Source organism: Tianweitania aestuarii (genome assembly GCF_018457165.1).
GTDB lineage: Bacteria > Pseudomonadota > Alphaproteobacteria > Rhizobiales > Rhizobiaceae > Tianweitania > Tianweitania aestuarii.
On record NZ_JAFMNX010000001.1, the window covers coordinates 1,463,421 to 1,519,690 of the forward strand.

The 56,270-nt window shown below is 61.4% G+C and carries 56 protein-coding genes and 1 tRNA gene (2 of these 57 cut by a window edge); 19 read left to right on the forward strand and 38 right to left on the reverse strand.

Translation table 11 applies throughout. The annotated features are described in order from the left end of the window. Positions 1–472: the final stretch of a serine hydrolase gene (locus tag JYU29_RS07230; protein WP_347879861.1), read on the forward strand. 929 nt of this gene lie to the left of the window's left edge; only the last 472 of its 1,401 coding nucleotides appear in the window; its start codon lies off the left edge, out of view; its stop codon occupies positions 470–472. 59 nt (positions 473–531) lie between these two features. On the opposite strand, the gene JYU29_RS07235 is transcribed toward JYU29_RS07230, so the two are convergent. The 3 genes from JYU29_RS07235 to JYU29_RS07245 all read right to left on the reverse strand — a co-directional run bounded on the left by JYU29_RS07235 (position 532) and on the right by JYU29_RS07245 (position 3,363). Further along, the gene (locus JYU29_RS07235) at positions 532–1,227 is read right to left on the reverse strand and encodes a DnaJ domain-containing protein (protein ID WP_213983999.1); all 696 of its coding nucleotides are present in this window, start codon (positions 1,225–1,227) and stop codon (positions 532–534) included. A 227-nt stretch (positions 1,228–1,454) separates the two neighbouring features. Next, positions 1,455–1,886 carry a DUF1489 family protein gene (locus tag JYU29_RS07240; RefSeq protein WP_213984000.1) on the reverse strand — a complete coding sequence of 144 codons (432 nt, stop codon included), beginning with the start codon at positions 1,884–1,886 and terminating at the stop codon, positions 1,455–1,457. Positions 1,887–1,959: 73 nt separating this feature from the next. Continuing rightward, a complete protein-coding gene (locus tag JYU29_RS07245) occupies positions 1,960–3,363 on the reverse strand; it encodes an L-serine ammonia-lyase (RefSeq protein WP_213984001.1) in 1,404 nt (467 codons plus the stop codon). 559 nt (positions 3,364–3,922) lie between these two features. On the opposite strand from JYU29_RS07245, the gene JYU29_RS07250 reads away from it, so the two are divergent. Continuing rightward, on the forward strand, positions 3,923–4,624 hold the full coding sequence (locus tag JYU29_RS07250) for a DUF599 domain-containing protein (RefSeq protein WP_213984002.1): 702 nt from the start codon (positions 3,923–3,925) through the stop codon (positions 4,622–4,624). On the opposite strand, the gene JYU29_RS07255 is transcribed toward JYU29_RS07250, so the two are convergent. The 5 genes from JYU29_RS07255 to JYU29_RS07275 all read right to left on the reverse strand — a co-directional run bounded on the left by JYU29_RS07255 (position 4,611) and on the right by JYU29_RS07275 (position 8,467). Further along, positions 4,611–5,414 carry a YdcF family protein gene (locus JYU29_RS07255; RefSeq protein ID WP_213984003.1) on the reverse strand — a complete coding sequence of 268 codons (804 nt, stop codon included), beginning with the start codon at positions 5,412–5,414 and terminating at the stop codon, positions 4,611–4,613. The two genes, JYU29_RS07250 and JYU29_RS07255, sit on opposite strands and share 14 nt — an antisense overlap. A 29-nt stretch (positions 5,415–5,443) precedes the next feature. After that, complete coding sequence (gatA, locus tag JYU29_RS07260) at positions 5,444–6,925, reverse strand: Asp-tRNA(Asn)/Glu-tRNA(Gln) amidotransferase subunit GatA (protein ID WP_213984004.1); 1,482 nt, start codon at positions 6,923–6,925, stop codon at positions 5,444–5,446. Then, a complete protein-coding gene (locus JYU29_RS07265) occupies positions 6,922–7,392 on the reverse strand; it encodes a GNAT family N-acetyltransferase (RefSeq protein ID WP_213984005.1) in 471 nt (156 codons plus the stop codon). Before JYU29_RS07265 ends, gatA begins: the two co-directional genes overlap by 4 nt. A 4-nt stretch (positions 7,393–7,396) precedes the next feature. Further along, complete coding sequence (gene gatC / locus JYU29_RS07270; protein ID WP_213984006.1) at positions 7,397–7,684, reverse strand: Asp-tRNA(Asn)/Glu-tRNA(Gln) amidotransferase subunit GatC; 288 nt, start codon at positions 7,682–7,684, stop codon at positions 7,397–7,399. A gap of 81 nt (positions 7,685–7,765) precedes the next feature. Continuing rightward, complete coding sequence (locus JYU29_RS07275; protein ID WP_213984007.1) at positions 7,766–8,467, reverse strand: metal-dependent hydrolase; 702 nt, start codon at positions 8,465–8,467, stop codon at positions 7,766–7,768. A gap of 92 nt (positions 8,468–8,559) precedes the next feature. On the opposite strand from JYU29_RS07275, the gene ruvX reads away from it, so the two are divergent. Next, entirely contained in the window at positions 8,560–9,024 is a 465-nt protein-coding gene (ruvX, locus tag JYU29_RS07280) for a Holliday junction resolvase RuvX (protein ID WP_213984008.1), read from the forward strand. Here ruvX and JYU29_RS07285 read toward each other — a convergent pair whose 3' ends face one another. Beyond that, positions 9,025–10,638: an acyl-CoA dehydrogenase family protein gene (locus JYU29_RS07285; RefSeq protein WP_250157298.1), complete on the reverse strand. Its 1,614-nt coding sequence runs from the start codon at positions 10,636–10,638 to the stop codon at positions 9,025–9,027. It lies immediately after the preceding gene. 154 nt (positions 10,639–10,792) lie between these two features. On the opposite strand from JYU29_RS07285, the gene JYU29_RS07290 reads away from it, so the two are divergent. The 4 genes from JYU29_RS07290 to dprA are packed head-to-tail and all read left to right on the forward strand — an operon-like array spanning position 10,793 to position 14,833. Further along, entirely contained in the window at positions 10,793–11,752 is a 960-nt protein-coding gene (locus JYU29_RS07290; protein WP_213984010.1) for an aspartate carbamoyltransferase catalytic subunit, read from the forward strand. After that, positions 11,749–13,032 carry a dihydroorotase gene (locus JYU29_RS07295; protein WP_213984011.1) on the forward strand — a complete coding sequence of 428 codons (1,284 nt, stop codon included), beginning with the start codon at positions 11,749–11,751 and terminating at the stop codon, positions 13,030–13,032. The genes JYU29_RS07290 and JYU29_RS07295 overlap by 4 nt, the downstream gene beginning before the upstream one ends. 17 nt (positions 13,033–13,049) lie before the next feature. Beyond that, positions 13,050–13,664 (forward strand): glycerol-3-phosphate 1-O-acyltransferase PlsY, encoded by a 615-nt coding sequence (gene plsY / locus JYU29_RS07300; protein ID WP_213984312.1) that lies wholly within the window; start codon positions 13,050–13,052, stop codon positions 13,662–13,664. Beyond that, positions 13,661–14,833, forward strand: coding sequence for a DNA-processing protein DprA (gene dprA, locus JYU29_RS07305; RefSeq protein ID WP_213984012.1), 1,173 nt, complete (start codon positions 13,661–13,663; stop codon positions 14,831–14,833). The genes plsY and dprA overlap by 4 nt, the downstream gene beginning before the upstream one ends. Here dprA and JYU29_RS07310 read toward each other — a convergent pair. Further along, complete coding sequence (locus JYU29_RS07310) at positions 14,795–15,019, reverse strand: hypothetical protein (RefSeq protein WP_213984333.1); 225 nt, start codon at positions 15,017–15,019, stop codon at positions 14,795–14,797. The genes dprA and JYU29_RS07310 overlap by 39 nt on opposite strands. Before the next feature lie 279 nt (positions 15,020–15,298). Between JYU29_RS07310 and topA the strand changes: the two genes are divergently transcribed. From topA to rpmG, 5 genes are all read left to right on the forward strand, one after another. Continuing rightward, on the forward strand, positions 15,299–17,935 hold the full coding sequence (topA, locus tag JYU29_RS07315; RefSeq protein WP_213984013.1) for a type I DNA topoisomerase: 2,637 nt from the start codon (positions 15,299–15,301) through the stop codon (positions 17,933–17,935). Positions 17,936–17,940: 5 nt separating this feature from the next. Then, positions 17,941–20,244, forward strand: a complete 2,304-nt coding sequence (rnr, locus tag JYU29_RS07320; RefSeq protein ID WP_213984014.1) for a ribonuclease R — start codon at positions 17,941–17,943, stop codon at positions 20,242–20,244. Continuing rightward, a complete protein-coding gene (locus tag JYU29_RS07325) occupies positions 20,244–20,702 on the forward strand; it encodes a DUF983 domain-containing protein (RefSeq protein WP_213984015.1) in 459 nt (152 codons plus the stop codon). The genes rnr and JYU29_RS07325 overlap by 1 nt, the downstream gene beginning before the upstream one ends. Continuing rightward, positions 20,699–21,442 (forward strand): NUDIX hydrolase, encoded by a 744-nt coding sequence (locus tag JYU29_RS07330; protein ID WP_213984016.1) that lies wholly within the window; start codon positions 20,699–20,701, stop codon positions 21,440–21,442. Before JYU29_RS07325 ends, JYU29_RS07330 begins: the two co-directional genes overlap by 4 nt. A gap of 129 nt (positions 21,443–21,571) precedes the next feature. After that, positions 21,572–21,739, forward strand: coding sequence for a 50S ribosomal protein L33 (rpmG, locus tag JYU29_RS07335; RefSeq protein WP_006201775.1), 168 nt, complete (start codon positions 21,572–21,574; stop codon positions 21,737–21,739). Between the two features lie 166 nt (positions 21,740–21,905). Here the strand turns inward: rpmG and JYU29_RS07340 are convergent, their stop codons facing one another. Both JYU29_RS07340 and JYU29_RS07345 read right to left on the reverse strand, forming a co-directional pair. Further along, positions 21,906–23,276 carry a PleD family two-component system response regulator gene (locus JYU29_RS07340; protein ID WP_213984017.1) on the reverse strand — a complete coding sequence of 457 codons (1,371 nt, stop codon included), beginning with the start codon at positions 23,274–23,276 and terminating at the stop codon, positions 21,906–21,908. 21 nt (positions 23,277–23,297) lie between these two features. Then, positions 23,298–23,654, reverse strand: coding sequence for a response regulator (locus JYU29_RS07345; RefSeq protein ID WP_280514864.1), 357 nt, complete (start codon positions 23,652–23,654; stop codon positions 23,298–23,300). Positions 23,655–23,866: 212 nt separating this feature from the next. Here JYU29_RS07345 and JYU29_RS07350 point away from each other — a divergent pair, with 212 nt between their 5' ends. Beyond that, positions 23,867–24,157, forward strand: a complete 291-nt coding sequence (locus tag JYU29_RS07350; protein ID WP_213984018.1) for a DUF3572 domain-containing protein — start codon at positions 23,867–23,869, stop codon at positions 24,155–24,157. Continuing rightward, entirely contained in the window at positions 24,154–24,819 is a 666-nt protein-coding gene (locus JYU29_RS07355; RefSeq protein ID WP_213984019.1) for a hypothetical protein, read from the forward strand. The genes JYU29_RS07350 and JYU29_RS07355 overlap by 4 nt, the downstream gene beginning before the upstream one ends. On the opposite strand, the gene lpxB is transcribed toward JYU29_RS07355, so the two are convergent. The 23 genes from lpxB to pcsA all read right to left on the reverse strand — a co-directional run bounded on the left by lpxB (position 24,820) and on the right by pcsA (position 48,099). Then, complete coding sequence (gene lpxB / locus JYU29_RS07360) at positions 24,820–25,986, reverse strand: lipid-A-disaccharide synthase (RefSeq protein WP_431192829.1); 1,167 nt, start codon at positions 25,984–25,986, stop codon at positions 24,820–24,822. Next, complete coding sequence (locus tag JYU29_RS07365; RefSeq protein ID WP_250157203.1) at positions 25,983–26,861, reverse strand: LpxI family protein; 879 nt, start codon at positions 26,859–26,861, stop codon at positions 25,983–25,985. Before JYU29_RS07365 ends, lpxB begins: the two co-directional genes overlap by 4 nt. Then, a complete protein-coding gene (lpxA, locus tag JYU29_RS07370; RefSeq protein WP_250157301.1) occupies positions 26,854–27,660 on the reverse strand; it encodes an acyl-ACP--UDP-N-acetylglucosamine O-acyltransferase in 807 nt (268 codons plus the stop codon). Before lpxA ends, JYU29_RS07365 begins: the two co-directional genes overlap by 8 nt. Positions 27,661–27,694: 34 nt before the next feature. Continuing rightward, positions 27,695–28,168, reverse strand: coding sequence for a 3-hydroxyacyl-ACP dehydratase FabZ (gene fabZ, locus JYU29_RS07375; RefSeq protein WP_213984021.1), 474 nt, complete (start codon positions 28,166–28,168; stop codon positions 27,695–27,697). Further along, positions 28,161–29,216 carry a UDP-3-O-(3-hydroxymyristoyl)glucosamine N-acyltransferase gene (gene lpxD, locus JYU29_RS07380; protein WP_213984022.1) on the reverse strand — a complete coding sequence of 352 codons (1,056 nt, stop codon included), beginning with the start codon at positions 29,214–29,216 and terminating at the stop codon, positions 28,161–28,163. Before lpxD ends, fabZ begins: the two co-directional genes overlap by 8 nt. 52 nt (positions 29,217–29,268) lie before the next feature. Next, positions 29,269–31,632, reverse strand: coding sequence for an outer membrane protein assembly factor BamA (gene bamA, locus JYU29_RS07385; RefSeq protein ID WP_213984023.1), 2,364 nt, complete (start codon positions 31,630–31,632; stop codon positions 29,269–29,271). Positions 31,633–31,846: 214 nt separating this feature from the next. Then, positions 31,847–32,986 carry an RIP metalloprotease RseP gene (gene rseP / locus JYU29_RS07390; RefSeq protein WP_213984024.1) on the reverse strand — a complete coding sequence of 380 codons (1,140 nt, stop codon included), beginning with the start codon at positions 32,984–32,986 and terminating at the stop codon, positions 31,847–31,849. Between the two features lie 85 nt (positions 32,987–33,071). Then, entirely contained in the window at positions 33,072–33,947 is an 876-nt protein-coding gene (locus tag JYU29_RS07395) for a phosphatidate cytidylyltransferase (RefSeq protein WP_213984025.1), read from the reverse strand. Beyond that, entirely contained in the window at positions 33,944–34,636 is a 693-nt protein-coding gene (locus JYU29_RS07400; RefSeq protein WP_250157304.1) for an isoprenyl transferase, read from the reverse strand. Before JYU29_RS07400 ends, JYU29_RS07395 begins: the two co-directional genes overlap by 4 nt. A 68-nt stretch (positions 34,637–34,704) precedes the next feature. Further along, the gene (gene frr, locus JYU29_RS07405; protein ID WP_213984027.1) at positions 34,705–35,265 is read right to left on the reverse strand and encodes a ribosome recycling factor; all 561 of its coding nucleotides are present in this window, start codon (positions 35,263–35,265) and stop codon (positions 34,705–34,707) included. A gap of 44 nt (positions 35,266–35,309) precedes the next feature. Continuing rightward, the gene (gene pyrH / locus JYU29_RS07410) at positions 35,310–36,032 is read right to left on the reverse strand and encodes a UMP kinase (RefSeq protein ID WP_213984028.1); all 723 of its coding nucleotides are present in this window, start codon (positions 36,030–36,032) and stop codon (positions 35,310–35,312) included. A gap of 154 nt (positions 36,033–36,186) precedes the next feature. Beyond that, positions 36,187–37,110, reverse strand: coding sequence for a translation elongation factor Ts (gene tsf, locus JYU29_RS07415; protein WP_213984029.1), 924 nt, complete (start codon positions 37,108–37,110; stop codon positions 36,187–36,189). A 119-nt stretch (positions 37,111–37,229) separates the two neighbouring features. Continuing rightward, positions 37,230–38,024 carry a 30S ribosomal protein S2 gene (gene rpsB / locus JYU29_RS07420; protein ID WP_213984030.1) on the reverse strand — a complete coding sequence of 265 codons (795 nt, stop codon included), beginning with the start codon at positions 38,022–38,024 and terminating at the stop codon, positions 37,230–37,232. A 211-nt stretch (positions 38,025–38,235) separates the two neighbouring features. Beyond that, positions 38,236–38,323: transfer RNA gene (locus JYU29_RS07425), tRNA-Ser, on the reverse strand. 97 nt (positions 38,324–38,420) lie between these two features. Beyond that, positions 38,421–39,440, reverse strand: coding sequence for an AI-2E family transporter (locus JYU29_RS07430; RefSeq protein WP_213984031.1), 1,020 nt, complete (start codon positions 39,438–39,440; stop codon positions 38,421–38,423). 84 nt (positions 39,441–39,524) lie between these two features. After that, positions 39,525–40,571 (reverse strand): HWE histidine kinase domain-containing protein, encoded by a 1,047-nt coding sequence (locus JYU29_RS07435; protein ID WP_213984032.1) that lies wholly within the window; start codon positions 40,569–40,571, stop codon positions 39,525–39,527. A 101-nt stretch (positions 40,572–40,672) separates the two neighbouring features. After that, positions 40,673–41,323, reverse strand: coding sequence for a YrbL family protein (locus JYU29_RS07440; protein ID WP_213984033.1), 651 nt, complete (start codon positions 41,321–41,323; stop codon positions 40,673–40,675). A gap of 177 nt (positions 41,324–41,500) precedes the next feature. Then, positions 41,501–42,571 carry a BMP family ABC transporter substrate-binding protein gene (locus JYU29_RS07445; protein WP_213984034.1) on the reverse strand — a complete coding sequence of 357 codons (1,071 nt, stop codon included), beginning with the start codon at positions 42,569–42,571 and terminating at the stop codon, positions 41,501–41,503. A gap of 53 nt (positions 42,572–42,624) precedes the next feature. Next, positions 42,625–43,593 (reverse strand): ABC transporter permease, encoded by a 969-nt coding sequence (locus JYU29_RS07450; RefSeq protein ID WP_213984035.1) that lies wholly within the window; start codon positions 43,591–43,593, stop codon positions 42,625–42,627. 2 nt (positions 43,594–43,595) lie between these two features. Then, positions 43,596–44,681, reverse strand: a complete 1,086-nt coding sequence (locus JYU29_RS07455) for an ABC transporter permease (RefSeq protein WP_213984315.1) — start codon at positions 44,679–44,681, stop codon at positions 43,596–43,598. Then, on the reverse strand, positions 44,681–46,246 hold the full coding sequence (locus JYU29_RS07460) for an ABC transporter ATP-binding protein (protein ID WP_347879870.1): 1,566 nt from the start codon (positions 46,244–46,246) through the stop codon (positions 44,681–44,683). Before JYU29_RS07460 ends, JYU29_RS07455 begins: the two co-directional genes overlap by 1 nt. A 129-nt stretch (positions 46,247–46,375) precedes the next feature. Beyond that, complete coding sequence (locus JYU29_RS07465; RefSeq protein WP_213984037.1) at positions 46,376–47,353, reverse strand: quinone oxidoreductase family protein; 978 nt, start codon at positions 47,351–47,353, stop codon at positions 46,376–46,378. Beyond that, positions 47,350–48,099 carry a phosphatidylcholine synthase gene (gene pcsA, locus JYU29_RS07470; protein WP_347879862.1) on the reverse strand — a complete coding sequence of 250 codons (750 nt, stop codon included), beginning with the start codon at positions 48,097–48,099 and terminating at the stop codon, positions 47,350–47,352. The genes JYU29_RS07465 and pcsA overlap by 4 nt, the downstream gene beginning before the upstream one ends. Positions 48,100–48,350: 251 nt before the next feature. On the opposite strand from pcsA, the gene JYU29_RS07475 reads away from it, so the two are divergent. Then, positions 48,351–49,562 carry a UbiH/UbiF family hydroxylase gene (locus tag JYU29_RS07475; protein WP_347879863.1) on the forward strand — a complete coding sequence of 404 codons (1,212 nt, stop codon included), beginning with the start codon at positions 48,351–48,353 and terminating at the stop codon, positions 49,560–49,562. Here the strand turns inward: JYU29_RS07475 and JYU29_RS07480 are convergent. Continuing rightward, complete coding sequence (locus JYU29_RS07480; RefSeq protein WP_213984038.1) at positions 49,530–50,489, reverse strand: AEC family transporter; 960 nt, start codon at positions 50,487–50,489, stop codon at positions 49,530–49,532. The two genes, JYU29_RS07475 and JYU29_RS07480, sit on opposite strands and share 33 nt — an antisense overlap. A 145-nt stretch (positions 50,490–50,634) precedes the next feature. Between JYU29_RS07480 and hspQ the strand changes: the two genes are divergently transcribed. Continuing rightward, entirely contained in the window at positions 50,635–50,967 is a 333-nt protein-coding gene (hspQ, locus tag JYU29_RS07485; RefSeq protein ID WP_213984318.1) for a heat shock protein HspQ, read from the forward strand. Between the two features lie 94 nt (positions 50,968–51,061). Here the strand turns inward: hspQ and JYU29_RS07490 are convergent, their stop codons facing one another. Beyond that, positions 51,062–51,697 carry an invasion associated locus B family protein gene (locus JYU29_RS07490; protein ID WP_213984039.1) on the reverse strand — a complete coding sequence of 212 codons (636 nt, stop codon included), beginning with the start codon at positions 51,695–51,697 and terminating at the stop codon, positions 51,062–51,064. 214 nt (positions 51,698–51,911) lie between these two features. Between JYU29_RS07490 and JYU29_RS07495 the strand changes: the two genes are divergently transcribed. The 3 genes from JYU29_RS07495 (at position 51,912) to lexA (ending at position 55,245) form a co-directional block, all read left to right on the forward strand. Beyond that, positions 51,912–53,729: an extracellular solute-binding protein gene (locus tag JYU29_RS07495; protein WP_250157205.1), complete on the forward strand. Its 1,818-nt coding sequence runs from the start codon at positions 51,912–51,914 to the stop codon at positions 53,727–53,729. After that, a complete protein-coding gene (locus tag JYU29_RS07500) occupies positions 53,726–54,379 on the forward strand; it encodes a DsbA family oxidoreductase (RefSeq protein WP_213984040.1) in 654 nt (217 codons plus the stop codon). The genes JYU29_RS07495 and JYU29_RS07500 overlap by 4 nt, the downstream gene beginning before the upstream one ends. Before the next feature lie 149 nt (positions 54,380–54,528). Then, complete coding sequence (gene lexA, locus JYU29_RS07505) at positions 54,529–55,245, forward strand: transcriptional repressor LexA (protein WP_213984041.1); 717 nt, start codon at positions 54,529–54,531, stop codon at positions 55,243–55,245. On the opposite strand, the gene JYU29_RS18300 is transcribed toward lexA, so the two are convergent. Then, a protein-coding gene (locus tag JYU29_RS18300; RefSeq protein WP_431192841.1) for a ComEC/Rec2 family competence protein crosses the window boundary here: on the reverse strand, positions 55,202–56,270 show its 3' end. Its footprint extends 1,388 nt past the window's final position; only the last 1,069 of its 2,457 coding nucleotides appear in the window; the start codon falls outside the window, past its right edge — the gene reads right to left on this strand; the stop codon is at positions 55,202–55,204. The genes lexA and JYU29_RS18300 overlap by 44 nt on opposite strands.

Genomic DNA, 56,270 nt, shown 5'->3' on the forward strand with positions numbered 1-56,270 from the left:
CCCGACCCCGAGCGGCCGTCCGGGCGCAGCCATCATCGAACAGGTTCTCGCTGAAGCTTCGGTGAAGCCGGATCTCCAGGTAGCATCCGTGCAGACGGAGAAGACGGCCCGCTTGAAGGAAAGCGTCGCACGCTCGGCGGCTGTTGTTGCTGCCTCGATCGATCCTGTCGCGACCGCTTCGACCACGTCGGTTGCTGCCATCCAGGCAAGTGCAAATCCAGGCGACAGCGGCTGGGCCATTCAGGTTGCCTCGCTCGGTTCGGCAGGCGAAGCGCAGTCCATGCTGTCGCGGGTTGCCAGCAAGGCGACCGGAATTCTCTCGGCAGACGCTGCCTTCACCGAAACCTTCACCAAGGGTGGCACCACCTACTACCGCGCACGCTTCGGCGGCTACGGTTCGAAGGACGAGGCATGGAGCACATGCAGCGCCCTGAAGAAGAAGGACATCCCCTGCTACGCGATTGAGCGATAACCACTTTCCTCAGTGCCGGTATTGGTGCCGGCTCCCCCTTTGTACCGCGTCGATGGAATTTAGTTATGGTGAGAGAGCAGGACGTCCTTCGCTTCGTTGATCCGCGCAGCCAGGAAGGTCGAACCGCCGCGGTCGGGATGCAGCCGTTGCATCAGGCGGCGATGAGCATGGCGGATGTCAGCCGCGGTCGCAGTCGCTTCAAGACCAAGGACCTTGTAGGCCTCCTCCTTGCTCATGGCGCTCGTTCCTGGCGTGCGTCGAGCCCGCGTGTGAACGTCCGGTTGCACGTGCTGGCGCCAGGTGGCGAAACGGCTATCAAGATACGCTTCTAGAAGACGGACGCTTTCGCGGTCGCTGCGGATTTCCTTCAGGACAATAAGCAGCGCATCCATATCCAAAGTGCCGAGGAGCTGTCCTTCATGGCTCCCGGCCAGAACGTGCCCTTCCAGGGCACCCGTGTCATGATCAAGCTGCATCTCGAGCGCAGCGGTCCTGACATGTGAGCGCCGGCCCGTCAGTGGCTTCCGCTTCTTGCGTCTTCGGCCAACGAGAAACCACGCTCCTGCGGCCGAGACCATCATTCCACCCGGCACCGCTGATCCAAGCAACAGCAAGACAACGCCCAAACCGGTCAGCACGGCAGGACCGGCAACCGGGATGCCACGCGCCAGACGCCCGGCATCCATCCGCAGAAACAGGGCAGCTGCGGCTGCGAGCAGAAGTATCGCTATTGTGGCAACAACCAGGACGCTCATTGGCGATCATTCCACCGCCGAAGAACCGGCTTACGCAGACGCGGCAGTTTAGCCGGTACAGGTGGGACTGCACCGCTCGATGGTTCGCGTAATGGGACCGCTTCGGCCTGTATGCTCGTGCTCATGCAACAGAGATGAGACGCGGCCGGTCATGAGGCAAGGGCAGCAAGCCGCCCGAACCTTCTCTTCAATCTTGTTTGATCGTCCAGACGATCGCGCCAGAGCGCCTACAGAAGACCGAGTTCTGCCAGTTCCAGCCGAAGCTTTGGCGGCATCTCGGCGATGGCATTTGCGCCGCCGAGATCCTCCGGCGCATCTTCTGGCTTGAGGTAACGCCATCCTTGGAATGGACGTCGCGGCTGCCACTGCGTGCGGACAACCTGCGGATCCAGCATCAAGCGGCAACGACCGATTCCCTCGCCGTCGGTAAAGGGTTCGATCCCGATCAAACGCTGACGGCATTGCACGGTGCCTTTGATCACCCAGTAGATCGAGCCACCGTCGAGCACTTCAGGCTTGCGCTGCGGCACCATGCGCGTCGTATGGAAATGATGCTCATGACCGGCACGCGCCCGCTCGGCGCGAATATGCGTGATCCAGGCTTCGAGATCTTCAACCGTTTCGACGCCGACGCAGAGCTTCAGGATGTGGAGAGCCATGCCGCTTCATACGCCTGCGGATTGTGGCATCAAATCGATCGAAGGAAGTTCTCCACAGGCACGCTGCGGCAGGTCAGCACTCGACGACGTTGACGGCAAGGCCGCCCTGGCTGGTTTCCTTGTAGCGCTCGTTCATGTCGAGGCCGGTCTGGCGCATCGTCTCAATCGCAGCATCCAAGGGCACGAAATGCGTGCCGTCGCCTTTGATGGCGAGCGACGCAGCCGTCACCGCTTTCACCGCACCCAGCGCATTGCGCTCGATGCAAGGCACCTGAACCAACCCGCCGACGGGATCGCAGGTCATGCCCAGATGATGCTCGAGCGCGATCTCGGCTGCGTTTTCGATCTGCTCGGGCGTTCCACCCATCACCGCAGCCAACCCGGCAGCCGCCATCGCCGACGCGGAGCCGACCTCGCCCTGACATCCGACCTCGGCACCGGAGATCGACGCATTGTGCTTGATGATGCCCCCGACGGCTGCCGACGTCAGGAGAAAGTTGCGGATGTCGGTCTGGTCGGCTTCGGGATAGAAGTGCAGCCAATAGCGCATCACCGCCGGCACGACACCGGCCGCACCGTTGGTCGGCGCGGTCACCACGCGCCCGCCTGCGGCATTCTCTTCGTTGACGGCCATCGCATAAATCGAGAGCCAGTCATTGGCGAGCAGTGGATTGGGTCGGTTCTGCCGCCATTCTTCCTGCAGCCGGTCATGCAACTGGCGCGCACGACGCTTCACCTTCAGCCCGCCGGGCATGATGCCTTCTTTCGAAAGCCCTCGCTCGATGCATCCCTGCATGGCGCCCCAGACGCGATCTAGGCCCTCATCCAGTTCCTGTTGCGACAGGTGGATCTCTTCGTTGGCCCGCTTCATCTCGGCGATCGACAGACCGCTCCGCTTTGCCATCGCCAGCATTTCCGCGGCATTGCGGAATGGGTAAGGAACACGCGGTGCGGATGTGGAGCCGGAGGTCGACTTCAGGCGCTGCAGCTCTTCTTCCGAAACCACGAAGCCGCCGCCGATCGAGTAATAGATCCGTCGCAACAAAAGCCGATCATCGGTGTCGAAGGCGTTGAAGGCCATTCCGTTGGCGTGACCTGGCAAAGGCACTTTCTTGTCGAGCACCAGGTCGGTTTTCGGATCGAAGCGATAGCCATCGCCGTGCCCGGCCGGCCGCACCCGCTTCTCAAACCCGACGCGCTCGAGGATTGCGTCATTCTGGTCGGGATCAACCGTGGTGGGCACGAACCCTGCCAGCCCGAGGATCACCGCGCGATCGGTGCCATGGCCAACGCCGGTAAAAGCCAGCGAGCCATGCAGACTGACAGCCAGCCGGTCGACCCGAGCGTTCGCTGGCCGCGGCCAGTCCCCGCTCTGCAGCTCATCGAGAAAGCGGGCGGCAGCGGTCATCGGGCCCATCGTGTGCGAGCTCGAAGGGCCAATGCCGATCTTGTAGAGGTCGAAGACGGAAAGAAACATCGTGCCTCAATATCGTGATGGTCGCAGGCATTTGCCAGAGCATCATGCATGCGCCCACTCGGCGCATCGCACCTTCTGCGGACCGACCTCGCATGATCCGGACGCGACATCGCTCTCGCTCATCGAAGTCGTTCAATGAAAAAGGGACGCATCGCTGCGTCCCTCCGACAATCCGGTGCTGAGCTCTTTGTGTCAGCCAGCGGAGACGAGCACGACTCCGCTTTCGGCGCCGGTGACAAGCCATGTCAGCGCCATCACGACAACGAATCCAAAAACTGCTTTGACCGTGAGGCCCCAGCAGGACTTCTGCTCATGATCGTCCATATCGGTCCATGTAATTTGATCGCAGCCGGCAAATGGGTTCGCCGCCGCGGCGCTCGATTAGCCGATCTGGATCGGCACCGCAATGCACAATATGGCTTCAACAAGGCAGATGAAGCACCTGCTGTACGCGAAGCCATTACGATCAGAGACTTAATCGACGGAATATGTTCATCTTCTCCTAACGCCTGCGGCCGAATCTGGGCACGATGTCGGAGACGTTTCAAACTGGGGTCATATGCAACAAACCGTTCCGCTCACGACTTTTGATATTGCAGCACTGCTGTTCTTCATCCTGCTCTGGGCGTTCTATGCCGCAGCCGTCGGCGGGCACGTCTTCAGCCGGCCGTCGCTGACTGTCGCCATGAACAAGCAGCGGCGACAGTGGATTGAAACCATGGCCAAGCGTGAGTTGCGGATGATCGACACCAGCATCTTGAGCGGGCTGCAAACGGGCACCGGTTTCTTCGCCTCCACTTCGCTCTTCGCGCTTGGCGGTTGCGTGGCGCTTATTGGCCAATCGCAGCAGGTTCTGGCGGTGCTGAACGACATTCCGTTCATTCACCAGCCGGAACGCGGCGTGTTCGAGATCAAGACGGTCGGACTGAGCTGCTTGTTCGCTTATTCGTTCTTCAAGTTCGCCTGGTCTTACCGGCTCTTCAACTACTGCTCGATCCTGATCGGCGCGGTTCCCCCCGTCGCCGACGCGGATCTCGCACCGCGCGCCTTCAATGCGGCCATCGAACGGGCTGCGCGCATGAACATCCTGGCAGGCAAGCACTTCAATGCCGGCCTGCTCGGGATCTTCTTTTCGATCGGTTATCTCGGCTGGTTCATCGGACCGGTGATCTTTGCTTCGAGCAGCGTCCTTGTGGTGATCGTGCTTCTGCGGCGCCAGTTCTTTTCAAAAGCGCGCCAAACCGTGCTCAGCGATCACTAGGCCCGGGAAAAGGCGTGTCGATCCGCCCGGTGAGCCAGTACGCGGTCAACCCGATCCATTCACGCAAAGCGACCGTTGTGGCTGAAAGCGAGTCGAGAGGATTGTCGGTCGCCAGTCCCGGCATCTCGTCACCGCGTGTGCGATAATCAACCGGCCAAGGCACCACGTCGAAGCCCGCCTTGCGAAACAGCGCCATCGAGCGCGGCATATGGAAAGCAGAGGTGACCAGCAGCCACGTCTCGCCTTTTTTGGGTTGAACCAGATCGCGGCTGAAGATGGCGTTCTCGAACGTGTCGCGTGACTTGTTTTCAAGCATCAGGCGGTCGCGTGGCAAGCCGAGACCTTCGAGCAGACGCGGTGCCGAATCCGCGTCGCCCTCGCCTTCGGTGACCAGCGATCCGTTGCCGCCGGAAAGAACGATCCGCGCTTGCGGATAACGCCGGGCGAGCACGGCCGTTTCCACGAGGCGGTCTCCGCCGGAATTCAGCTCATAGCCACCGCGCTTGAGGTTGATCGCGCCTTCCATGCCGCCGCCCAGCATGATGATGCCGGCAACCGTCTGCGGTGCAGGATCAGGCCGCGAAAAGCGATCTTCCAGGAAGCGGAGCGCGAAGGGTCCGATCGAGGACCAGACCGCGAGCGCGAGAATGACAAACGCCAGGCTCGCAGTCGCCAGTCCGAAGCGCTGCCAGCGCAGGATCAAGGCGCACAGCGTCGTCAGCAGCAGAATGCCGATCAGGTTGATCGGCTGCAGAAGGAACCAGAAGATCTTGGCGGCAATGAAGAACATCGCCGCCCTTTATCCGACTCGCGTCGGGCTCACCACCACTTGGGCGCTTCGAACCGGCCAGCAGCCTGTTCGATGACATGCGCGGTGCGGAACAGTGTTTCTTCCTCGAACGGCTTGCCGATGAGCTGCAGCCCCAGCGGCAGACCCTTGTGGTCGAGACCGGCCGGCACGGCGATGCCCGGAAGACCGGCCATGTTCACCGTCACCGTGAAGATGTCGTTGAGGTACATCTTTACGGGATCCGCAGCCATCTCCTGGTCGGCAATGCCGAAGGCCGAGGATGGTGTAGCCGGCGTCAGGATCGCATCGACGCCGTCGGCGAAAACAGTTTCGAAGTCGCGCTTGATCAGCGTGCGGACCTTCTGCGCCTGCACGTAATAGGCGTCATAATAACCAGCCGACAGAACGTAGGTGCCGATCATGATGCGGCGCTTCACCTCGCGACCGAAACCGGCAGCGCGGGTCTGCTCATACATGTCGGTGATGTCCTTGCCCGGCACGCGCAAACCGTAGCGAACGCCGTCATAGCGCGCCAGGTTCGACGAGGCTTCGGCGGGTGCCACGATGTAATAAGCCGGCAGCGCGTATTTTGTGTGCGGCAGGGTGATGTCGACGATCTCGGCGCCAGCATCCTTCAACCAGGCAATGCCCTGCTGCCACAGCGTCTCGATCTCTTCCGGCATGCCTTCAACGCGATATTCGCGCGGAATGCCGATCTTCATGCCCTTCACCGACTGGCCGAGTGCAGCCGTGTAATCCGGCACCGGCAGATCGACAGAAGTCGCATCCTTCTTGTCCACCGAAGCCATCGACTGCAGAAGGATCGCCGCATCACGGACGTCGCGCGCGATCGGACCGGCCTGATCGAGCGAAGAAGCGAAGGCGACCGTGCCCCAGCGCGAACAACGGCCATAAGTCGGCTTGATGCCAACCGTCCCCGTGAACGCGGCCGGCTGTCGGATCGAACCGCCCGTATCCGTCGCAGTCGCACCGGCGCAGAGCCAGGCGGCAACGGCGGCAGCCGATCCACCCGAAGAGCCGCCCGGCACCAGATCCGTGTTCGAGCCCTTGGCGCGCCAGGGGTTCTTAACCGGTCCGTAATAGCTCGTCTCGTTGGAAGAGCCCATTGCGAACTCGTCCATGTTGAGCTTGCCGAGCATCACTGCGCCATCGGCCCAGAGATTGGCCGTGACCGTCGATTCATACCGTGGCTTGAAGCCGTCAAGGATGTGGCTTGCGGCCTGCGTATGAACGCCCTCGGTCGCAAAAAGGTCCTTGATGCCCAGCGGAATGCCTTCCAGCGCACCCGCCTGCCCGCCGGCAAGGCGCTCGTCCGATGCCTTCGCCATGGCGCGCGCCTTGTCATGCGTAACAGCGACATAGGCGTTGAAGGTCTCGTTGGCCGCTTCGATTGCGCCGAGATAGGCGTCGGTCAGCTCAAGCGCAGTGAACTCGCGCGCATCGAGCTTGGCACGGGCTTCCGCGATGGTCAGTTTGGTCAGGTCGCTCATGGAACAAGCTTCTTTTCATAGAACCGGTTATGGCCGGCATCGGGATAATCGAGAATACGGCCGCAGCGCGTAAAGCCGCTGCGTTCATAAATGCGGTAGGCGGGTTCGAAGCCGTCCGCCTCTCCGGTTTCAAGCACCAAGCGCGTCAGGTTCTTTTCCCGTGCGAGCTTTTCGAGCTTCGCGAGAATGGCCTTCCCGACACGTTCGCCACGCACGGCCGGACGCGTGAACATCCGCTTCACTTCGCCCACGCCCTGCCCGCAATCCTTGATCGCACCCATGCCAACCGCCTCGCCAGCCTCGTTGCGGGCGACCACCAAGGTCACGGCGCCATCCGCCATCTGCTCGACGGTCATCTGAAACTGGAACTCGCGCGGCGTTAGCGGGATCATCGTCGCGTTGAGCTCGGAAACGAGCCCGCGGACGTCATCCTGCAACGGGGTTTCGATTGCGAGCGAAACGGCCATCTGATTACTCGATGACCTTTGGCACCATGAAGAAGTTTTCTTCCGTCGCCGGCGCGTTGGCGACGACATCGGCAGCCTTGCTGCCATCGGTCACCGCATCATCGCGGCGGCGCATCTGCATGGGAATCACGGAGGTCATGGGCTCGACGCCGGACACGTCGACTTCGCCCAACTGTTCCACGAAGCCGAGGATCGCGTTGAGCTCGCCGGTCATGCGCTGGGCGTCTTCAGCTGTCACCGCAATGCGGGCAAGGCGCGCCACGCGCGTCACTGTATCGACATCGACCGACATACTCGTCTCCGGCGGCTGGTGTTGGAGTCCCCGCGCTATACCGGTGCAGGCTTGGGCGTGCAACCCAAGCCTGCGGCAGGATCAGACCTGAACCGGCTCGCCGATCGTCGGGATCAGAACGGCAACATCTGAATCCGCCATGCCGGCTTCAAAAGTTTCGGCACTCTGGTCGAGCAATCCGAAGGTCGCGTAGTGGCAAGGCACCACGGTGCGGAAGTTGAAGTAGCGCCGGCAAGCAAGCGCCGCGACCGCGCCACCCATCGTGAAGCGATCGCCAACCGGCACGAGGCCGATCTCAGGCTGATGCAGCTCGTTGATCAGCGCCATATCCCCGAAAATATCCGTATCGCCCATGTGATACAGCGTCGGCTCGTTCTCGAAATGCAGCACCAGTCCGGCGGGATTGCCGAGATAAACGTTCTCGCCATTCTCGAGCGTATAGGCCGAGGAATGCAGTGCATTCACAAAGGTGACGGTGAAGCCGTTGCAATCGAGCGTCCCGCCATGATTGCCCGGGTTGACGTTCGTCACGCCCTTGGTCGCCATGAAGCCGCAGAGTTCGGGATTGGCAACGAGCATCGCGCCCGTAGCTTTGGCGATTTCCGCAGCATCGCCGACATGGTCATTATGGCCATGCGTGAGCAGAACATGCGTCACGCCTTCAGCGGCTTCCTGCCAGCCCTTGTTCCAGGAAGGATTTCCGGTCAGGAAGGGATCGATGAGAATGCTGGCGCCGCCGGCTTTGATCTTGAAGGCCGAATGCCCGTACCACGTCAGTTCCATATCACGTCCTTTGTATCCGCCCCGGCCTTTGCGTCAGCCTTGCTGGCTCAGAAGGATAGTCGCGAGGCAAAACAGGACAAGAGGATGCGGCCATGCCTGTTATGACCCTCGAAGCTTTTGCCGCGTACCATCAGCCTGGCCGCACGATAGCCGGACTCGATCTCGGCACCAAGACGATCGGTCTTGCCATTTCCGACCGCTCCCTTGCCTTCGCGCATCCGCGCAAGGTCATCACCCGCAAGAAGTTCGGCCTAGATGCGCAGGCGCTGCTTGCCGCCTTTGGCGACGAAGTCGAAGCGGCCGTGATCGGTTTTCCGCTCAACATGGATGGCAGCGAAGGGCCCCGCGCTCAGGCAACCAAGGCCTTCGTCCGCAACATGGACAAGCTGACGCCCGTCCCCTTCATTCTGTGGGATGAGCGCCTGTCGACGGTTGCAGCGCAGCGCACCCTCATCGGCATGGACGTTTCGCGCGCCAAACGCGACGAGCGCATCGATTCGGCTGCCGCTGCCTTCATTCTGCAAGGCGCGCTCGATCGTCTGACCGCGCTGTTGTGATCAGCCCGCTTCCGGGTAAAGCGTATCGACGATCAGCCGCGCATCATGGCGAGCATTCAGCATGCCGTAGGTGCTGCGCCATTGCCCGCCTAGACGTGTTTCGATGAAGGCGTCGGCAATGCGCCCCGCCCCCATGCGACGAAGCTCGGCCGCAGCCGCAGAAAGGGCGAGCTGCTCGGCCAGCAGCCGAGCCGAGCCTTCATCCGAAAGCGCAACATGCGTTGCCGCCCGCAGCACATCGATCGTCCCGCGTCCGCTCGGTCCCAGATCCCGCTCGATGCCGGCAAACACATCTTCGAACAGCGCGGGCGCGCGGCGCAAAACGCGCAGCACGTCGAGCGCCATCACATTGCCCGAGCCTTCCCAGATCGCATTGACCGGCGCTTCACGATAATAACGAGCGAGCGGCGCTTCCTCGACATAGCCGTTGCCGCCCAGGCACTCCATCGCCTCGTAAAGCAGCGCGGGCGCGACCTTGCAGACCCAGTATTTCACCACCGGCGTCATGGCCCGCGCAAAGGCCGCCTCGCCGCGATCATTGGCGGCTTCGTCGAACGATCGTGCCAATCGGAACGACAGCGCCGTGGCTGCCGCCACATCGAGCGCCATGTCTGCCAGCACGCGCACCATCAGCGGCTGGTCGATCAGCGTCTTGTCGAATACAGTCCTGTGGCGCGTATGATGCACCGCTTCCGCCAGGCCTGCCCGCATCAGACCGGATGAGGCCACGGCGCAATCCAGCCGCGTCAGCGTGACCATATCCATGATCGTCCGCAGCCCGGCGCCCGGCTCGCCAACGATCTCGCCCAGCGTGCCTGTGAACTCGACCTCCGAAGATGCATTCGAGCGATTGCCGAGCTTGTCCTTCAAACGCTGGAAATGCAGCCCGTTGGACGATCCATCGCCAAGAATACGCGGCACAAGGAAGCAGCTCAGCCCTTCCTTCGCCTGCGCCAGCATGAGGAAAGCGTCGGACATCGGCGCCGACATGAACCACTTGTGGCCCGTCAAACGATAAAAGTTGCCGCTGGCCTGTTCCGCCACCGTCTGATTGGCGCGAACATCGGTGCCGCCCTGCTTTTCGGTCATGCCCATGCCGAGCGTCAGCCCGACCTTGCCGACCGGCGGCTTCTGCGACTGGTCGTAGCGGCGCGTCGTGATGCGCGGCGCCCATTCTCGGAACAGATCCGGAGAAGCCATCAGCGCGGCCAACGAAGCGCTCGTCATGGTCAGCGGGCAAAGATGCCCACATTCCAGCTCAGCGGTCAGATAAAAGCGTGCGGCGCGAACCTGATGCCGCCGGCCGGCTTCCGCATCGCCATTTTCCCAGATCGAGGAATGCAGGCCGTTCGCGATCGAACGGCGCATAAGCGCATGATACGCGGGATGAAAATCGACCACGTCGACGCGTCGGCCCTGACGATCATGCGTCCGCAGCTTCGGCGTTTCGGTGTTTGCGAGACGCGCCGTTTCCTGTGCTTCCGGCGAAAGAACGAAACGACCGATCTGATCAAGCTCCTGACGAACAGGCTCGGAGAAATCCTCGGCAATCTGCACAAGCAGCGGATCCCCGCGCCAGGCATTGCCGCCGCTGAAGATCGGGGGCTGGTTCATGTTGTCCTGAGTCACACCGGCTTCCTCGGCTATTCCACGCGAATCTATAGCCTTTGCCGGGCAAACGCGCGAAGAAATTCCCGGTTGAGAACCAATTGCCATGTGGATGAGCGCTTGCCGCGGGGGCAAGCCATGCCTATAGCGAGGCCTTAAGATGCCTGAAACAGCAACCTTTCCCCTCTTTCCGCACCGCCATTTGCTGGGGATCCAGCACCTGTCTCCGTCCGACATCGTGTCGCTGCTCGACCGCGCCGATGAAGCCGTCGCCGTATCGCGACAATCGGAGAAGAAAACCGCAGCGCTGCGCGGTCGCACCCAGATCAACCTCTTCTTCGAAGCCTCGACCCGCACGCAGTCGTCGTTCGAACTCGCCGGCAAGCGGCTGGGCGCTGATGTGATGAACATGTCGGTCGCAAGCTCTTCGGTAAAGAAGGGTGAGACGCTGATCGATACGGCCATGACGCTGAACGCGATGCGGCCGGATATCCTGATCATCCGCCACGCCGCAGCGGGTGCTGCAGCCCTTCTTGCGCAGAAAGTCGGATGCTCGGTGGTGAATGCCGGCGACGGCGCGCATGAACACCCGACGCAAGCCCTGCTCGACGCGCTGACGATCCGCCGCGCCAAGGGCGACCTGTCGAAGCTGATCGTCGCGATCTGCGGCGATGTTCTACATTCGCGTGTCGCACGCTCCAACATCCTGCTGCTGAACGCGCTCGGGGCAAGGGTCCGGGTCATCGCGCCCTCGACCCTGCTGCCGTCAGGCATTCACCAGATGAGCGTCGACGTCTTCAACCGCATGGAAGATGGCCTCAAGGATGCCGACGTCGTCATGATGCTGCGCCTTCAGCGCGAGCGAATGGCCGGTGCGTTCGTCCCGTCAGTGCGCGAATATTTCCACTTCTTCGGCCTGGATCAAGCCAAGCTGCGTCTCGCCAAGCCGGACGCGCTGGTGATGCATCCCGGCCCGATGAATCGCGGGGTCGAGATCGCGTCCGAGATCGCCGACGGCCCCCAAAGCGTGATCCAGGAACAGGTCGAGATGGGCGTTGCCGTGCGCATGGCCGTGATGCAGGCTCTGCTTGATCCACGCCGAAACGAGGCGTCGCTATGACCACCACCGTCTTCACCGATGCGCGGATCGTCGACCCATCCCGCAGCCTGGACGAAATCGGCACCGTGATCGTTGCCGACGGCAAGATTCAGGCAGCCGGTGCCTCTGCGCGCAATCAGGGTATTCCCGAAGGCGCTGACGTCATCGATGCCCGTGGCAAGACGATCATGCCCGGTCTGGTGGATGCGCGCGTTTTCGTCGGCGAACCCGGCGGCGAGCATCGCGAAACCATCGCTTCGGCCGGGCGAGCCGCAGCCGCCGGCGGCGTCACCTCCATTATCACCATGCCGGACACGGATCCGGTGATCGACGATGTCGCGCTGGTGGAATTCGTTCTGCGCGCCGCCCGCGACCATGCCGCCGTCAACGTCTATCCCTCCGCCGCCATCACGCGCGGTTTGAAGGGTCAGGAGATGACCGAGTTCGGCCTGTTGGGTCAGGCCGGTGCCGTAGCCTTCACCGATGGACGTCACACCATCTCCGACTCGTCGCTTCTGCGTCGCGCCATGACCTATGCCCGCGATTTTGGCGCTGTTATCGCGCATGAAACCGCCGATCCCTATCTGTCCGGCGGCGTCATGAACGAAGGCCTTTATGCCAGCTGGCTTGGTTTAGGCGGTATTCCGCGTGAAGCCGAAATCATTCCGCTCGAGCGCGATCTGCGCTTGGCACGCCTCACCCAGGCCAATTACCACGCAGCCAAGATCTCGACTGCCGTTTCGGCCGATGTCGTATCGCGCGCCAAGCAGGATGGCGCGTTGGTCACTGCGGGCGTTGCAATCCACTCGCTTGCGCTCAACGAACACGATGTCGGCGAATACCGCACCTTCTTCCGCCTGGCGCCGCCGTTGCGCACCGAGGATGATCGTCTGGCCATGATCGAGGCTCTGAAGACCGGCACGCTCGATATTATCGTCTCATCGCACGATCCGCAGGATGTCGATACCAAGCGCCTGCCCTTCGCGGACGCCGCCATCGGAGCGGTCGGCCTGGAAACGCTGCTCGCGGTCGGGCTTCGTCTCCATCACAACGATCAGGTTCCCCTGCTTCGCCTGGTGGATGCCCTGTCTACCGCGCCGGCAAAGATCTTCGATCTACCCGGCGGCACGTTGAAGCCCGGGGCTCCTGCCGACCTGATCCTGGTTGATCTCGATCATCCCTGGGTAGTCACGGAAACCGACCTCCATTCCCGCTCGAAAAACAGTTGTTTCGAAGGCGCTCGGCTGCAAGGCAAGGTCTTGCAAACGATGGTGGCGGGCCGCACAGTCTTCTCGCATTAAGGGGGATCTTCGTGCCGATACTGGAACCAGCCGCATTCACGTCGTCGCTGACCGTCTTGGTCATTGCCCTGATCTTTGGCTATCTGCTCGGCTCGATCCCGTCCGGCGTGATCATCACCCGCATGGCCGGCCTTGGAGATGTTCGCAACATCGGCTCCGGCAACATCGGCGCGACGAACGTCCTGCGCACCGGTCGCAAGGGCCTGGCCGCTCTGACCCTGCTTGGCGACGCGCTGAAGGGTGCCGTCGCGGTCCTGCTGGCGGCCTGGTATGCGCCCGATGCGGCGCTGCTTGCCGGTTTCGGTGCCTTTCTTGGCCACCTTTTCCCCGTTTGGCTCGGCTTCAAGGGCGGCAAGGGTGTTGCGACCTATCTCGGCGTGTTGATCGCGCTCGCGCTGCCCGGCGCTCTCGCCTTTGCGGTTGTCTGGCTGCTGGTCGCTTTCACGACCAAATATTCTTCACTTGCAGCCTTGGTTGCCGCAGTGGCCGTGCCGATTGTTCTTTGGATCTTGGGCGCACCTTATGTTGCCGGATTGTTTGCTCTCTTGACGATCTTCGTCTTCTTCAAGCACCGCACCAACATCACCCGCCTCATGGCTGGCACCGAGTCCCGGATCGGTAACAAGGGATGACGGACAGGCAGCCGCGGCGGCTTAGCGACCGTCAGCGCCTCGCCTGGCTGCGCCTGATCCGCAGCGACAATGTCGGCCCATCCAGCTTCCGTCAGCTCATCAGCCGCTTCGGCTCGGCCGATGCCGCGCTGGATGCTTTGCCCGGTCTGACGCGTCGTGGCGGTGCAACGAAACCGCTGAAGATCGCCAGCGTCAGCGAAGCCGAGCGCGAGTTGGAGTTGGCCGAGCGCCTCGGTGTTCGCTTCATTGCCGTTGGCGAAAGCGACTATCCCGTTCTGCTGCAACAGGTCGACAATCCGCCGCCTCTGATCGCGGTAAAAGGCTCGCCCGCCATCTTCCAGCGCCCAGGCGTGGCGATTGTCGGCGGACGGGCGGCAACGGCAAATGGCATGCGCTTCACGCGCAGCCTTGCCTACGACCTGGGTTCAGCCGGCCTCACGATCGTTTCAGGATTGGCGCGTGGCATCGACACAGCCGCGCATGGCGGAAGCATCAAGACGGGAACAATCGCCGTTTTCGCCGGCGGCCTTGACCGACCTTATCCGCCGCAGAACGTGGCTCTGGCTGATGACATCGTGGCTCAAGGCGGCGCGCTTGTGTCGGAGATGCCTTTGGGCTGGTCTCCACGGGCGATCGACTTCCCCCGCCGCAATCGCTTGATCGCGGGTCTCGCCTATGGCCTCATCGTGGTGGAAGCCGCGCAACGATCCGGATCCCTGATCAGCGCGCGTCTGGCTGGCGAACAGGGTCGGCTTGTGTTCGCCGTCCCCGGATCTCCGATCGACAAGCAGAGCGCGGGCTCGAACGGCCTCCTCAAGGACGGCGCGACGATGGTGACGGAAGCCGACGATGTGCTGCGCGCGATCACGCCCCTCATCGATCAGCCAATGCCGCCCATATCGACGCCTCCGCGCCGCAACACCCCGCCGCCAGCAGCAACGGATGAAGATCCGGCGTTGTTCGAATCGGAGCGGGATGGCCTCCAGGACGATGATCAGTCTAGGGTTCTGGAAAGCCTGTCATCGGTGCCGACCGACATCGACGAGATCGTTCGGCATACGCAGCTATCGACCGCGCAAGTTCAACTCGTGCTGTTGGAACTGCAACTCGCCGGTCGCATAGAACGGCATTCAGGCAACGCTGTTTCGTTGCTCGAAGCGGGCGTATAGATCGTCCAGTCGAGGCGGCTGCTCACCTTTGACCGTGTCACCCGCCTGAATATATGCCATCTCGATGTAGTGAGCGACAAGGTCATAGCGTTCCGCCTGCGCCATGCTTCTGAGCTGGCCAAGCATCGCCTGAATATATTCGAGAGTTTCGCTTGGCCGTCCCGCAAGACGTTCCAGATCCGCCACGCAATCCTCCTGGCACAAAGATCTATCCCGAAGTCCGACCAGCACCGCACTTGCTTGCAAAGCACTGGAGAACTTCTTCCCGCTCATACATATCAGCGAAACCATAGATTGCAACCTATCCATAGGTATACCCTGAGTTGCATGAGAGGGGTGCCCACGAAACGGTCTGCACTTGACCCGAGATCGTTCCACAGCCATTTGACGAGACTTGCGGTCGGTGCAACGTCGCATCCCGATCAGCGGAACTCGGTCTCCGCAGCAGAGAAAGCATTTAGCATTATGGACGTCGTCGTCGTCGAATCGCCCGCAAAGGCGAAAACGATCAACAAATATCTCGGCAAGGACTTCAAGGTTTTGGCGTCGTTCGGCCACGTGCGCGATCTGCCGGCCAAGGATGGCTCCGTTCTACCGGACGACGACTTCTCCATGTCCTGGTCTGTCGACACGGCATCGTCCAAGCGCCTGTCCGAAATCGCTGCCGCCGTGAAAGCGGCCGATGGCCTGATCCTCGCAACCGATCCGGATCGCGAAGGTGAAGCCATCTCCTGGCACGTGCTGGAAGTACTGCGCCAGAAGAAGGTGCTGAAGGACAAACCGGTCAAGCGCGTCGTATTCAACGCCATCACCAAGAATGCCGTGCTGGAAGCGATGGCCAATCCGCGCGACATCGATGGTCCGCTAGTGGAAGCCTACCTTGCCCGCCGCGCGCTCGATTACCTCGTAGGCTTCACGCTCTCTCCGGTGTTGTGGCGCAAGCTGCCCGGCGCCCGTTCGGCAGGCCGCGTGCAGTCCGTCGCTCTGCGTCTGGTTTGCGACCGCGAAGCCGAGATCGAGCGCTTCGTTCGCGAAGAATACTGGAACATCGCGGCCAACCTGAAGACGCCGCGCAATGATGGCTTCGAGGCTAGGCTGACCGGCTTTGAAGGCAAGAAGCTTCAGCGTCTCGACATCAAGAACGAAGAACAGGCGACCGACATCAAGACGATGCTCGAAGGCGCCCAGTTCGAAACACTGTCGGTTGAGGCCAAGCCCACTAAGCGCAACCCCTCCGCACCGTTCACCACCTCGACGATGCAGCAGGCGGCATCGTCGCGCATGGGCTTCGGTGCATCGCGCACCATGCAGGTCGCGCAACGCCTTTATGAAGGCGTGGACATCGGCGGCGAAACAACCGGCCTGATCACCTATATGCGTACCGACGGTGTTCAGATGGCACCGGAAGCCATCGAGGCCGCGCGCGCAGCCATCACCGACCAGTTCGGCAGCAAGTACCTGCCTGAAAAGGCGCGTCATTATTCCACCAAGGCGAAGAACGCGCAGGAAGCGCACGAAGCCGTGCGCCCCACCGACTTCTCGCGCACCCCGGCTTCCGTCCGGCAATATCTCGATGCCGATCAGGCCCGCCTCTACGAACTGATCTGGAAGCGTGCGATCGCCAGCCAGATGCAGGCGGCCGACATCGAGCGCACAACGGTCGAAATCGAAGCCAAGAACGGTGGCCGTGCTGCCACGCTTCGCGCCGTTGGCTCGGTGATCCGCTTCGACGGCTTCATTGCCGCCTACACCGATCAGAAAGAAGACGACGCGGAAGACGAGGACGGCCGCCGCTTGCCGGAAATCCGCTCCGGCGAATCCATGGCGCGCGAGTCGATCGTCGCAACGCAGCATTCCACCGAGCCGCCGGCCCGTTATTCCGAAGCTTCGCTCATCAAGAAGATGGAAGAGCTCGGCATCGGCCGCCCGTCGACCTATGCATCCACGTTGAAGACGCTGGAAGACCGCGAATATATCACCGTCGACAAGCGCCGCCTCACCCCGCAGTCCAAGGGCCGCATCGTCACCGCCTTCCTTGAAGGCTTCTTCGACCGCTACGTGGAATATGACTTCACCGCGAGCCTCGAGGAAAAGCTCGACGAGATTTCCGACGGCAAGCTCGCCTGGAAGGACGTGCTGCGCGACTTCTGGCGCGATTTTTCGGCGGCAGTCGATGACATCAAGGAACTGCGCGTCACCGAAGTGCTGGATGCACTCAACGAGGATCTGGCGCCGCTGGTCTTCCCCGACCGCAACGATGGCACGCATCCACGCAGCTGCCCCAAATGCGGCAGCGGACAGCTGTCGCTCAAGCTTGGCAAGTTCGGCGCCTTTGTCGGCTGCTCCAACTATCCCGAATGCTCCTACACCCGTCAGCTCGGCGATGCCGGCAACGACAATGGCTCCGGCGAAGGCGAGTCCGGTGATCGCGTTTTGGGCAAGGACCCTTACACCGACGAGGATATCACGCTGAAGAGCGGCCGCTTCGGTCCCTATGTCCAGCGCGGCGAAGGCAAGGAAGCCAAGCGTTCAAGCCTTCCCAAAGGCTGGGAACCCGCCAGCATCGACCACGAAAAAGCGCTCGCTCTGCTGTCGCTTCCGCGCGATGTCGGCCAGCACCCCGAAAGCGGCAAGATGATCTCGGCCGGCCTCGGCCGCTATGGTCCCTTCCTGCTGCATGACGGCAAATACGCCAATCTTGAAACCATCGAGGACGTGTTCTCCGTCGGCATCAACCGCGCTGTTTCGGTAATCGCCGAAAAGGCCGCCAAGGGTGGCGGTCGTGAACGCGGGACCCCTGCAGCGCTGAAGGATCTCGGCGAGCATCCGGATGGCGGCGGCACCATCACCGTGCGCGAAGGCCGCTACGGTCCTTACGTGAACTTCGGCAAGGTCAACGCCACGCTGCCCAAGGGCAAGGATCCCGCGTCCGTGACGGTTGAAGAAGCCGTCGCGCTGATCGCAGCCAAGGCCGGCTCCGCGCCGGCCGCCCGCAAGAAGGCGCCTGCCCGCAAGGCAGCGGCTCCCGCAGCGGCCAAGAAGACCGCGACGACAAAGAAGACCCCGGCCAAGAAGCCGGCAGCAAAAGCGAAGAAAGCCTGACACGAGTGGCACGCAGGATACCTGGAACAGGCAAGAAGACACGGACAAAGGAAGACGCGGCTCCAACGGGCAACGCTTTTCGTCCATCGCGTGACCAGCTCCTGCAGTTCATCACGGAAAACCCGGATCAGGCCGGCAAGCGCGAGATCGCGAAAGCCTTTCGCCTCAAGGGTGACGACCGCATCTGGTTAAAGGAGATGCTGTCGGATCTGGCGGATGATGGCCTGGTCGAGAAGAAGGCCAAGCGCCTTTCCGTTCCCGGCGCTCTTCCTCCGGTGACGGTTCTCGATGTCATCGAGCGCGACCGCGATGGCGGCCTGATCGGCAAGCCCGTCGAAGGCGACGATGCGGTCCGCGTGGCAATCCGGGTCGGACGCGGCGACAAGGGCCCGGCTCCTGGCATTGGCCAGCGCATCCTCGCCAAGATCTTCGCCAACAAGGATCCCGAAGGCCCCGCATACAGCGGCCGCGTCATCAAGGTTCTCGAACGTCGCCGCGACGCGATGCTGGGCGTCGTGCGCAAGGCACGCGATGGTTGGCGGCTCGAACCCGTGGAGCGGCGTCAGCCCGAACTGATTATTGACGATCTCGGCGATGCACAGCCGGGTGACCTCGTGGAAGTCGAGCCTGCAGGCAACGTACGTTACGGCCTTCCGCGCGGCCGCGTCACCTCCGTCATCGGCTCGCTGACCAGCGAGAAAGCGGTCTCGATGATCGCCATTCATGCGCATGACATTCCGCACGTCTTCCCGGCTGCCGTGCTTGCCGAGGCTTCCGACGCCAAACCCGCAGCGATGGGCAAGCGCGAAGATTGGCGTGACGTCCCGCTGGTCACCATCGATCCCGCCGATGCCAAGGATCACGACGACGCGGTTTACGCGCAGCCCGATCCTGACGAGGCGAACCCCGGCGGCGTGATCGTCAACGTCGCGATCGCCGATGTCGCGGCCTATGTTCGCCCCGGCTCCCCGATGGACCGCGAAGCGATGGAACGCGGCAACTCCGTGTATTTTCCCGATCGCGTCGTGCCGATGCTGCCGGAGCGCATCTCGAACGATCTCTGCTCTCTCCGCGAAAACGAAGATCGCCCCGCGCTCGCCGTGCGCATGACCTTTGCCGCCGATGGCCACAAGATCCGCCACAGCTTCCATCGCATCATGATGCGCTCGCATGCCAAGATCGCCTACGCGCAGGCGCAGGCAGCCATTGACGGGACCCGTGACGAGAAGACCGACCCGCTTCTCGAATCCGTTCTGCGCCCGCTGTGGGATGCCTATGAAGTCCTGAAGCGCGGCCGCGAAAAGCGTCAGCCGCTTCAACTGGATCTGCCCGAACGCAAGATCCTGTTGAAGGAAGACGGCACGGTTGATCGTGTGATCGTGCCGCCGCGCCTGGATGCGCACAAGCTCATCGAAGAGTTCATGATCCAGGCCAATGTGGCCGCAGCCGAAACGCTGGAAGCCAAGAAACAGGCGCTGATCTATCGCCGCCACGATGCGCCCTCGCTTGCCAAGCAGGAATCGCTGCGCGAATTCCTGCAAACGATCGGCCAGTCGCTTGCCCACGGCGCGCAGATGAAGCCCAGTCAGTTCAACCAGATCCTTGGGCGCGTCGCCGGCACCGAGCACGAAACGCTGGTGAACCAGGTCGTGCTGCGCTCCCAGAGCCAGGCGGAATACGGGCCGGAAAACATCGGCCACTTCGGCCTCAATCTGCGCCGCTACGCCCACTTTACCTCGCCGATCCGGCGCTACGCCGATCTGATCGTGCACCGTGCGCTGATCTCTGCCTTGAACCTCGGTCCGGACGGTTTGACGGACAACGAGGCCGAGCGTCTCGGCACCATTTCCGAACTGATCTCCACCCACGAGCGGCGCGCCATGGCCGCCGAACGCGACACGGTGGATCGCCTGATTGCCGCGCATCTGGCGGAGCGGGTCGGCGAAAGCTTCGAGGCTCGTGTGTCCGGCGTCACGAAGGCCGGTCTCTTTGTTCAGCTGCCCGATCTCGGCGCCGATGGCTTCGTGCCGGTCGCAACGCTTGGCCGCGAATACTATATATTCGATGAAGCGGCACGCGCCCTGGTCGGCGATCGCACAGGCGGCGGTTACCAGCTTTCAGACATCGTCGATGTTCGATTGGCCGAAGTGGCGCCTCTTGCCGGTGCATTGCGGTTCGAGATGCTGTCGGAACCCAAGGCCATGCGGCAGGGAACGCGTTCGTTCCACAAGGCGAAGGTCGGCAAAGAGCGCCAGCGCGCCCGCATCGGTCAGGCAAGCCGATCGCAAGGACGCGGAAGGAGAAAGTGATGCAAGACGATAGCGAGTTCACCAGCGGCACATCAGCTCGTCCGGCCCGTCCGCTCATTCCAGCCATGTGGCGCGGCTTCCGCAGCCGCTGCCCGGCTTGCGGCGAAGGCAAGCTGTTCCGCGCTTTCGTCAAGGTCAACGACAGCTGCCCGGCTTGCGGCGAAGCCTTCCATCATCATCGCGCCGATGATCTCCCCGCCTATCTCGTCGTGTTCATCGTCGGCCACCTCGTGGTCGGCGCTTTCATGGGCGTCGAGACGCTCGGCGACCTCGCTTTGTGGCAGCACCTCGCCATCTGGGTTCCGCTGACGGTCATCGCCTGTATTGCCCTGCTGCAACCGATCAAGGGAGCGGTGGTAGGCCTCCAATGGGCGCTCTACATGCACGGCTTCAGTGGCCATGAAGACGAGCTCGACCATCATCCCGAGCTCGAACCTGCAGAAGGCGCCGTTCGTTGACGGCGCTCGACGGCATCACCCGCACGGAGCTTGATGTCAAAGAGTCTCGCGATTTCGCGCTCGGTCCCGGACCCCTTCGCCCACGCGATGCCGCAACGCTGATTCTGCTGGATCACAGTCGCGGTGAAACGCGCGTGCTGATGGGAAAACGCGCAAACAGACACGCCTTCATGCCGGGCAAGTTCGTTTTCCCCGGTGGCCGTACCGATCCCACGGATGGTCGCGTCAAGGTAAGCGGCGCGCTTCATCCTGCCGTCGAACAACGCATCATCGGTAGTACCCGCATCACGCAAACCCGAGCTCGTGCCATCGCACTATCGGCGATTCGCGAGACCTATGAGGAAGCCGGCTTGCTGATCGGCACCAAGGGCGCTTTCGCCACGAACCATCAGGGCTGGCACGGCTTCTCCGATCACGAAGTTCAGCCCAATCTCGAAAAACTCCGCTTCGTGGCTCGCGCCATCACCCCTCCCGGTCGTGTGCGCCGCTACGACACCCGTTTCCTCGCCGCCTGGCGCGAGGATGTCGCGGTGGAGCTTCCGGAAGGTCCCACCCTGGAACTCGAGGAACTCGCCTGGATGTCGCTCGCTGAAGCGCGCAAGCTCGATCTCCCAGCCATCACGCTCAGCATTCTCACGGATCTGGAAGAGCGATTGAAGAACGACCCGGAACTTTCGCCTGAGGCCCCAACCCCGTTCTACCGGATGCTGCATCAGCGCTTCAAACGCGATCTCGTCTAGTAAACCTGCCGGATATAGCGCCGGAAACACGGCTCCCGGCTTGACTTTTAACCCGCACTTGGTATCAGACGCCCAACCTAGCGTCGCGCTCTGCGCAGGCGCCCTTGCTCAATTCAAACGGATACGACCATGGCAAAAGCCGCAAACATCAAGATCAAGCTTCTGTCCACGGCCGACACGGGCTTCTTCTACGTCACCAGCAAGAACAGCCGTACCAAGACCGACAAGCTGTCGTTCCGCAAGTACGATCCGGTTGCGAAGAAGCACGTTGAGTTCAAGGAAACCAAGATCAAGTAATCGCTTGATCTCAGGTTAAACGAACAAGCCGCCTCCGGGCGGCTTTTTTGTTGCCCGCGGTTTGTGAAAGATCAGCATACGATTGGAACGACGAACACCTGCGCCCCACCACTAGGCGAACGCAGCTTCCCTCTGATCCACTGAAAAACTGAGACGCGGCGCCGCCTCAAGCAGCGTGGGCGACCACTCGGTTGCGGCCAGCCGCCTTGGCGTCGAACAGCGCCACATCGGCCCGCTTGAGCAAGTCCTGCAGATTGTCCCCCGCCGTCATCTGGGCAACGCCGACGCTCACCGTCACATCGAGCGGCGTTCCCGCACGGCCCACGCGGAATGGCCGATCGGCGATTTCGCTACGGATGCGCTCGGCAACCGTCTGCGCCGTTTCCCGATCGGTATCCGGCATCACGACGACGAACTCCTCGCCGCCATAGCGGCAGGCAAGGTCGATGCCCCGAACATTCTTGCGCAACCGTCGCGCGAACTCGCGCAGAACATCGTCGCCGCCATCATGGCCGAACCGGTCGTTCACCGACTTGAAGCGGTCGAGATCGGTAATGAGGAGCGACAGCGGCCGATTGCGATTCTGTGCCCGGTCGAGCAGCGTCGCCAGATGCGTATCGAGATAGCGCCTGTTGTGCAGCCCGGTCAGCGGATCGGTTACGGCCATCACGATGGTCTGCGTGACATTGGTCCGCAGCTCATCATTGTAACGCTTGCGCATGACTTGCGTGCGCAAGCGGGCAACCAGCTCCTGCCGATCGACCGGCCGCGTCAGAAAATCATTCACGCCGAGTTCCAGCGCCCGAACGATGCGTTCGTCGCCCGGACCATCGGCAATCAGGATGATCGGGATGTTGCGCGTCCGATCCAGCGATCGCAGTTGCGCACAAAGCCGCAGCGGATCGAAGTCGGCAAATCCCGACGAAACGATGATGCACTCGTATGGCTTCTCGGCAGCCTGAAACAGGCCCGCCTGGGGTTCGACCGACAGATCGGCCGCACAGCTTTCGTCCAGAACGCGCATGAGGCTCGTATAGGATGACGGCTTCTCGTCGATCAAAAGCACCAGCGGCGGCACATCGGAATGGCTCGCCACTCGCGTCAGCAAGGCGTCCATGCCGATATGGCGCGTGGTCGCCGCCCGCAGCCGCAGCTCATCCGTCAGCGCCTTCAGTCGAATCAGGCTCTTCACCCGCGTCATCAGCGCGATTGGATCGGCAGGCTTGGTCAGGAAATCGTCGGCACCGGCATCCAAACCGCGAATGCGATCCGAAACCTGATCGAGCGCCGTAACCATCACCACCGGAATGTGCGCGGTCTGTGGATCGGCCTTCAGGCGCTGACAAACCTCGAACCCATCCATGCCCGGCATCATAACATCGAGCAGCACCACATCGATCTTGTCGGTGCGGCAAAGCTCAAGGGCATCGAAGCCGTTGGTCGCGGTGACCACATCGAAATACTCGGCTGTCAGCCGGGCTTCGAGTAGCTTCACATTGGCAGGAATATCGTCAACGACCAGGATGCGCGCGGTCATACTTCAAGTCTCCGCAGCAGCTCAGGCGTCGCCGAGATAGGATTTGATCGTTTCGATGAACTTGCCGACGGAAATCGGCTTGGAGATATAGGCCTCGCAACCGCCCTGCCGGATTCGCTCCTCGTCGCCCTTCATCGCAAATGCGGTGACAGCGATGATGGGGATCGTGTGCAGGTCGTCGTCTTCCTTCAGCCACTTCGTGACCTCAAGACCCGACACTTCCGGCAGTTGAATATCCATCAGGATGAGATCCGGACGATGCGTGCGCGCAAGATCCAGCGCTTCGAGCCCGTTTCTGGTGCGCACGGTCTCGTAACCACTGGCTTCGATCAGGTCGCGGAAGAGCTTCATGTTGAGCTCATTGTCCTCGACGATCATAACCTTCTTCGGCATGCTTTCTCCGATCCTCGCAGCGGCAGCCTGCAGCCTCCCTCCACGTCCTGCCGACCTTAGGGGCAACTCCTTGATAAAACGCAAATTCCGAGCCGCATACAACGCATGAACAGCATTCATCTCCGGCAATAGCAGGGTTGCGGCTTGCCGTGGCCGGCATGGCTCCGTATGCAGGAACCCACCACGGATACATCGACATGACTCGTGATCTTTCCTCCGCCGAATCGGTTGGCGTCAGCGCTCTTGGCTTCATAGCCGCCGATCCGGAATTGCTCAGCCGCTTCCTCGCGATCACCGGCATCGAGCCCGGCCAGATCCGGCAAGCCGCCACAGAACCCGGCTTCCTGGCAGGCGTTCTCGATTTCGTCCTCGCGCATGAGCCGACGCTGCTCGCCTTTGCCGAAAGCAACGATCTCGATCCCACCGCCGTTCTCAAGGCTCGGCGGTCGCTTCCCAATGGCTCCGATGATTATGACAGGTCGATATGAGTGACGATCCGGAAACCGCCCGTCAGATTGCACAACTGTCCGCAGACGACCGGCCGCTGCTCGTTCTCGACGTGGATGATGTCCTGCTCGAATTTCTGCGCGTCTTCCCGAACTTCCTGGATCAACAGGGTTTCGAACTGAAGCTGCGCACCTTCAAGCTGACCGGCAACATCGTCGACAAGGTCACGCGCGAGGAAGCGGATCCACGCCAGGTCACGGCGATGATCGACGAGTTCTTCGGTGCGCAGGCGCAGTGGCAGCCGCTCGCCGAAGGTGCCGCCGACGCGCTGGCAAGCTTTGGCGATGCCGCCGAGATCGTGTTGCTGACGGCAATGCCGCATCGCCACCGCGACACCCGTCGCGCCCATCTCGACGCGCTCGGCCTCACCTACCCGCTGCTCACCACCGAAGCGCCGAAAGGCCCAGCGGTGCGTCGCCTGCGCGGCGAAACGGAACGGCCAGTCGCCTTCGTGGATGACATTCCGCACAATCTGGCTTCGGTGCTGCGTGCCGTGCCGGATGCGCATGTCTTCCACATGATGGCCGATCCGGAGGTGCGCGCTTTGCTCGATCCCCTTGAAGACGGCATGCACCATGTCACCACATGGGCCGATGCTGCCCCCCGAATCGCGGATGCGCTCGGCATCCAACTAAAGGTCTGATCAGCGCTCCTGCAGGAGCTCCAGCACGGCTTCTGCAGCGACCTCGCTCGACGGCCGCTCGGTGCGCATCCGCTCTGCAACGATATCCAGCCCCGCAAGCTGCCAGCCTCGTGCCTGCGTATCCCCAAGCAGCGCTTCCAGCTGCCGGGCAACCAAGCCCGGCCGCAGGAATTCGTTGATGAACTCTTGAACAACGAGCCGGTCGGCAATCAGGTTCGGCAGAGCTGCCGTCCAGATCGTGATCAGGCGGGTAACCGCACTCATCAGGAGATCGGTCTTGTAGCAGGACACCATCGGCACGCGCGCCAGAGCCAGTTCCAGAAGCACGGTGCCCGACGCCGCCATCGCCGCATCGGCTTGCGCGAAAGCCTTCAGCTTTTCCTCCGGCCCTGACACGATGACGGGCTCAACCGGCCAGGAGCGCGCTTCCTCCGCCACCAAGGGGGCGACATGCGGCACGGTTGGGATCACGACCTTGAACGTATTGCCCCGCTCCTGCAAAAGCTTCAGCGTTTCACCGAACGGCTTCATCAGGCTTCGTACTTCGCCGCGCCGCGAGCCTGGCAGCACGAGCAAGGTTTTCTCACCCTCGCCCAGCACCCGGCTGCGCTGCTGTTCGGCGGCACCCAGAAGATCTGGATCGCTCGCCAATCGGTGGCCGACATAGATGCCCATCGGCCCCTTCAGATCCTCGAGCACCTTTTCCTCGAAAGGCAGGATGCAGAGGATGCGATCGATGTAAGGCCGCATCGCGGGAGCACGGCCGGGATTCCACGCCCACACGCTTGGGCAAACATATTTCACGATCGGAATGGCGGGATCGAGCGCCCTCACCTTTTTCGCGACGCGCAGGGTGAAGGCCGGGCTATCGATCGTGATCAGGCAATCCGGCTTGGCGTCGGCGATCGCACGCGCGGTGGTCCCGATGCGGTAAACCAGACGCGGCAGATCGCGCACGACGGCACTCACGCCCATGAGCGCGATGTCGCCCGGATCAAACATCGGCTTCAAGCCAAGCGACTGCAGATGCCGTCCGCCGACGCCCACCAGTTCGACCTGGCGCCCCGATTGTCTTTCGATCGCGCGAACCAGGTCGAAGCCAAGCAGATCGCCCGATTCTTCGCCTGATACGATCGCGATGCGCAGCGGCTTGGCCATCTCGCTCATGGCTCCACCTCGATCCCGCTGATGAACAGCCCGGCCTCATCTGCCGCAGCGACTGTCTGGGAAAAGTCCAGAACGAAGGCGCGGTTGGATTCCACCGCAATGCCGCGCAATCCGGCCCGCTTGGCATCCAGAACGGTCTTAGGCCCGATCGCTGGAAGATCCGCCCGCAGATCCTGCGATGGCTTGGCGCATTTCACCAGCACCCCACCAGTCTTACCAGCGAGGCGACCATGATTGCGCATCGGGATCATGCGCTCGAGCAGCCCATCGGTGCCTTCGATCCCTTCAAGCGCAACCGCGCGTCCGCCGATCGCAATGGCCGCCTGACCGATATCCATCCGGCCAATCGCTTTGGCCGCTTCCAATGCGGCCTTGATGTTTCGCTCGTCCTCCGCGCCGGGAGCAACGAGCGTCATGGCTCCAGAGCGCGCGAGCAGATCCGGCACCACCTCATGCGCACCGACCACGCGAATACCGGCATTTTCGATGTGGCGCATCACGGCGCGCAAAAGGCCATCATCGCCGAGCGCCAGTTCGATCGCGAGCCGCGGAAGAACCTTCAGCACCCGCGGCGTCCATTTCAACGCCGTCAGCCGGGGACGCCGTGCGACACCTCCAGCCAGAACGGCATGGGTCACACCGGCAGCCTTCATATGGTCGAAAGCAACAGCAGCCGATTCGATCGGCAGCACGACATGTTGATGATGTTTAAGTTCGAGAAGGCGATCCGCCTCGTTTTCCAGGATAACCACGAAAGGCTGCAGCCCGGCGAGAGCCAGGCTTTGCGCTACGTTGACGGGAAGGCTGCCGCTCCCAGCGACGATCCCGACACGACTACCCGGCGGCAGAAGGCCGCTGGGCTGCGTGTCACTCATCGTCGCCGCTGTCATCCCCACGCGTGCCCCGCTTCGCCGCCGCCACATAATGGCGCTTGCCGCGTTCTTGCAGGAAATCGAGAATATCCGCAACGGCCGGACCGTGCGCGCCTTCAGCCGCCAACCGGGCAACATTTTGGGACAACGGCGTGTCGGCTTCAAACAGCTCGCGGTAAGCCCGACGCGCAGCATGAATGTCGGCACGCTCGAGACCCGAACGCTTCATGCCGATCAGGTTCAGCCCGTGCAGGCGCGCGCGCGCACCTGATGCCAGCGCATAAGGAATGATGTCACCGGTGACACCCGTCACACCTGACACGAAGGCATGGTGCCCGACCCGGGCAAATTGGTGAATCGCCGCCAGACCACCGATGGTGACGAAATCACCGACCTCGACATGGCCGCCCAATGCTGCCGAATTGGCGATGGTGACATGATCGCCCACGTCGCAGTCATGGCCGATATGGCTCATCGCCATGAAGTAGCCGTTCTTGCCGACAGTCGTCTTGCCGCGGCTGTTGTCGGAACCGCAATGCATCGTCACGCCTTCGCGGATCTGGCAATTGTCGCCGATCGTCAGCGTGGTGCGGCCACCTTTATGCGCCTTGTTTTGCGGCGGCGCACCGAGTACGGCCTGCGGAAAGACGATGCAATCGGCTCCAAGCGTGGTTGCACCGCGAACGCTGACATGGCTGACCAGTTCACACCGGTCCCCGATCACCGCATCCGCTCCCACAAAGGAGAACGGACCCACCGTCACGCCTTCGCCGAGCTGTGCACCGGGCTCGACGACGGCCATTGGATGGATTGTGGTGCCGGTCAAAATACGCGCCTCACTGCGGCAGCTTCGGGGTCATCATTGCGGACACCTCCGCTTCTGCAACCTTGACGCCATCAACCTTCGCTTCGCAGCTGAAGCGGAAGATGCTGCCGCGCTGCTTGGTTTTGCGCACGGCAATCCGCAGCTGATCGCCAGGAACAACCGGCTTGCGGAACTTCGCATTGTCGATCGTCATGAAGTAAACCAGCGACGGCTTATCGTTGCCGCCGGCATGGATGCAGATTGCACCCGCCGTCTGCGCCATCGCTTCGATGATCAACACGCCCGGCATGACCGGCTGTTCGGGAAAGTGGCCCTGAAAATGTGGCTCGTTAATCGTCACATTCTTGATGCCGACAGCCGACTCGCCACCATCGATCTCAACGATCCGGTCGATCAGCAGAAACGGATAGCGATGCGGCAGGAGCTTCATGATCCGGATGATCTCGACGCTGTCCAGCGTGGTCGAGGCCTGAACGTCACTCACTGGCAACTGCTCCTTTTTTGGGACGCTTCGACAAGCGTCGGATCGTTGCGATCTCGCGCAACATTTCGCCCATAGGCTGAGCGGGATAGCCACCCCAGGCTTCGCCAGCGGGCACGTTGTTCATGAAGCCGCTGCCGGCAGCAAGCCGCGCGCCGGAGCCGATCTTCAGATGATCCGCAAGACCAACACCGCCGCCCATCATCACGCCGTCGCCCAGTTGCACCGAGCCGGAAATGCCGCAAAGGCCCGCAACGATACAGCCGCGGCCGATGCGGACATTATGTGCGATCTGAACGAGATTATCGATCTTGCTGCGTTCGCCGATCACGGTATCGGACATGGCGCCGCGATCGATCGTCGTGTTCGCACCGATTTCGACATGGTCCTGGATGATGACCCGGCCGATCTGCGGCATCTTTTCAGGGCCGCGCGCGCTGCCGACATAGCCGAAGCCGTCCTGCCCGATACGAACGCCTGCATGGATGATGACATTGTTGCCGATCAGCGCATGCAGCACCGTCGCGCCCGCACCCACATAGGTGTCACGGCCGATCTGACAGCCTGCGCCGATCACGGCATTGGGCGCTATGATGGCGCCTGCACCGATCGCCGCGCCCATGCCGATCACGGCCCCGGCCTCGATCGTCGCGCCCTCTTCGACAACGGCATCGTCATCAATATGAGCGGCAGCCGAAACGCCGCTGCGCCCGGTCACGCTCGTCGGCCGTGCGGCATTGGGGTACATCAACCGACCAACAGCCGCGAAGGCCGCTTGCGGATGATCCACAACCAGCGCTGCCGTGTGGGCCGGCACTTTGTCAGCAAGCTGAGCCGGCACGAACACCGCGCCCGCGCGCAGTCCTGTCAGCGCACCCTGATGCTTGGCATCGATAAACGCGATCTGATCGCTTTCGGCAACGTCGGCGGAAGCGATTCCACTGATCGAGCGGTCACGAAAGTCCGTTTGCGGCAAGCGCGCGCCCGCAACCGTAGCGATCTCCGCAACGGTGTAGGCGCGCGCTGGCGCAAAGAAAACGGGAAGGGTCATACAATGCTCCGGTTCTCCTGGCTGCCAAAACAGCCAGGAGAGGACGCGCAATTTAGAAGCGCGAGGAGATGCCGAAGTTGAAGTTCTGTTCGTCGTCGCCATCCTGCTTCTTAACAGGAACAGCATAGTCGACGCGCAGCGGGCCGAACGGCGAGGCCCAGATGATCGACGCACCAACCGATGCGCGCCATTCCATGTCGGTCCCGGCAGCACCGGCGAGATCGTTGCCGAACAAGGTTGCGGCATCAGCGAACACCGCGCCCTTCAAGCCGAAGCTCTGTGGGAAGAGCGGCATCGGGAACTGGGCTTCGGCGCTTGCATTGAAGTAAGTCGCACCACCGAGGTGATCGCCCGAACCCGGATCGAACGGACCGAAGCCGTCATAATCGAAGCCGCGGATCATGCGATCATTGCCACGGAAGTAATCGAACACGCGCAACTCGCCGTCACCGAAGCCCTCGATGTGACCAGCGCCGGCCGAAACGAGGCCAACGATGTCCATCTCTTCCGACAGCGTCTTGTAGTAGCTGCCGCGACCGGTGAACTTCACCCATTCCGCATCGCCACCCAGACCAGCCGCTTCAACGGCAACGGTCGAGAAGATACCGGAATGCGGGTTCTTCGGATCGTCGATCGTGTTGTAGGTCAACGTTCCGCTGACGGACGACTTGATCCACGGGCTCTGGTTGTCGATCGCGTTGCGGATCTGCGGAGCGAGATCGCAGCTCGGATCGAACACGCCATCCGCAGTGTCGCAATCGTCGTCATACTCGTACTTTTCGCGCGTCAGGTTATACGCGACCTGCGAGCTGAGGGCTTCGGTGATCGGCAGACCGAAACGGACCGTGCCACCATCGAGCTCGCTCTTGTAGTCGTTGTCGTATTCGCGCGTTTGACGGAAGATGTCGAAACCGGCAGCGATGCGGCGACCGAGGAAATAGGGCTCGGTGAACGACAGATTGTAGTCGCGCGTGTTCTTGCCGACGCCCACACCCAGACGGATGAACTGGCCGCGACCAAGGAAGTTGCGCTCGGTGATCGAACCTTCTGCGGTTGGGCCGCCACCCGTAGAACCGCCGGTCGAGTAACCGCCGCCGATCGAGAACTCGCCCGTCGCCTTCTCGGCCACGTCCACAACCAGGATCACCTGGTCCGGCTGCGTGCCCTGCTGCGTCGAGATGTTGACGCTGGTGAAGTAATCCAGGCGCTCCAGACGGCGCTTGGCGCGCTGGATCAGAACCTGGTTGAATGCATCGCCTTCGCTGACGTCGAACTCGCGACGGATCACGTAATCGCGGGTGCGATCGTTGCCGCGAATCTCGATGCGCTCGACATAAGTGCGCGCGCCCTGATCAACCGAATACACAACCGAAATGGTGCGGTTGTTGAAGTCGCGGTCACCCTGCGGCGTCACTTGCGCAAAGGCATAACCGCTGCCGGCCAGACGCTCGGTCAAAGCAATGATCGTGTCTTCGACATCCTTGGCGCTGTAGGTCGAGCCCGGCCGCGTCTTCAGAAGCGGCGTCAGCGTCTCGGTGTTGACGTCGGTGATGGCCGAGTCGATCGAAACGTCGCCGAACGTGTAGCGCTCGCCTTCCTGAACCGTGAAGGTGATCGTGTATTCGTTGGTCGCCGGATCGAGAACGGCGTCGGACGAAACGACCTGGAAGTCGGCATAGCCGCGATTGTAATAGAAGCGGCGAAGCGCTTCTTCGTCGGCCTTCTGCTTGTCTGCATCATAGATGTCGTTGCGCGTCAGGAACGACAGGAAGTTCGATTCGCGGGTAGCCACCACGTCGCGCAGACGGCGAGCCGGGAAAGCGCTGTTGCCCACGAAGTTCACCGCCGCGATCTTGGTGCGGTCGCCTTCGTTGATCTGGTAAACCACGTTGACGCGGTTCTCGCCGAGATCGACGATCTGAGCCGTCACGGTCGCGTCGTTGCGGCCGATCTGCTCGTAAGCGCCCTTGATGCCTTCAACGTCGGCATCGACGGTGGCCTGCGAATAGCCGCTGCGCGGCTTCGTCTGAACGCCGGAGCTGAGCTGCTCGTCCTTGATCTTGCTGTTGCCCTGGAACAGGACCTGGTTGACGATCTTATACTCGACAACCTGCACCACGAGGGTGCCGCCGTTCTGGTTGATCTGGACGTCGGAGAACAATCCGGTGTCGAACAGGCGCTTTACGGCCTGGTCGAGGTCGGCATTGGAAAACTGCTTGCCCGGCGTCACGCCGATATAGCTGCGCACGGTATCGGCATCGACGCGCTGGTTACCGCGAACGTCGATACGGCTGACAACGGCTGCATCGGCGACCGAGACCATGCCAAGCTGAGCGATAACAGCGCCTGGAGCGACCAGGGCGGCGGACAACGCCACCGCGGATGCGGCGCTCTTGAAACGAAATGTTGGCTTCATCGGGCCCCTAAACCTTTTACTCTCGTAGTCCCCACAGCGAGAAACCCGGCCATCGCAGTTGGTCCCACAACCGTCATAGCCGTATTTTCCCTACACGCAAGGCTTCTGGTTAATGTGCATTTACTAATCCCGCTGGCGTGTCATTCCCGACACGGAATTTGGGGTTCATGGTAAATGCTTAGTGAATATCAACCACTTGCGACCTTCATCTCGTTCAACATCCGAAAAGATCGTTCCAGAACACGAAGCCCATGAAGCACAGCACCGCGAAAACTCCAACGCGGTACACAGCCTCCATCACCCGTTCCGAAACCGGACGCCGTTGAACAGCCTCAACTGCGTAGAAGACTAGATGACCGCCGTCCAGTGGGGGAATCGGAAGAAGGTTGAGAATACCGATACCAACCGAAAGAAGTGCGGCCAGTTGAATGAGCCATTGGAAGCCCAGCTTGGCCGCCTGCCCCGACATTTCCGCGATCTTCACGGGTCCGCCGAGCTGGCACTTGTCTTCACGGCCCACAACAAATCTTTGCAAGAATTGACCGGTGCGGCTGATAATGTAGCCGGTTTCGAGCACGCCCTGCTGCAGCGCCTCCGTCGGTGAATAGGTCACCACGCGCGCTTGCCCGACATCCCGGTTGTTCACGACGCCGATCACGCCGGTGCGCACGACATTGCCCAGCGCATCGGTCTGTTCAACCAGCTCCGGCGTCGCCGTCACCGTCAGGTCATCGCCGCCGCGATTGATCGTGAAATTCAGTGGGTCGCCGGCACGGCCGGACACCAGCCGCTGCACATCCGCGAAACTTTCGACCGTCGTGCCGTTCACCGCCACGAAGCGATCGCCCGGTTCGATGCCGGCAACGGCAGCCGGGCTTCCCGGCCGAACCTCGGCCACGGTCGGATCGAGAACGCCGCGACCATAGATCGAAAACATCACGGTGAACACGACGATGGTCAGCAGGAAGTTGAACATCGGCCCGGCAACCACAGTCAGGGCGCGCTTCCACACAGGCTGTGTATGGAACGCCACACGCCGCTCGGCGTCGGTCAGCATTTCGGTCGATTCGGGATCCGGCGTGCTCGTCGCGTTCATGTCGCCCACGAACTTGACGTAACCGCCAAGCGGCACCGCACACAGCTTCCAGCGCGTTCCGTTGCGCGCGGTATAACCGATCAGTTCCGGACCGAAGCCGATCGAAAATGCCTTCACGCCGATGCCGCACCAGCGCCCGACGAGGTAATGGCCCATCTCATGAACGAAGACGACGATCAGCAGCACGAACAGGAACGGCACGAGCGTGCCAAGGATCAAGCCTTCGCTGCCGAAGATTGCGGTTAGAAACTCACCCACGTTGATTCCGTTCAATCCGGTGCATCCATGCACCTGCTGCCGCGATCGATCTTCCTTGCAAAGACCGTGTCGCTGGCTTCAGCCATCAGAACACAAAGAACAATCCGCGTGATGGTTCGTGCAGACCGCCCGTCAAGAGAGAGATGAGGTACAAGGCCAAGGCGGCGGCGACAAGTCCATCGACACGGTCCATAACACCACCGTGACCGGGAATGAGCCGGCCGGAGTCTTTTACGCCGAAGCGGCGCTTGACGGCAGATTCCAGCAGGTCGCCGATCTGCGACACGACCGACAGCACCAAAGCGGCAACGGCAAGCAGAAAGCCGGCTTCAATGCCCATCAGACGGCCCACAGCTGCGCCGACGATCACCGCAGCCAGCGCGCCGCCCAAAGCGCCGCTCCAGGTCTTGCTGGGGGATATGGATGGCGCAAGCTTCCTTCCGCCGATCAGTCGGCCGAAGACATAAGCCAGGCTGTCGGTTGTCCACACGACGGTGAACAGGAACACCATCGCAGCCAGCCCGGCTGCAGCACCTTCGCGAATCTGGTCCACGGACACTGCGGCGAGAAGCGCATACACGATGCCCCCGCTGACCCAGATCCCGTTCCGTCCCGATTGCCGCGCTTCATGCGCAACGCCCAGAACCATCGCCGCCAATGCCACCGGCACCACGATCGAAGCGTCCATGTTCAGGATCAGCGGAATGAGAGCGACCGCCAGCAACAGCCACAACACGATGCGGCTGCGCTGCTGCACCCGATTGCCCGCCATTTCCAGCCACTCATAAAGAAGAGCGCAGGCAAAGAAGGCGATCATCAGATGAAAGGCGATGCCACCATAATAAGTGATCCCCAGCACGATGCTGCCGAGGATGATGCCCGAAATGATACGCAGGCCAAGATTGTTGAGGCGGCGCGGGCGGCGGAAGTCCAGACCGGCTTCCCGCTGATTCCTGATCATGATGCAGCTTCTCTTGCCGCGGGGCGTCCGCCATAGCGGCGTTCGCGGCTGGCAAACGACGCAAGCGCGTCTTCCAGATGGGTCTTGCTGAAGTCCGGCCACAGCACCGGCAGGAACACCAGCTCGCTGTAGGCGCATTGCCAGGTGAGGAAGTTGGACAACCGCATTTCGCCGCTCGTGCGGATCACGAGATCCGGGTCCGGCATGCCGGCCGTATCGAGCGAGCGGCTGATCAGCGCTTCGTCGATCGCTTCCGGCGCAAGCTTGCCCACAGCGACGTCGCTGGCGAGGTTACGCATCGTGCGGGCGATTTCCTCGCGCGCGCCGTAGTTGAAGGCAATCACCAGATTGAGCGAGCGGTTGCCGGCGGTCAGAACCTCGGCATCGTCGAGCAGCGCGCGAATATCGGGCGCCAGCGCCGTGCGTTCGCCGATAATCCGGATCCTCACGCCGTTGCGGTGCAACTCTGCCAGATCGCGGCGAATGAACAGCTTGAGCAGACCCATGAGGTCTGCCACCTCGCCTTGCGGTCGCGCCCAGTTTTCAGAAGAAAAGGCGTAAACGGTGAGCCACTCGATGCCGAGCCCCGGCGCATCCCGTACCACCTGGCGCAAGGCTTCCACACCGGCGCGATGTCCCATGACGCGCGGCAGACCGCGGGCCTTGGCCCAGCGGCCATTGCCATCCATGATGATCGCGACATGCGCGGGCGCCACAGCTTCCCCCTTCGCTTCTCGTCAGCTGAAAGGCCGACGCGTCAAACCTGCATGATTTCGGCTTGCTTTTCCGACAGCATTCCATCGATCGAGGTGATCGTGTCGTCGGTCATCTTCTGCACGCGCTCGGACTGCGAACGAACATCGTCCTGCCCGACATCGCCATCCTTTTCGGCCTTCTTGAGACCATCCATCGCGTCGCGACGAACATGACGAACGGCAACGCGTGCATTTTCGGCATAGGTATGCGCGATCTTGGCCAGCTCCTTCCGGCGCTGCTCGTTGAGCTCCGGCAGTGGAATGCGCAAGGTTGTGCCGTCCATGATCGGGTTGAAACCGAGGTTGGATTCGCGGATCGCACGGTCAACGGCGTTCACCATCGACTTGTCCCAGATCGAAACCTGAAGCATGCGCGGCTCAGGCACGGTCACGGTCGCGACCTGGTTGAGCGGCATGGCCGAGCCATAAGCCTGAACCTGGATGGGATCGAGCAGGTTGCTCGATGCACGGCCGGTGCGCAGCGAAGCCAGATCGTTGCGGAAAGCGTTGATTGCGCCTTCCATGCGACGCTGGATGTCCTGGAAGTCAGCACCGTTGCTCATGGGTATCTCCGTCAAACTTGGGTCTAAAGGGCGTGTGCGCGAACTTAGTCGGAAACAACCGTGCAGCGGCCACCGCCGCGCAGGATATCGCCGAACCCGCCCTGTTCGTGAATGGAATAAACGATTATCGGAATGTTGTTCTCGCGCGCAAGCGCAATTGCGGCCGTATCCATGATCGCGAGGTCATGCTGCAGCACTTCCGCATGGGTGATCCGCTCATAGCGTGTCGCGGTCGGGTCTTTCTTGGGATCGGCGGAATAAACACCATCCACCTGCGTACCCTTGAACAGGGCGTCGGCGCCGATTTCAGCGGCGCGCAGTGCTGCAGCCGAATCGGTGGTGAAGAATGGATTGCCCGTTCCGCCGGCAAAGATCACGACCTTGCCCGCATCCATATGCGACTGCGCCTTCAACTGCGAAAAGCTTTCGCAGATCTCCGGCATGGCGATGGCCGACAGCACCACGGCGTCCACGCCGCGCTTGGTCAGCGAGGTGCGCAGCGCCAGTGAATTGATGACGGTGGCCAGCATGCCCATATGGTCGCCGGTCACCCGGTCGCCGCCGGCCGAAGCCACCGCGACGCCGCGAAAGATGTTGCCGCCGCCGATCACGACACCGACTTCGACGCCCATGGCGCGCGCTTCGGCAATGTCTGCGGCGATGCGATCGGCCACCGAAACGTCGATGCCGAAGCCCTGACTCCCCATCAGCGCCTCGCCGGAAGCCTTGAGCAGCACTCGGCGGTAGATCGGCGACTGGTCAGGCATGGGAGACTTCCTTCGGGATTCAAGCGGCACGCATAAGCAAAGCGGCCTGCCGATACACGAAGGGCACCGCGTTGTCACGCGATGCCCCTTGTTTATCACGGCTGATCCCGATGCAGCCTTGCTTGCCGCATAGGAACAACCTTGGTGTTTGAGCTTACTGCTTTGCGGCAGCCGCGACTTCAGCCGCGAAGTCGCTGGTCTCGCGCTCGATGCCTTCGCCGAGAGCGAAGCGTACGAAGCCGGTGATCTTGGCGGGCGCGCCGATCGTCTTCTCGGCGTCCTTCAAGGCAGCCTCAACCGTCATGTCCGGGTTCAGCACGAAAGCCTGCTTCAGGAGAACGACTTCCTCGTAGAACTTGCGCAAACGACCTTCCACCATCTTCTCGATGATGTTCTCCGGCTTGCCGGACTGGCGAGCCTGGTCGGAGAAGATGTCCTTTTCGCGCGCAACAACGGCCGGATCGATTTCCTGCTCGCTCAGCGAAAGCGGGTTGGTGGCAGCGACGTGCATCGCAACCTGACGGGCAAAGCTGCGGGCAGCTTCGGCATCGCCGGTGGTCTCGATGGCAACCAGAACGCCGAGCTTGCCGAGGTTCTCGGCAACGGCATTGTGGACATAGGTCGCAACTGCGCCAGACGTCACGCTCAGCTTGGCAGCGCGACGGAAGCTCATGTTCTCGCCGATCGTGCCGACCGCGTCCTTGATGGTGTCGACAACCGACGACGTGCCGCCGGGATAACGGGCATCCGCCACTTCTTCGGTCGAACCGCTGGTCTCGAGAGCGACCTGGGCCACGTTGCGAACGATCTGCTGGAAAGCGTCGTTGCGGGCCACGAAGTCGGTCTCGGAGTTGACCTCGACCAGAACGCCGGACAGGTCGTCGTTGGCAACGCCGATCAGTCCCTCGGCAGCCGTGCGGCCAGCCTTCTTGTCGGCCTTGGAAATACCCTTCTTGCGCAGCCAGTCGACCGCGGCGTCCATGTCGCCTTTCGTTTCGCCAAGAGCTGCCTTGCAATCCATCATGCCAGCGCCCGTCATGTCACGGAGCTGCTTCACCTGTGCGGCGGAAATCGTCATCTCGAACCTCTCAAATCTGAAATGCGCGGGCGCACCATCGAGGTTTCGATGATGCGCCTGGAGCGGCCGGCTTTCGCCGGCTAAAACATGAACCCGACCGGAACGACCGGGTTCGCGGATCAGGCAGCCGGAGTTGCCGGTGCGTCGCCTTCCGGAGCCGCTTCGAGTGCCGGCTCAACCGGAGCTTCTTCCGAAGCGCCGACGTCGATGCCGAGCGAACCCTGCTGGCGAGCGATGCCGTCGATGCAAGCCTTGGCGATCAGATCGCAATACAGCGAGATCGCGCGCTGCGCATCATCGTTGCCCGGGATCGGGAAGTCGATCTTGTCTGGATCGCAGTTCGAATCGATGATCGCAACGACCGGAATGCCGAGACGCTTGGCTTCCTGAATGGCGATCGCTTCCTTGTTGGTGTCGATCACGAACATCAGGTCCGGCGTCGAACCCATGTCCTTGATGCCGCCGAGAGCCTTGGACAGCTTCTCGCGCTCGCGATCGAGGTTCAGGCGCTCCTTCTTGGTGAAGGCCTGAGCTTCGCCGCCCGACAGGATCTCGTCGAGCTTGCGCAGACGCTGGATCGAATGCGAAATCGTTTTCCAGTTGGTGAGCATGCCGCCCAGCCAGCGGGAGTTGACGTAGTACTGAGCCGAACGCTCGGCTGCATCGGCAACGATGTCGGAAGCCTGACGCTTGGTGCCGACGAACAGCACGCGACCGCCGCGAGCGACCGTATCGGACACGACCTTCAGCGCCTGGTGCAACATCGGCACGGTCTGGCTGAGATCGATGATGTGAACGTTGTTGCGAGCGCCGAAGATGTAAGGCGCCATCTTCGGGTTCCAGCGGTGAGTCTGGTGGCCGAAGTGAATGCCGGCTTCGAGAAGCTGGCGCATGGAGAAATCTGGCGTAGCCATGAGTCTTGTCCTTTCCGGTTGTGCCTCCACGGACCTTGACGACTAGGCGCGAGCCCGCCGCCACCGGAGGTCTTTGCCGGATATCTCCCGGCAGAACACCAAAGTCCGTGTGTGGAATGCGTTGCGCCATACAGGCTGCAGCCAAGAAACGCAAGAGCCGAAGCGTAAAGCCGTGTGCTGTCCAGATTATGCGGTGAGATGATTGACCGAATGGCGGAGGGAGTGGGATTCGAACCCACGGTGAGTTGCCCCACGCCGGTTTTCAAGACCGGTGCCTTAAACCGCTCGGCCATCCCTCCAAGGCTTGGTTCGTCCGCATCATCATGCCGATACCACCAACGCCTTCAGCGGTGGCCTTTAGCCCGCGCCGGATCGCAGCGTCAACTGCGCTTTCGCCTAACGTCCAGATGTCGCCGCCCCGCCCGGCTCTTTTTCCTCATCGAGATAGCGTTCGACGTAGAACATCTGGCCGATACGCAGCGCCACAGCGGCCAGCGGTGTCGCCAAAGCCAGCCCGAGGATCCCGAACAGAACGCCGAACAGAAGCTGCGCCGAGATCGTGAGCGCCGGCGGCAGCGATACGGATTCTTGCTGTACCCGCGGCGTGATCAGGTAGCTTTCGATCGTCTGCACGGCGAGATAAAGGCCAACAACCCACAGCGCCGTCGAAACACCTTCGGACAGGCCGATCAGAACCGCCGGAACGGCGGCGAGCACCGGACCGATGTTGGGAATAAATGTCAGCGCGGCTGCCAACACGCCTAAAATCGCTGCCAGCGGCATGCCGAGCAACCACAGGCCCAGGCCGGTGAGAACACCAACCACCGCCATCGAAACGAACTGCGCCCGCAGCCATCCGCGCAGTGCGACGCCCGATTGCAGCAGAATATCCTTCGCCGTTGCACGCAGGCTCGGCGCGAAAAGCGCCACGAAGCCATTCACATAGGTCGAAGGCGCAATCGCGCCGTACAAGCCGACAAAGGCGATCACAACGGCATTGCCGAGTGCGCCGAGTGAGCTGGAAAAGATAGACGCCGTTCCTTCGGTGGACGGCGCAAGGCTCGACGGGTTGAACGCATCGACGCCACGCTGAACCCAGCTGTGGTCATCGAGGTAGTTCTTGGCGCTTGAGATGGCTGACGGCAGGCTGTCGATGAGCTGCTGCACCTGATCGGCCAGTGCGGCTCCGGCTATCGCCACGAAGCCCGCGATTGCAACAACGAGAAGAACGGAGAAGATCGCCAGCCCCACGCTCTTCTTCACATGCAATCGAGCGGCGATCCAATCGCCGGAACCGCGCAGGAACACGGCCACCAGAATGCCCGCGAACACTGCGAGCAGAACATCGGCGGCCAGCCATAGAACGAGAAGAAAGCCGGCAGCGAGAACAAGAAGGGAGGTCGATCGACGGGTCATTGGGCCCTTTGCCGAGGCTTTATCGTAAAGTTTGCCGTTTGGGCCGGTTCAACAAAGCCGAACCCCTCGCCTGCACCGCGCTATTCACTGCGCAGACGTCAACCACTTCGTTGCTTCTACACCCAAATTATCCAGCGGCGCACTGAGGCGGAAGGCAAAGCCGGAGCGCGGAAATTCCACGCTGCCTTTGCCGCCGAATTCCGTTGAAAGCACGCGCTCGACGATCCGCAGCCCATAGCCCTTGCGCGATGGCGGCGTCACGGCTGGCCCGCCGCTTTCGCGCCATTCGAGATGCAGCATGCCGTCGTCGGCCGTCCACCAGAGATCCACCCGGCCTGCCCCGTTGGACAAGGCTCCATAGCGAATGGCATTGTCGGCCAGTTCGTTGATGCCGAGCGCCAGCATTGTGGCAATGCGCGGCTTGAGCCTGACTTCGTCGCCACGAAACTCGATCCGGTTGCCGAACCGGGTGACGGTGGGTTCGAGTGCGCCCTTGATGACATCCATCATGGATGCGCTGGCCCATGCTTCCTTGGTCAGAACATCATGGCTTCTGGCGACAGCCTGCAGCCGAGCCGCAACGGCAGAGGCGACATCCTGTGCCACACCCTTGTCGCGCAGGGTTTGCAGCACCACGCTTTGAACCTGCGCCAGCGTGTTCTTGACCCTGTGATCGAGCTCGCGATGAAGCAGAAAGCGGTGTTCTTCCGCACGCTTCTTGTCTGTCACATCCATCTGGGACGCGAAGAAGTAGGTCAGCTCGCCGTCGGCATAGACCGGGCACAGAAGAAGCGAGTTCCAGAAGGTCGTCCCATCCTTGCGATAGTTCAGCAGATCGGTCTGGATTTCTTCGCGGTTGGCAACCGCCCTGCCCAGATCGGCAACGGCCTGCTTGTCGGTGTCTGGCCCTTGCAGAAACCGGCAGTTGCGCCCCATGATTTCTGCACGGTCATAGCCGGTCAGCTGCACGAAGGCATCGTTGCAGAACACGATCGGGTTATCGTCCTGACGCGGATCGGTGATGACCATCGGCATGCGGGTGGTTCGCACCGCCGACGCGAATGGATCACTGCTGCCCTTGAACGGTGCATCGAGCTCATCGTGGATGCGGTCTTCTTCTTTTTTGTCCAACGACAATCCTCGATCAGCGACGGCCCGTAAAATGGCGGACCCGCGCTTCCTATAGATCGAAGGAGGCTCAGCGGTCTACAGACTCAAACTGCCTCTCGCAGTCAGGCCGCAGCTTGTGCAGATCGGCCCGCGGCTTCTTCTGCCCGCACCTTTTCCAAGAGGATCTTGATGTGCTTTCGCTTGTGCCAGCGGTTGAGCCGTCGAAACCGGCTTCGGAGGGAAAGCTGACCCTTCTCACCGACACCATCCACGAGCACGAACTCTTCCGTGTCTGCGCCAACATCGGCATAAACGAGATTACCGGGATGCAGCTCCTTCAGCGTCAGATCGCTTGAAACAACCCAGTCTAGAAAGCGCTCCAAGGCGGCGCGATGCGGTGCGCCGTAGACGCCATCCGCCAGCATTTGACGCAGCGAAGAAGCCGGCTGCCCGTCGGCACCCCGCTTCAACTCGCAGACTTCAGCAAGACCCAGATCCGTTTCCACGAAGCCATGGAACTTGGCGATGCGCGGCGGCAGTTCACCCAACCTTGCATAAAGAACGAGATGCGCACGCATTTCGCTGTAGGTGTCGGCGAGATGCCGGAACAGATAGCGGCGATGATAGCGCGGCCGCGGCCTTGTGCGCTCGTCGTCGAGCACATGACGAAGTGGAATCTTCAGGACGAGATCAGGATCGAGCGGATGCTGAAAGACAAACCGTTGTCTGCCAATGCCGAGCGGGTCCCTGCCGGACAACTTTAGGTGGCTCATGAACGGGTGATACTGTCCGCCTCCTGCACATTCAAGCTTTGCCGGCGGCTTTGAAACAGGATCGCTTCACAATGAAGCGAACCTTTGGCGAGGCGAAAAGACCGCATCGGGACGAGGTCTGTGAGGCCGAAACAAAAAGGGCGCCAGATGGCGCCCTTTTCTCGATTTCTGACCGCCTTATTGCGGCAGCTTGTCGTCAACGCCCTGAACATAGAAGTTCATGCCGGCCAGCGTAGCGTCATCGGCGGTTTCGCCCTCCTTCAGCCACTCCGAACCGTCCTGCTTCTTCACCGGTCCCGTGAACGGCTTCAGCTCGCCGGACTTGATCTTGGCTTCGGTGTCTTCCGCCATCGTCTTCACGTCGTCGGGCATGTTCGTGTAGGGCGCCATTTCAAGGATGCCCTCTGCCATGCCGTCCCAGGTGTTGTCCGTCTTCCAGGTGCCATCCAGAACCGCCTTGACGCGCTTCACGTAATAAGTGCCCCAGGTATCCACGATCGCGGTCAGCTGGGTCTCAGGACCGGCCTTGATCATGTCCGAAGCCTGACCGAAAGCATGAATGTTGCGCTCTGCGGCAACCTGCATCGGTGCGGTCGAATCGGTGTGCTGCGTAATGATATCGACGCCCTGATCAACGAGCACCTTGGCGGCATCCGCTTCCTTGGCGGCGTCGAACCAGGTGTTGGCCCACACAACCTTGATCTTGAAGTCCGGATTGACCGACTGTGCGCCGAGCGTGAACGCGTTGATGCCCATGACGACTTCGGGAATCGGGAACGAAGCGATGTAGCCGGCAACGCCGGTCTTCGACATCTTGGCGGCAATCTGGCCCTGGATATAGCGGCCTTCATAGAAGCGCGCATTGTAGACGCCGAGGTTCTCGGCCGTCTTGTAGCCGGTGCCGTGCTCGAACTTCACGTCCGGGAACTTGGCGGCAGCGGCAACCGTCTGGTCCATGAAGCCGAACGAGGTCGCGAAGATGATGGCGCAGCCCGAGCGTGCGAGGCGTTCGATGGCGCGCTGCGCATCCGGACCTTCCGGCACGTTCTCGACGAACACGGTCTCGACCTTGTCGCCGAGTTCCTTGTCGACCTGCTGGCGTCCAAGATCATGCGCCTGGCTGTAGCCGCCATCGGTCTTCGAGCCGATGTAAACGAAGCAGGCCTTGGTCTTTTCCTGCGCCGAAGCCGGCATCGAAACGGAAGCGGCGAGCGCTGCAGCGGTGAAAGCGAGAAGCAGTTTCTTCATTGTGTTCTCCTGTGGAAGATCTGTCTTATGGTTGGACCGAGCCGCGCTTCCCGTCAGCGATCAGGCACGAACGGTTGGCCGAGCGAGGCCGGCGTGTTCATCATGGTAAGGCGACGATTGCGCGAAATGAGCACCAGCACCAGCACCGTCGCGAGATAAGGCAGAGACGACAGCAGCTGCGACGGAATGCCGAGCCCCAGCGCCTGCGCATGCAACTGACCGATCGACACGGCACCGAACAGATAAGCGCCGGCAAGCAGCCGCAACGGTCGCCACGATGCGAACACCACCAGCGCCAGCGCGATCCAGCCACGTCCGGCGCTCATGTTCTCAACCCATTGCGGCGTATAAACCAGGGACAGGTGCCCACCGGCGAGCCCCGCACAAGCGCCGCCGAACATCACCGCCAGATAGCGGATGCCGATGACATTGGTGCCCAGCGCATGCGCCGAAGCATGGTTGTCGCCGACCGAGCGCAACACGAGACCGGCACGCGTGTGGAACAGGAAGCACGTCACGCCGATCACCAGCGCGATCGAAATGTAGAAGATCGGATCCTGCTCAAACAACACCCGCCCGATCAATGGAATGCCTGCCAACCAGTTGAACAGACCAGCGACCGGCTGTCCCACCAGCGGAATCTCGGCAATGCCATTGGCCAGCGTCGGCAGCTTCACGCCGGGCGATCCGACGAAAGCCTCACCGATCATGCTGGACAGACCAAGCCCGAGCAGCGTCAGCGACAAACCCGTTGCCACTTGATTGGTCGCGATCGTCAGCGTTAGGAAGCCGAACAACAGCGAAAACAGCACACCGGCGAGGATCGCCGCCATCATGCCGATCCAGGGTGATCCCGTCATCGCCGCCGCGCCGAAGCCGCACACGGCGCCCATCACCATCATGCCCTCGACGCCGAGGTTGAGCACGCCCGAGCGCTCCACCACGAGCTCGCCGATGGCGGCCAGCAACAAGGGCGTGGCCGCGGTGGCGATGGTGAGAAGGATGCTTTCGGCAATCAACATGATCAGGACCGTTTCGCCGTTAGCGCGTCGCGTACGAGGCGGATGCGGTAATGAATCAGGGTGTCGCAGCCGAGCACGAAGAACAGCAGCATGCCCTGAAACACACGCGCCACCTTGTCCGACAGACCCATCGAAATCTGCGCCGCTTCGCCGCCGAGATAGGTCAGCCCAAGCACCAGCCCGGCCGCAACGATCCCCAGCGGATTAAGCCGTCCCAGAAATGCGACGATGATCGCGGTGAAGCCGTAGCCCGGCGAAATCACCGGCTGCAGATAGCCGATCGCGCCCGCGACTTCCGAAATGCCGGCAAGCCCCGCGAGACCGCCGGACAAGAGAAAGGCGAAGAACACCATGCGCTTGGCCGAAAAGCCTGCAAAGCGCCCTGCCCGTGGGCTTTCGCCCAGCACGCGCACCTCGAAGCCCTTGATGGTCCGGCTGATCATGAACCACGCCGCCACCGCCGCCACCAGCGCAAACACGATGCCCCAATGCGCGCTGCCCGACGACGGAAACAGCTCCGGCAAAACGGCATCGGCATGGAAACGACGCGTCAGCGGAAAGTTGTTGCCGGCCGGATCGCGCCACGGCCCACGCGTCAGCCAATCCAGGAAATTCTGCGCGACATAAACCAGCATCAGGCTGGTGAGGATCTCGTTCGTGCCGAACCGCGTCTTCAACAGCGCCGGGATCGCACCGTAAGCCGCGCCGCCCGCGATGCCCATCAGCAGCATCAGCGGCAGCACGAACGCATTCTGGAAGTCAGGAAACATCACCGGCAGGATCGAGCCGGCAATCGCGCCGGCAACGAACTGCCCTTCCGCACCGATATTCCAGTTGTTCGACAAGAAACAGACCGACAGTCCGACCGCGATCAGGATCAAGGGTGCCGCCTTGATCGCCAGCTCGTGCAGCGACCAGACTTCGAGCAGCGGCTCGACGAAGTAGTAATACAGCCCGTCCACCGGGCTCTTGCCGAGCGCCGCAAAGATCAGCGCGCCGCAGATCACCGTCAGCACCAGAGCGATGAAGGGCGACAAGGCGCTGAACAGCTTGGAATGCTGCGGTCGCTTGACGAGTTCAAAGCGCATCACGCAGCCGCCTCATGTGCGGCATGACCGGGTTCGGCCCCGCCCATCAACAAGCCGATCGCTTCCGAAGTCGCATCCGCCGTCGGCATCGGATTCGACAAACGCCCGTCATGCATGACGGCGATGAAGTCGGAAATCTCGAACAATTCATCTAGATCCTGGCTGATCACCAGCACCGCCGAACCTGCCCGCGCCAGTTCCACCAGCGCCTGCCGGATGCGCGCCGCAGCGCCAGCATCGACGCCCCAGGTCGGCTGGTTGACGACGATCACCGATGGCTGGCGGTCGAGCTCGCGCCCGATGATGAACTTCTGCAGATTACCGCCGGAGAGCGCTGCCGCTTCCGGATCGCTGCCGCTCTTGCGCACATCCATATCCGCCGCGATCCGCTGTGACGCCTTGCGCACGGCGCCCGTAAACACCACGCCGAGCCGGCTGAAAAAGGCGCGGCGATCGGTGCGATGGCGCGACAGGAGAAGGTTTTCCGACAGCCGCATTCCCGGCGCCGCTCCATGGCCGAGCCGCTCTTCCGGCACAAAGGCCGCACCAAGAAGCCTGCGCCCCGAGATCGTCAACCGCCCGGCATCCTTTCCGCGAATGCGGATGGTGGACGCTTCGCGCTGCAGGGCTTCACCCGAAACCGCCTCGAACAACTCGCTTTGCCCATTGCCCGCCACACCGGCAATGCCCACGATCTCGCCGGCATGAACGGTCAGATCCACGTCGCGCAGCGGAATCGAAAACGGCGTCGCCGGCAACCGGTTAAGGCCGCGGATCTCCAGCAGGGCTTCCGCCGCTGTGCCCGCAGCCACCGGCTCGCGCTTAACGGCCTGCACGGCATTACCCACCATCATGCGCGCCAGCGAAGCGGCGGTTTCCAGCCGCGGCTCGCAATGCGCCACCACCTTGCCGTGGCGCAGCACGGTCGCGGCATCGCAAAGCCGCTTCACCTCTTCCAGCCGGTGGGAAATATAAAGGATCGACTTGCCCTCGGCGCGCAGCCGCTCCAGCGTCTGGAACAGCCGGTCGGCTTCCTGCGGCGTCAAAACGGAAGTCGGCTCGTCCAGGATGATCAGCTGCGGTTCCTGGAGAAGGCAGCGGATGATCTCGATACGCTGCCGCTCACCGACCGACAGATCGCCCACCAGCATGGAAGGATCCACCGGCAGCCCATAGGCCTGCGACAGCGTCCGCGCCCGTTCTGCGATCGTGGAAACCGGCACCTTTTCCGGCAAGGACAGTGCGATGTTTTCGGCTGCCGTCAGCGCTTCGAACAGCGAGAAGTGCTGGAACACCATGCCGATGCCGAGCTTGCGCGCGTCACCGGGGCTGGGGATGCGCACCGGCTGGCCGTCCCACAGGATTTCACCGGCATTGGGTTCGAGCGACCCGAACAGCATCTTCACCAGCGTCGACTTGCCGGCACCGTTTTCGCCCAGCAGCGCGTGGATCTCCCCGCGCCGGATCGTCAGGTCGATCCCGTCGCAAGCCGTCAGCGTTCCGAAGACCTTTGTCAGTCCTCGTGTCTCGAGCAATGCCGGACGGACGTCGGCGCTTTGCTGCACCAATGCTTACTCCCGAAGCCGGCTGGTCCGGCTCCTCAAAGGTTTTCTGAAGGCGTCTCTTATGCACTTTATCGCACGAGAACGTCTAGCGAAAGACGCGTTTGCTTCAAGAAGTCGCAGTGATTAATTTCAAGGCAGAAGGATCGTCGTTCCCGTGGTCTTGCGACCTTCCAGATCGCGATGAGCCTGCGCGGCGTCTTCCAGCCTGTAGCGCTGGTTGATGTTGATCGACACAACGCCCTTGGCCACCACGTCGAACAAGGCAGCCGAAGCCTCCTCCAGTTCCGAGCGCTTGGCGATATAGGTGAACAGGGTCGGCCGCGTCACGAACAGCGACCCCTTTTGCGACAGCAAACCGAGATTGAACGGTGGGATCGGGCCGGATGACTGGCCAAAGGTCACGAACAGTCCGCGCGGCTTCAGGCAGTCGAGCGAGCCTTCATACGTGTCCTTGCCGACGGAATCATAAACCACGTCGCACTTCGCACCATCGGTGATCTCGTGAACGCGCTTCACGAAATCCTCTTTCGTGTAGTCGATCACATGGTCATAGCCATGCGCTTTGGCGAGCTCGACCTTTTCCGGAGAACCGGCCGTGCCGATCACGGTTGCGCCGAGATGCTTGGCCCATTGGCCGAAGATCAGGCCGACACCGCCGGCTGCGGCATGATAAAGGATCGTGTCGCCGGGCTTCACGGCAAAGGTCCGGCGCAGCAGATATTCCGCCGTCATGCCCTGCAGCATCATCGCCGCGCCCTGCTCGTCGGAAATCGTCTCCGGCAGCTTCACCAGCCGGTCTGCGGCAATCACGCGCTTTTGCGCATAGGCACCGAGCGGACCGACATAGGCCACGCGGTCACCGACCTGCAATCCGGTGACGCCGTCACCCAGCGCTTCCACGACGCCCGCGGCTTCGTTGCCGGGCACGAGCGGCAAACCATTCGGCGCGGGATACAGGCCGGTGCGGTAATAAACGTCGAGGTAGTTCAGGCCGACGGCTGTGTGGCGAACCAGCGCCTCGCCGGCTTTCGGCTGCTCGACGAGCACATCCTCGTAAACCAGCGCCTCTGGTCCACCATGCGCATGGACGCGAATTGCCTTGCTCATGCTGCTTCCTTCCGTCCAAGCTTCGGGAACACCTGCATGACCCCGCCGATAAAGAAGAGATAGATTCCGGTCACGGCCATGGCGATCTTCACCCATTCGGGGGAATTCATGTTCTGCAACAGGGCCAGAACGGAGATCGCGCACCAGATGAGGAAGATGGTGAGGTTGATGTTGCGCAGGCGCACAACCCGCACCGGATGAAGAAAGCTCATGGGAATGAAGGTGAAGATCGCCGAAAGAACCACCACGGCAAAGGACACATATTCACCGGGCTGGATCACGAACAGCGTGAAGACCACCATGTTCCAGACCACCGGGAAGCCCTTGAAGAAGTTCTCCTTCATCTTCATGCCGGTGTCGGCGTAATAGATGGCGCTCGATACCACGATGATTGCGGCCGACAGGAACGATAGCCCCTCGCCCATGAAACCGCGCTGATAAAGCGCAAAGGCGGGGATCAGGACGTAGGTCACGTAATCGATGATGTTGTCGAGAAGCTCGCCTGACCATGTCGGCAACACTTCCTTGACCTGCAGCTTGCGCGCGATCGGCCCATCGACACCGTCCACGAGAAGCGCGAGGCCAAGCCACAGGAACATGGCCGTCCAGCGCTCTTCACTCGCTGCCACCAGGGACAGGAAAGCCAGAAACGAGCCGGACGCCGTAAAAAGGTGAACCGAAAAGGCACGTGCCTGCGGCGCCGTGACTTTCTTCGGCTTCTTCACGAACTGATCAAGCTTGGACACGGACAATCCACCTTGTCGACGGGCACGACAGCCGGTCGTTCCTGGAAATCTTCATTGTGGCCGTCACTCTTCTGTCGGTGGCATTTCCGCTCGGGGACGCGCGCGACACTAGTTTCAGCGCTCCCGCCAAACAAGACCAAACAGGCAGTGGTGCACCGATGTTGACAGCTTCCATGCCTTGGAAGGGCGCTGCGTCGCATTGCGGCAACGTCTTCGGCTCGGATAAACAGGGGCGAACCAGGGATATGGCCATGACGGATATGCTCGCTTCAAAGACGATTCTCGTTGCCGGTGCCGGACCTGCAGGCTTGATTGCGGCTTTGGCGATGGCAAAGGCCGGCTTCGATGTCAGCCTGATCGGACCGGAAGCCGGTGCAAGCGACGCGCGCACCACCGCACTGATGGCGCCAGCCCTCGATTATCTGGCCGAACTCGGCATCGACACCAGTTTCGACGGAAAGTCCGCTGCCCTGCGCACGATGCGCATCATCGATTCCACCAAGCGCCTGCTGCGAAGCCCGACCGTCACGTTCCATGCCAGCGAGATCGATCGCACCGCCTTCGGCTCCAACATTCCCAATGCCGTACTGGCCCAAACATTGACCGAGGCCGTCGCAAACCAGCCGCGCATTACCCGGCATCTTGCTACGGTGCAGACATGGATCCCGTCGACCGACAATGTTGTTGCCGTGCTGGAAGACGGCACCCGTCTTGAAGGTGCGCTCGCCATCGCCGCCGATGGGCGCGGTTCACCTGCGCGCGATGCTGCCGGCATCCGCACCGTCGGCCACCCCTATCCGCAATCGGCGCTGGTTCTGTCGTTCAGCCACACCCGGCCGCACAACGACACGTCGAACGAGTTCCACACCGAAACCGGTCCCTTCACGCAGGTTCCCCTGCCTGGAAACAAGTCCAGTCTCGTGTGGGTCGTGTCGCCGGCAGAAGCCGAAACCCTTAATGCTCTGGACGATGCGGAGATTGCGCGCCGCATCGAAGAGCGGATGCAGTCCATGTTGGGCTCCGCCACCGTCTTGCCCGGCCGGCAGATCTACCCGCTTTCGGCCCGCGTGCCGCTGTCTTTCGCTCAGTCGCGCATCGCGCTTGTCGGTGAAGCCGCCCATGTTTTCCCGCCGATCGGCGCTCAGGGCCTCAACCTCGGTGTTCGCGATGTTCAGACCATCGCTGGCCTCGTGGAAGACAATCCCGGCGATCCGGGCGCCACTTCGGTGCTGCGCAGCTATAGCCGCCAGCGCACGCCGGATGTCTTTGCGCGCAACAGCGCGGTGAACCTTCTGAACCGTTCGCTTCTGTCCGGGCTCCTGCCGGCACAGATGGCACGCAGCGCCGGCCTCAGCCTGATGGAAAAGCTTCCACCGGTGCGCAGCTTCTTTATGCGCGAAGGCATGAAGCCGGGCAGCGGTTTCCGAGGTCTATGGGAAAAGGTCGGGCGGCAGGACGCCTGATCGAATCAGGTAAAGCAGCGCCGTCACCGAGGCGACCGAACAGGTGGTCGTCACGAGAATGCTGGCCGACGCCCTTTCCACCCAGACGCCATATTGCGCGGCGATGACATAAACGTTCGTTGCCGTTGGCAGCGAAGCCAGAAGCATGGCCGTCCATACCCACACCGTCGGGAAGTCGCCGATCAGGCTCAGCATCGTATAACAAAGCAGCGGGTGCACGAAGAGCTTCAGGAGCACGATCGGCCCGATCGCTGTCGGCATCCGTCGCAAAGGTCGCAGCGCCAGCGTCACGCCCATGGCAAACAGGGCGCAAGGCGCAGCCGCCCTCGAAACGATCTCCAGCAAACGGTCGAGCGCCATCGGCGCGCGAAAGTGAAAAGCGGCCGCAAGCACGCCAAGAATCGTCGCGACGATAAACGGATGCAGCAGGATCTTGCGGCCGATATCGAGCACAAGACTGCTTGCGCCCGGGCTGCGTTCCCCCGACAGCGCCATCAAGGTCGGCGCCAGAACGAAGTGCATCACATTCTCGAAGCAGAAGATCAGCGCCACCGGCACCGCCGCTTCGTCGCCAAACGCAATCAGCGCCAGCCCCGGTCCCATGAAGCCGATATTGCCGTAAGCGGACGCCAGCGCCTTGATCGTACTTTCCGGCACCTTGCCGCCAAACAGAAGCGATGCCGCGAACATGGTGGCAAAGATCAGGAACGTCGCCAGCATCGATGCCAGAATGAACGAGATCTGCGTCAGCTGCTCAATCGGCGTCTTGGACAGCAGCTGGTAAAAGAGAGCCGGCAGCGCGAGGTAAAGGATGAACACGTTCATCCATGCCAGCCCTTCGAGCGGATGCTTCATCAGCTTCGCAACAACGAAGCCGAGCAGGATCATGCCGAAGAACGGCAGAACCAATCCGACAACATCCGCCATGGTCAAACTCACTTGGGCTTGGGAGAGCGGTTTAAAGGACCGCAAGGAGCATCCCGCGGCGCTAACCGTCGCAGCCATCTGCGTCAAGCAGAGACGGGGCAGAAGTGGGATTGAACAAAGCGGATGCAGCGGCCAAATAACAGGCATGACAGACACACGACACGCCAAGTTCCAGATCGGTCAGATGGTCCGGCACCGGGTCTTCCCGTTCCGCGGCATCATCTTCGACGTCGATCCCGAATTCGCCAACACCGATGAATGGTACGAAGCGATTCCCGCCGGGGTGCGGCCGAAGAAGGATCAGCCCTTCTATCATCTCCTCGCCGAGAACGAGGACAGCGAATACATCGCCTATGTCTCCGAGCAGAACCTGCTGGATGATTCGGACGGCACCCCGCTGCGCCATCCGCAGCTCAATCAAATCTTCGCCCGTGATTCGGTTGGGCGCTACCGCCTACGCGATCAACCGCAGCATTAAATCCGCGTTTTGAGCTGAAACCGCTCTGCCAAATCGCCAAAAGGCGGGATTTTGGTCCCGCCTTTTGATCATTCTGTGCTGCCAAATACCGCGTTTAGTTAGCGGTTTTCGCCTTCTCCTGCTCTTCCTTGAGCTTCTTGGCGAAGTCGTCATTGTTCTTGCTGACGAAAGCTTCCAGCTTCTTCTGGCGGTCTTCGAGGTCGGACTGCTGCAGCGGAGGACCGTCGTAAGCGCCGGTGAAACCGTTCAGAGAAACCTTGATCGGGTTCGGCTGATTCTGGAAATTCACCGAGGTCAGCGTGAGGGTCGTGCCCTTCTTGAAGCTGGCGACCAACTGATCGTTCAGCGGCGCTTCGGCCACGCAACGATCCGGGAAACAGATAACATAATCAAGCTTTTGCGACTTGTTGCTGTCGACCTGCAGACCCACGCCCGGAGGCAGCAGACGGCCGGTCGGCACGGTCACCTGGAACACCCGACGGCTGACCTTGCCCTTCACCTCGACGAGGCTGACGGCGGTGAGCAACTGGCCGGTATTGGCGGTCATGATCTGCTGTACGTTGCAGATCTCGACTTCCTGCTGCTTCTGGCAGGCCTTGAACCAACCCTTGGGCGGAGCCGCAGGGTTCTGCTCCTGCGCAGACGCTGGCGCAACGCCACCGGCAACCACAGCAGCGAGGCCTGCCGCAACAAGGGCAAGTCGCGACGTGTTGAGGTTCGGAAACTTCATGGGTCGGTTATCCTCTTGAATGGATGGCGGTGAGCGCTACCCAGCCGCTAGCCGGCGTCAGTGTTGCTTAAATAAGGCAACAGGATGACTGTTGGCGGCCCCATACACCGGCTGGTTCTCGGAATCCAGCTTGGCGAATGGCCGGAAACACATCATTGCGCCGCCATTTCGAGCGAATGTGCTCCTTCCTTCGGCCGAATCGAAAAGACTGCTCATGCCCATCAAACCGCTGCTCCTTGCTTGCTCCATGCTGATGACGGTGCCCTTCGGCACCCTTTCGGCACGTGCGGAGCCGGCGCATGCGATTGCCATGCAGGGCAAACCGGCGCTTCCGGCAGACTTCCAGCATATGCCTTATGCCAACCCTGACGCCCCAAAGGGCGGTCGAGTAGTTTATGCCTGGCAAGGCAGCTTCGACAGCCTGAACCCCTTTATTGTTCAAGGCGATGGCGCCCGCGGCCTGTTCGACAACGAGTTCGGCAACAACGTCTTCGAATCGCTGATGATGCGATCGCGCGACGAAGCGTTCACGATGTATCCGCTGATCGCCGAAAGCGTGGAAACCGATGATGCGCGGAGCTTCGTCACCTTTACTCTGAACCCTGCGGCCAAGTTCTCGGATGGCCAGCCGATCACGGTCGATGATGTGATCTTTTCGCTGGAACTGTTCCGCGATAAGGCCCGTCCGATCTATCAGCGCTGGGTCAACGTCGTGGACCGGATGGAACGCGTCGGCGAGCGTGGCCTGAAGCTGATCTTCAACGATAAGGCCGACCGCGAATCGCCTCTGCTGCTCGCTGGTATCCCGATCCTTCCCAAGCACGCGACTGATCGTGACACCTTCGATCGCACCAGCTTGAAGCCGATGATCGGTTCGGGCCCCTACATCATTGACAGCGTACGCCCCGGCGAACAGGTCAATCTGAAGCGCAACCCGGATTATTGGGCGAAAGATCTGCCTACGAAGCGCGGCTTCGACAACTATGACGAAATCCGCATCAGCTATTTCCGCGATCCGAACACCATGTTCGAGGCCTTCAAGAAGGGCCTGGTTGATGTATTTCCGGAAGACCAGACCAGCCGTTGGGCATCCGGCTACAACTTTCCAGCCGTAACCGATGGCCGTGTCCGCAAGGAAACCTTCGACAAACAAACGCCTGCAGACATGCTCGGCTTCGTGCTCAACACACGCCGACCTGTGTTTCAGAACCGCGATGTCCGCCGGGCATTGGCCGGGTTGTTCGACTTCGAGTGGAGCAACCGCAACCTCTTCAACGACGCTTATCAACGCACGACCAGCTATTTCACGGGCTCGGAATTGTCCTCGACCGGCCGGCCAGCCTCGGACGCCGAGAAGAGCTTATTGGCGCCCTATCCCGATGCGGTGAGACCGGAAATTTTGGCGGGAACCTGGACACCGCCGAGCTCCGACGGCAGCGGCCGCGATCGTGAGTTCTTGCGCCAAGGCTTCGATGCCTTGAAGGCGGCTGGTTACTCCATGAAGAACGGCCGGATGGTGGATGCCGAAGGCAAGCCTCTCGCCTTCGAGATCCTGCTTAACGGCAAGTCGAGCGAGCAAATCAGCATGGCTTGGCAACGCACCCTTGCCCGGCTGGGCATCACCGTGTCCATCCGCTCCGTCGATGCCGCGCAGTACCTTCAGCGCCAACGCACCTATGATTTCGACGCAATGCTGATGCGCTACACGTCATCCCTGTCGCCGGGGGTAGAACAGCAGTTCCGCTGGGGTTCCGCCTCAGCGGATGCGCCTGGTACCTACAACTTTGCCGGCGTCTCTGAACCCGCTATCGACGCGCTCATCGACGAGATGGTGAATGCACGAGACCGCGACGAGTTTGTCACCATCGTGCGCGCCTATGATCGCGTTTTGCTAAGCGGCGCCTATGTCGTGCCCTTGTATTATCAGCCACAGCAATGGGTTGCGAGCTGGAGCCATATTCATAGGCCCGAACAAACGTCGATCTACGGCTATCAGCTGCCGACCTGGTGGTCCGAGGATGATGCACAATGAGCCTGAAGCTGACCATTGACGTTGTGTCTGACGTCGTGTGCCCCTGGTGCTATATAGGACAGAAGAAGCTCGAGCGCGCTCTGGCTTTGATCCCTGACATCCAGGTCACTGTTCAATGGCTACCTTACCAGCTCGACCCGACCATTCCGCGCAACGGCACCGATCGCCATGCTTATATGCTCGCCAAGTTTGGCAGCGCCGAGAAGGTTGACGAAATCCATGCCCGGATCGCATCTGTTGGGCAGGAACTTGGCATTACCTTCGACTTTGCAGCCATAAAAATCGCGGCCAATACCTTGGATGCACATCGCCTCATCCGCTGGGCAGGGGCGACCAGTCATGACATTCAGGGGCGTTTGATTAGCAACCTGTTTTCGGCCTTCTTCGAACAAGGTCGGGACATCGGCGATCGTGAAACCCTTACGGATCTTGCGAGCAAGAGCGGCATGGACGCTGCAGTTGTGTCTGCACTGCTGGCGACGCAGTCAGACGTCGAGGCTGTTCAGCAGGAAGTTGCCACAGCTACCAACATGGGAATCACCGGCGTTCCCTGCTTCCTCCTTGATGGACGCTACGCTCTCATGGGCGCACAGGAGCCGGGGGTTCTAGCGGACGCCATTCGCCAAGTGGCTCAATACACCGCAAGCTGAGGCGCCATAATAAAAAGCTTGAGCTAAATCCGAAGCAATCAGCGTACCCCTTTCGTTTCCGAAATCTGTAAACTTTTAAATGTTGCGGAACACATACCGAACAGATAGGGTCCGTTCTGGGTTTGTTTTTGATTCAGAAGGGTTTTGGGATGCTCACGCGCAAGCAGATGGAACTGCTTTCCTTCATCAATCAACGGATGAAGGAAAGTGGCATCCCGCCCTCTTTCGACGAAATGAAGGAGGCGCTGGATCTTGCCTCAAAGTCGGGCATCCACCGCCTGATTACGGCTTTGGAAGAACGTGGCTTCATTCGTCGCCTACCGAACCGTGCTCGAGCTCTTGAAGTGATCAAGCTTCCTGATTCGCTCTCACCTGCGATGGCTCCGAAGAAGTTTTCGCCAAGCGTGATTGAAGGCAGCCTCGGCAAGAAGCCGGCAGAGCCCGCCAAGCCACAGCGTAGCGCCTCGAATGACGATAATGCCAACGGCATCTCTCTGCCGGTCATGGGTCGTATTGCAGCCGGTGTGCCGATCTCCGCGATCCAGCACCCGACGCATTCCATCACCGTTCCGCCGGATATGTTGGCAGGTGGCGAGCATTATGCATTGGAAGTGCGCGGGGACTCGATGATCGAAGCCGGCATTTTCGATGGCGATACGGTCGTGATCCGCGACGGCAGCACGGCCAATCCCGGCGACATCGTGGTTGCCTTGGTGGATGATGAAGAAGCCACGTTGAAGCGCTTCCGCCGCAAGGGCGCGTCCATTGCCCTCGAAGCCGCCAACCCTGCTTACGAGACACGTATCTTCCCGCCGCACCGCGTCAAGGTGCAAGGACGCTTGGTGGGGCTGATCCGGAAGTACTGACGGCTTCGGCAGCTCGCTTGTCTACGGTGCTTTGCTTTCGCGAAGGCAATTTCGCAATCGGATCACGCGGCTTGCGCTTGTAGGGCGCCATGCCGCGAGCTTCACGGGAAAATCGACGATGGTCATGCCATGGTCGGTAAGGTCTGCGCAGCGCATGTTGGATGATCGCCTCGCCGCTTTTCTTGTCGAAGGTGATGGTGGCGCTTCCGTTCTGCGCAAGGTCGCGCTTTGTGAGCACCTTGGATCTTTTCCCACGACAAACACTGCTGTTTGCAGTGGCGTCGTCAATAACGATGACGGCAGCATTGCCGCAGTAAGCTTTGACGTCCCCGTCTTCCGGAAGAGATACGATGCTTCCGCCTAGCGGATGCTTGATCGTGCAGACGTCATCTTTGCATAGGAAGTTGCCTGACGGATCATTATCCGCCGGGACGTCATCAACCGGCTTAACCAGGGTCATTGCAGAAGCCGCTCGCTGCCAATCTTGCGTGGTGAACGCATTGGGCCGTGTTCGATTGACCGCGATTTGCCCGTCGGCCGTTGGCATCCCGATGAGACGTGCATCCTCTGATATGTAGAGGTCGGGCACCTGCCGCATGGCGAAGGTCAGCACTCCCGCGACAAGGAACGGCAATGCCAGGAGGCGCATTCGTGTCGTCGTGAAGCAGCCAAGAACAAGCGCCATCGTGAACAAAATCACTGTGGAAGCCGGCACGATGCCAACCGCATCCATAGGCGAGCGGTTGGCCAACCAATGTGCAATGCCGAGCATCAGGTCGAGCCCTAAGCCCATCACCATCAACGGCCAGGCTTCCAGACCGAAAGGCATCAAGGCGACAGCCATAACGGCCGGCGGCATGATCAGGATGCCGATGATCGGGGTTGTCGCCAAGTTTGCCACCAAAGTGAGCGGCGAGATTCGTTGAAAGTGATAAGCGCCGAATATGCTCGTCGCGCCCCCAGCGAGAACCGACGTCGCGACCGATCCTGCAACAAGAACGGCAACATAGCGCGTCAAGCGCGAC

What these genes read in the sequence shown, in the direction of transcription:
- JYU29_RS07235 (WP_213983999.1), bottom strand. Translation starts at nt 1,227, where the DNA reads ATGAGCGTCCTGGTTGTTGCCACAATAGCGATACTTCTGCTCGCAGCC.
- JYU29_RS07240 (WP_213984000.1), bottom strand. Translation starts at nt 1,886, where the DNA reads ATGGCTCTCCACATCCTGAAGCTCTGCGTCGGCGTCGAAACGGTTGAA.
- JYU29_RS07245 (WP_213984001.1), bottom strand. Translation starts at nt 3,363, where the DNA reads ATGTTTCTTTCCGTCTTCGACCTCTACAAGATCGGCATTGGCCCTTCG.
- JYU29_RS07250 (WP_213984002.1), top strand. Translation starts at nt 3,923, where the DNA reads ATGCAACAAACCGTTCCGCTCACGACTTTTGATATTGCAGCACTGCTG.
- JYU29_RS07255 (WP_213984003.1), bottom strand. Translation starts at nt 5,414, where the DNA reads ATGTTCTTCATTGCCGCCAAGATCTTCTGGTTCCTTCTGCAGCCGATC.
- gatA (WP_213984004.1), bottom strand. Translation starts at nt 6,925, where the DNA reads ATGAGCGACCTGACCAAACTGACCATCGCGGAAGCCCGTGCCAAGCTC.
- JYU29_RS07265 (WP_213984005.1), bottom strand. Translation starts at nt 7,392, where the DNA reads ATGGCCGTTTCGCTCGCAATCGAAACCCCGTTGCAGGATGACGTCCGC.
- gatC (WP_213984006.1), bottom strand. Translation starts at nt 7,684, where the DNA reads ATGTCGGTCGATGTCGATACAGTGACGCGCGTGGCGCGCCTTGCCCGC.
- JYU29_RS07275 (WP_213984007.1), bottom strand. Translation starts at nt 8,467, where the DNA reads ATGGAACTGACGTGGTACGGGCATTCGGCCTTCAAGATCAAAGCCGGC.
- ruvX (WP_213984008.1), top strand. Translation starts at nt 8,560, where the DNA reads ATGCCTGTTATGACCCTCGAAGCTTTTGCCGCGTACCATCAGCCTGGC.
- JYU29_RS07285 (WP_250157298.1), bottom strand. Translation starts at nt 10,638, where the DNA reads ATGAACCAGCCCCCGATCTTCAGCGGCGGCAATGCCTGGCGCGGGGAT.
- JYU29_RS07290 (WP_213984010.1), top strand. Translation starts at nt 10,793, where the DNA reads ATGCCTGAAACAGCAACCTTTCCCCTCTTTCCGCACCGCCATTTGCTG.
- JYU29_RS07295 (WP_213984011.1), top strand. Translation starts at nt 11,749, where the DNA reads ATGACCACCACCGTCTTCACCGATGCGCGGATCGTCGACCCATCCCGC.
- dprA (WP_213984012.1), top strand. Translation starts at nt 13,661, where the DNA reads ATGACGGACAGGCAGCCGCGGCGGCTTAGCGACCGTCAGCGCCTCGCC.
- topA (WP_213984013.1), top strand. Translation starts at nt 15,299, where the DNA reads ATGGACGTCGTCGTCGTCGAATCGCCCGCAAAGGCGAAAACGATCAAC.
- JYU29_RS07325 (WP_213984015.1), top strand. Translation starts at nt 20,244, where the DNA reads ATGCAAGACGATAGCGAGTTCACCAGCGGCACATCAGCTCGTCCGGCC.
- rpmG (WP_006201775.1), top strand. Translation starts at nt 21,572, where the DNA reads ATGGCAAAAGCCGCAAACATCAAGATCAAGCTTCTGTCCACGGCCGAC.
- JYU29_RS07340 (WP_213984017.1), bottom strand. Translation starts at nt 23,276, where the DNA reads ATGACCGCGCGCATCCTGGTCGTTGACGATATTCCTGCCAATGTGAAG.
- JYU29_RS07345 (WP_280514864.1), bottom strand. Translation starts at nt 23,654, where the DNA reads ATGATCGTCGAGGACAATGAGCTCAACATGAAGCTCTTCCGCGACCTG.
- JYU29_RS07350 (WP_213984018.1), top strand. Translation starts at nt 23,867, where the DNA reads ATGACTCGTGATCTTTCCTCCGCCGAATCGGTTGGCGTCAGCGCTCTT.
- JYU29_RS07355 (WP_213984019.1), top strand. Translation starts at nt 24,154, where the DNA reads ATGAGTGACGATCCGGAAACCGCCCGTCAGATTGCACAACTGTCCGCA.
- lpxB (WP_431192829.1), bottom strand. Translation starts at nt 25,986, where the DNA reads ATGAGCGAGATGGCCAAGCCGCTGCGCATCGCGATCGTATCAGGCGAA.
- JYU29_RS07365 (WP_250157203.1), bottom strand. Translation starts at nt 26,861, where the DNA reads ATGAGTGACACGCAGCCCAGCGGCCTTCTGCCGCCGGGTAGTCGTGTC.
- lpxA (WP_250157301.1), bottom strand. Translation starts at nt 27,660, where the DNA reads ATGGCCGTCGTCGAGCCCGGTGCACAGCTCGGCGAAGGCGTGACGGTG.
- lpxD (WP_213984022.1), bottom strand. Translation starts at nt 29,216, where the DNA reads ATGACCCTTCCCGTTTTCTTTGCGCCAGCGCGCGCCTACACCGTTGCG.
- bamA (WP_213984023.1), bottom strand. Translation starts at nt 31,632, where the DNA reads ATGAAGCCAACATTTCGTTTCAAGAGCGCCGCATCCGCGGTGGCGTTG.
- JYU29_RS07395 (WP_213984025.1), bottom strand. Translation starts at nt 33,947, where the DNA reads ATGATCAGGAATCAGCGGGAAGCCGGTCTGGACTTCCGCCGCCCGCGC.
- JYU29_RS07400 (WP_250157304.1), bottom strand. Translation starts at nt 34,636, where the DNA reads ATGGATGGCAATGGCCGCTGGGCCAAGGCCCGCGGTCTGCCGCGCGTC.
- frr (WP_213984027.1), bottom strand. Translation starts at nt 35,265, where the DNA reads ATGAGCAACGGTGCTGACTTCCAGGACATCCAGCGTCGCATGGAAGGC.
- pyrH (WP_213984028.1), bottom strand. Translation starts at nt 36,032, where the DNA reads ATGCCTGACCAGTCGCCGATCTACCGCCGAGTGCTGCTCAAGGCTTCC.
- tsf (WP_213984029.1), bottom strand. Translation starts at nt 37,110, where the DNA reads ATGACGATTTCCGCCGCACAGGTGAAGCAGCTCCGTGACATGACGGGC.
- rpsB (WP_213984030.1), bottom strand. Translation starts at nt 38,024, where the DNA reads ATGGCTACGCCAGATTTCTCCATGCGCCAGCTTCTCGAAGCCGGCATT.
- JYU29_RS07430 (WP_213984031.1), bottom strand. Translation starts at nt 39,440, where the DNA reads ATGACCCGTCGATCGACCTCCCTTCTTGTTCTCGCTGCCGGCTTTCTT.
- JYU29_RS07440 (WP_213984033.1), bottom strand. Translation starts at nt 41,323, where the DNA reads ATGAGCCACCTAAAGTTGTCCGGCAGGGACCCGCTCGGCATTGGCAGA.
- JYU29_RS07445 (WP_213984034.1), bottom strand. Translation starts at nt 42,571, where the DNA reads ATGAAGAAACTGCTTCTCGCTTTCACCGCTGCAGCGCTCGCCGCTTCC.
- JYU29_RS07450 (WP_213984035.1), bottom strand. Translation starts at nt 43,593, where the DNA reads ATGTTGATTGCCGAAAGCATCCTTCTCACCATCGCCACCGCGGCCACG.
- JYU29_RS07455 (WP_213984315.1), bottom strand. Translation starts at nt 44,681, where the DNA reads ATGCGCTTTGAACTCGTCAAGCGACCGCAGCATTCCAAGCTGTTCAGC.
- JYU29_RS07465 (WP_213984037.1), bottom strand. Translation starts at nt 47,353, where the DNA reads ATGAGCAAGGCAATTCGCGTCCATGCGCATGGTGGACCAGAGGCGCTG.
- JYU29_RS07475 (WP_347879863.1), top strand. Translation starts at nt 48,351, where the DNA reads ATGACGGATATGCTCGCTTCAAAGACGATTCTCGTTGCCGGTGCCGGA.
- JYU29_RS07480 (WP_213984038.1), bottom strand. Translation starts at nt 50,489, where the DNA reads ATGGCGGATGTTGTCGGATTGGTTCTGCCGTTCTTCGGCATGATCCTG.
- hspQ (WP_213984318.1), top strand. Translation starts at nt 50,635, where the DNA reads ATGACAGACACACGACACGCCAAGTTCCAGATCGGTCAGATGGTCCGG.
- JYU29_RS07490 (WP_213984039.1), bottom strand. Translation starts at nt 51,697, where the DNA reads ATGAAGTTTCCGAACCTCAACACGTCGCGACTTGCCCTTGTTGCGGCA.
- JYU29_RS07495 (WP_250157205.1), top strand. Translation starts at nt 51,912, where the DNA reads ATGCCCATCAAACCGCTGCTCCTTGCTTGCTCCATGCTGATGACGGTG.
- JYU29_RS07500 (WP_213984040.1), top strand. Translation starts at nt 53,726, where the DNA reads ATGAGCCTGAAGCTGACCATTGACGTTGTGTCTGACGTCGTGTGCCCC.
- lexA (WP_213984041.1), top strand. Translation starts at nt 54,529, where the DNA reads ATGCTCACGCGCAAGCAGATGGAACTGCTTTCCTTCATCAATCAACGG.